This is a genomic window from Kitasatospora sp. NPDC058492 (assembly GCF_042720685.1).
In the GTDB taxonomy this organism is placed as follows: Bacteria; Actinomycetota; Actinomycetes; order Streptomycetales; family Streptomycetaceae; genus Kitasatospora.
On the sequence record NZ_JBHXMU010000067.1, the window covers coordinates 1 to 48,388 of the forward strand.

At 73.9% G+C, this 48,388-nt stretch carries 39 protein-coding genes; 18 read left to right on the plus strand and 21 right to left on the minus strand.

The window, feature by feature from the left end:
- Positions 1 to 170 precede the first annotated feature (170 nt).
- The 3 genes from ACFWPI_RS32425 to zapE form a co-directional block, all read right to left on the minus strand.
- Positions 171 to 479: a helix-turn-helix domain-containing protein gene (locus tag ACFWPI_RS32425; protein ID WP_380343844.1), complete on the minus strand. Its 309-nt coding sequence runs from the start codon at positions 477 to 479 to the stop codon at positions 171 to 173.
- Positions 480 to 587: 108 nt separating this feature from the next.
- Positions 588 to 854 (minus strand): type II toxin-antitoxin system RelE/ParE family toxin, encoded by a 267-nt coding sequence (locus ACFWPI_RS32430; protein ID WP_380376804.1) that lies wholly within the window; start codon positions 852 to 854, stop codon positions 588 to 590.
- Positions 855 to 911: 57 nt separating this feature from the next.
- Positions 912 to 1,958 carry a cell division protein ZapE gene (gene zapE / locus ACFWPI_RS32435; protein WP_380376808.1) on the minus strand — a complete coding sequence of 349 codons (1,047 nt, stop codon included), beginning with the start codon at positions 1,956 to 1,958 and terminating at the stop codon, positions 912 to 914.
- Between the two features lie 102 nt (positions 1,959 to 2,060).
- Between zapE and ACFWPI_RS32440 the strand changes: the two genes are divergently transcribed.
- The 4 genes from ACFWPI_RS32440 (at position 2,061) to msrB (ending at position 5,318) form a co-directional block, all read left to right on the plus strand.
- Positions 2,061 to 2,828, plus strand: a complete 768-nt coding sequence (locus ACFWPI_RS32440; RefSeq protein ID WP_380376801.1) for a pyrimidine reductase family protein — start codon at positions 2,061 to 2,063, stop codon at positions 2,826 to 2,828.
- A gap of 66 nt (positions 2,829 to 2,894) precedes the next feature.
- On the plus strand, positions 2,895 to 3,356 hold the full coding sequence (locus tag ACFWPI_RS32445; protein WP_107452931.1) for an indole-3-glycerol phosphate synthase: 462 nt from the start codon (positions 2,895 to 2,897) through the stop codon (positions 3,354 to 3,356).
- A gap of 104 nt (positions 3,357 to 3,460) precedes the next feature.
- Positions 3,461 to 4,891 carry a UDP-N-acetylmuramate--L-alanine ligase gene (murC, locus tag ACFWPI_RS32450; protein ID WP_063349492.1) on the plus strand — a complete coding sequence of 477 codons (1,431 nt, stop codon included), beginning with the start codon at positions 3,461 to 3,463 and terminating at the stop codon, positions 4,889 to 4,891.
- A 22-nt stretch (positions 4,892 to 4,913) separates the two neighbouring features.
- Positions 4,914 to 5,318, plus strand: coding sequence for a peptide-methionine (R)-S-oxide reductase MsrB (msrB, locus tag ACFWPI_RS32455; protein ID WP_380376798.1), 405 nt, complete (start codon positions 4,914 to 4,916; stop codon positions 5,316 to 5,318).
- 111 nt (positions 5,319 to 5,429) lie between these two features.
- Here msrB and ACFWPI_RS32460 read toward each other — a convergent pair whose 3' ends face one another.
- The 8 genes from ACFWPI_RS32460 to ACFWPI_RS32495 form a co-directional block, all read right to left on the minus strand.
- Positions 5,430 to 6,620: a cytochrome P450 gene (locus ACFWPI_RS32460; RefSeq protein ID WP_063349490.1), complete on the minus strand. Its 1,191-nt coding sequence runs from the start codon at positions 6,618 to 6,620 to the stop codon at positions 5,430 to 5,432.
- Positions 6,617 to 7,225, minus strand: coding sequence for an ATP/GTP-binding protein (locus ACFWPI_RS32465; RefSeq protein ID WP_363369119.1), 609 nt, complete (start codon positions 7,223 to 7,225; stop codon positions 6,617 to 6,619). The genes ACFWPI_RS32460 and ACFWPI_RS32465 overlap by 4 nt, the downstream gene beginning before the upstream one ends.
- Before the next feature lie 55 nt (positions 7,226 to 7,280).
- Positions 7,281 to 7,634 (minus strand): DUF742 domain-containing protein, encoded by a 354-nt coding sequence (locus ACFWPI_RS32470; protein ID WP_063349488.1) that lies wholly within the window; start codon positions 7,632 to 7,634, stop codon positions 7,281 to 7,283.
- Positions 7,631 to 8,062: a roadblock/LC7 domain-containing protein gene (locus tag ACFWPI_RS32475; RefSeq protein WP_363368868.1), complete on the minus strand. Its 432-nt coding sequence runs from the start codon at positions 8,060 to 8,062 to the stop codon at positions 7,631 to 7,633. The genes ACFWPI_RS32470 and ACFWPI_RS32475 overlap by 4 nt, the downstream gene beginning before the upstream one ends.
- The gene (locus ACFWPI_RS32480) at positions 8,059 to 9,897 is read right to left on the minus strand and encodes an ATP-binding protein (RefSeq protein WP_380376793.1); all 1,839 of its coding nucleotides are present in this window, start codon (positions 9,895 to 9,897) and stop codon (positions 8,059 to 8,061) included. Before ACFWPI_RS32480 ends, ACFWPI_RS32475 begins: the two co-directional genes overlap by 4 nt.
- Positions 9,898 to 10,002: 105 nt before the next feature.
- Entirely contained in the window at positions 10,003 to 11,016 is a 1,014-nt protein-coding gene (locus ACFWPI_RS32485) for an MBL fold metallo-hydrolase (RefSeq protein WP_380376790.1), read from the minus strand.
- A 121-nt stretch (positions 11,017 to 11,137) separates the two neighbouring features.
- The gene (locus tag ACFWPI_RS32490; RefSeq protein WP_063349484.1) at positions 11,138 to 11,941 is read right to left on the minus strand and encodes a hypothetical protein; all 804 of its coding nucleotides are present in this window, start codon (positions 11,939 to 11,941) and stop codon (positions 11,138 to 11,140) included.
- 116 nt (positions 11,942 to 12,057) lie between these two features.
- Positions 12,058 to 12,978 (minus strand): GNAT family N-acetyltransferase, encoded by a 921-nt coding sequence (locus tag ACFWPI_RS32495; RefSeq protein WP_380376786.1) that lies wholly within the window; start codon positions 12,976 to 12,978, stop codon positions 12,058 to 12,060.
- Between the two features lie 268 nt (positions 12,979 to 13,246).
- On the opposite strand from ACFWPI_RS32495, the gene ACFWPI_RS32500 reads away from it, so the two are divergent.
- The 3 genes from ACFWPI_RS32500 (at position 13,247) to ACFWPI_RS32510 (ending at position 16,594) form a co-directional block, all read left to right on the plus strand.
- Positions 13,247 to 14,560: a DUF692 domain-containing protein gene (locus tag ACFWPI_RS32500; protein WP_380376783.1), complete on the plus strand. Its 1,314-nt coding sequence runs from the start codon at positions 13,247 to 13,249 to the stop codon at positions 14,558 to 14,560.
- A gap of 84 nt (positions 14,561 to 14,644) precedes the next feature.
- Positions 14,645 to 15,742 carry a TIGR04222 domain-containing membrane protein gene (locus ACFWPI_RS32505; protein WP_380343866.1) on the plus strand — a complete coding sequence of 366 codons (1,098 nt, stop codon included), beginning with the start codon at positions 14,645 to 14,647 and terminating at the stop codon, positions 15,740 to 15,742.
- Positions 15,743 to 15,811: 69 nt separating this feature from the next.
- Complete coding sequence (locus ACFWPI_RS32510) at positions 15,812 to 16,594, plus strand: TIGR04222 domain-containing membrane protein (RefSeq protein ID WP_380376780.1); 783 nt, start codon at positions 15,812 to 15,814, stop codon at positions 16,592 to 16,594.
- Positions 16,595 to 16,646: 52 nt separating this feature from the next.
- Here ACFWPI_RS32510 and hemQ read toward each other — a convergent pair whose 3' ends face one another.
- The 3 genes from hemQ to ACFWPI_RS32525 are packed head-to-tail and all read right to left on the minus strand — an operon-like array spanning position 16,647 to position 19,427.
- A complete protein-coding gene (gene hemQ / locus ACFWPI_RS32515) occupies positions 16,647 to 17,372 on the minus strand; it encodes a hydrogen peroxide-dependent heme synthase (protein WP_063349479.1) in 726 nt (241 codons plus the stop codon).
- Positions 17,369 to 18,802 carry a protoporphyrinogen oxidase gene (gene hemG / locus ACFWPI_RS32520; RefSeq protein WP_380376777.1) on the minus strand — a complete coding sequence of 478 codons (1,434 nt, stop codon included), beginning with the start codon at positions 18,800 to 18,802 and terminating at the stop codon, positions 17,369 to 17,371. The genes hemQ and hemG overlap by 4 nt, the downstream gene beginning before the upstream one ends.
- Before the next feature lie 34 nt (positions 18,803 to 18,836).
- Positions 18,837 to 19,427: a Uma2 family endonuclease gene (locus ACFWPI_RS32525; RefSeq protein ID WP_380376774.1), complete on the minus strand. Its 591-nt coding sequence runs from the start codon at positions 19,425 to 19,427 to the stop codon at positions 18,837 to 18,839.
- Positions 19,428 to 19,471: 44 nt separating this feature from the next.
- Here ACFWPI_RS32525 and ACFWPI_RS32530 point away from each other — a divergent pair, with 44 nt between their 5' ends.
- Both ACFWPI_RS32530 and ACFWPI_RS32535 read left to right on the plus strand, forming a co-directional pair.
- Positions 19,472 to 19,924, plus strand: a complete 453-nt coding sequence (locus tag ACFWPI_RS32530) for a DUF523 domain-containing protein (RefSeq protein ID WP_363627966.1) — start codon at positions 19,472 to 19,474, stop codon at positions 19,922 to 19,924.
- A gap of 88 nt (positions 19,925 to 20,012) precedes the next feature.
- Positions 20,013 to 20,984 carry a DUF4349 domain-containing protein gene (locus tag ACFWPI_RS32535; RefSeq protein WP_380376772.1) on the plus strand — a complete coding sequence of 324 codons (972 nt, stop codon included), beginning with the start codon at positions 20,013 to 20,015 and terminating at the stop codon, positions 20,982 to 20,984.
- Positions 20,985 to 21,051: 67 nt separating this feature from the next.
- On the opposite strand, the gene hemE is transcribed toward ACFWPI_RS32535, so the two are convergent.
- On the minus strand, positions 21,052 to 22,155 hold the full coding sequence (gene hemE, locus ACFWPI_RS32540; protein WP_063349474.1) for a uroporphyrinogen decarboxylase: 1,104 nt from the start codon (positions 22,153 to 22,155) through the stop codon (positions 21,052 to 21,054).
- Between the two features lie 146 nt (positions 22,156 to 22,301).
- On the opposite strand from hemE, the gene ACFWPI_RS32545 reads away from it, so the two are divergent.
- From ACFWPI_RS32545 to ACFWPI_RS32565, 5 genes are all read left to right on the plus strand, one after another.
- Positions 22,302 to 22,964, plus strand: a complete 663-nt coding sequence (locus ACFWPI_RS32545) for a DUF3000 domain-containing protein (RefSeq protein ID WP_363368843.1) — start codon at positions 22,302 to 22,304, stop codon at positions 22,962 to 22,964.
- A 320-nt stretch (positions 22,965 to 23,284) separates the two neighbouring features.
- Positions 23,285 to 24,019 carry a response regulator transcription factor gene (locus ACFWPI_RS32550; protein WP_063349472.1) on the plus strand — a complete coding sequence of 245 codons (735 nt, stop codon included), beginning with the start codon at positions 23,285 to 23,287 and terminating at the stop codon, positions 24,017 to 24,019.
- 163 nt (positions 24,020 to 24,182) lie between these two features.
- A complete protein-coding gene (locus ACFWPI_RS32555; protein WP_380376768.1) occupies positions 24,183 to 25,427 on the plus strand; it encodes an HRDC domain-containing protein in 1,245 nt (414 codons plus the stop codon).
- 238 nt (positions 25,428 to 25,665) lie between these two features.
- Positions 25,666 to 26,910 carry an acetyl-CoA C-acyltransferase gene (locus ACFWPI_RS32560; RefSeq protein WP_063349470.1) on the plus strand — a complete coding sequence of 415 codons (1,245 nt, stop codon included), beginning with the start codon at positions 25,666 to 25,668 and terminating at the stop codon, positions 26,908 to 26,910.
- Between the two features lie 2 nt (positions 26,911 to 26,912).
- The gene (locus ACFWPI_RS32565; protein WP_063349469.1) at positions 26,913 to 29,042 is read left to right on the plus strand and encodes a 3-hydroxyacyl-CoA dehydrogenase NAD-binding domain-containing protein; all 2,130 of its coding nucleotides are present in this window, start codon (positions 26,913 to 26,915) and stop codon (positions 29,040 to 29,042) included.
- A 76-nt stretch (positions 29,043 to 29,118) separates the two neighbouring features.
- Here ACFWPI_RS32565 and ACFWPI_RS32570 read toward each other — a convergent pair whose 3' ends face one another.
- The 3 genes from ACFWPI_RS32570 to ACFWPI_RS32580 form a co-directional block, all read right to left on the minus strand.
- Positions 29,119 to 30,648, minus strand: coding sequence for a glycosyltransferase family 39 protein (locus ACFWPI_RS32570; protein WP_244293472.1), 1,530 nt, complete (start codon positions 30,646 to 30,648; stop codon positions 29,119 to 29,121).
- A 137-nt stretch (positions 30,649 to 30,785) separates the two neighbouring features.
- Positions 30,786 to 32,693 carry a 1-deoxy-D-xylulose-5-phosphate synthase gene (gene dxs / locus ACFWPI_RS32575; RefSeq protein ID WP_380376763.1) on the minus strand — a complete coding sequence of 636 codons (1,908 nt, stop codon included), beginning with the start codon at positions 32,691 to 32,693 and terminating at the stop codon, positions 30,786 to 30,788.
- A gap of 244 nt (positions 32,694 to 32,937) precedes the next feature.
- Positions 32,938 to 34,116, minus strand: coding sequence for an ROK family transcriptional regulator (locus ACFWPI_RS32580; protein ID WP_063349467.1), 1,179 nt, complete (start codon positions 34,114 to 34,116; stop codon positions 32,938 to 32,940).
- 406 nt (positions 34,117 to 34,522) lie between these two features.
- Here ACFWPI_RS32580 and ACFWPI_RS32585 point away from each other — a divergent pair, with 406 nt between their 5' ends.
- Positions 34,523 to 36,220 (plus strand): PQQ-binding-like beta-propeller repeat protein, encoded by a 1,698-nt coding sequence (locus ACFWPI_RS32585; protein WP_380376758.1) that lies wholly within the window; start codon positions 34,523 to 34,525, stop codon positions 36,218 to 36,220.
- A 165-nt stretch (positions 36,221 to 36,385) separates the two neighbouring features.
- Positions 36,386 to 38,968: an aminopeptidase N gene (gene pepN / locus ACFWPI_RS32590; RefSeq protein WP_380376756.1), complete on the plus strand. Its 2,583-nt coding sequence runs from the start codon at positions 36,386 to 36,388 to the stop codon at positions 38,966 to 38,968.
- A 184-nt stretch (positions 38,969 to 39,152) separates the two neighbouring features.
- On the opposite strand, the gene ACFWPI_RS32595 is transcribed toward pepN, so the two are convergent.
- The gene (locus ACFWPI_RS32595) at positions 39,153 to 39,386 is read right to left on the minus strand and encodes a hypothetical protein (protein ID WP_079135908.1); all 234 of its coding nucleotides are present in this window, start codon (positions 39,384 to 39,386) and stop codon (positions 39,153 to 39,155) included.
- Between the two features lie 119 nt (positions 39,387 to 39,505).
- Positions 39,506 to 41,641 (minus strand): 4-alpha-glucanotransferase, encoded by a 2,136-nt coding sequence (gene malQ / locus ACFWPI_RS32600; protein WP_380376753.1) that lies wholly within the window; start codon positions 41,639 to 41,641, stop codon positions 39,506 to 39,508.
- A 247-nt stretch (positions 41,642 to 41,888) separates the two neighbouring features.
- Between malQ and ACFWPI_RS32605 the strand changes: the two genes are divergently transcribed.
- On the plus strand, positions 41,889 to 45,929 hold the full coding sequence (locus tag ACFWPI_RS32605) for a beta-N-acetylglucosaminidase domain-containing protein (protein ID WP_380376751.1): 4,041 nt from the start codon (positions 41,889 to 41,891) through the stop codon (positions 45,927 to 45,929).
- Between the two features lie 112 nt (positions 45,930 to 46,041).
- Here the strand turns inward: ACFWPI_RS32605 and ACFWPI_RS32610 are convergent, their stop codons facing one another.
- Positions 46,042 to 46,686, minus strand: a complete 645-nt coding sequence (locus tag ACFWPI_RS32610) for an HNH endonuclease (RefSeq protein ID WP_063349454.1) — start codon at positions 46,684 to 46,686, stop codon at positions 46,042 to 46,044.
- A gap of 436 nt (positions 46,687 to 47,122) precedes the next feature.
- Between ACFWPI_RS32610 and ACFWPI_RS32615 the strand changes: the two genes are divergently transcribed.
- Complete coding sequence (locus ACFWPI_RS32615) at positions 47,123 to 48,304, plus strand: mechanosensitive ion channel family protein (RefSeq protein WP_380376748.1); 1,182 nt, start codon at positions 47,123 to 47,125, stop codon at positions 48,302 to 48,304.
- Positions 48,305 to 48,388: the final 84 nt, after the last annotated feature.

Sequence of the window (48,388 nt, forward strand, 5' to 3'; positions counted from 1 at the left end):
AGGCCAAGAACATCACCCTCACCGCCGTCGCCAACCACTTCGGCGTCTGGCCCGCCACCATCTCCACCCTCGAACGCGGCACCCGCCGAGACGACGACCTCGCCAACGCCTACCGCGAATGGCTCACCACCGCTTGACAACCCATAGGAGCATCAAGCGGTGCGGCTTCCTCAGGCCGCGTGCCCCTCGAACCTCATGGCGGGCTCGCGGGCCGGGTCGATGCGGACGACCGAGTCGAACGCGGCGGCGAGGCGTTCGATCAGCGGCAGGGTCGGATCGACACCGCTCTCCTCGATGCTCTCGACCGTCGCCTCGTCCAGCCCGGCCCGCTCCGCGAGTTCGGCGAGCGTCCAGCCGAGAGCGGATCGGCGGGCGTACACGGCCTCGGCCAGCGCCATCCGCCGCCCGGCCGCCCGGTACTGCTCGCTCTCCCGATGCTCCGGCGGCACGACCCACCGCGTGTGATAACCGCTGCTCACCGCTGCTCCTCCCGGTCGTAGGCGTCGTGGTCGGCGGCGGGCAGATGCTCGGCCTCACACACCTTCTGAGCCCGCCGTGCCCGCTCGACCTGATCCGTTTCGCGGTTCCTATGTCTTACGGAAGACCGTCAGCAGCACAGCCCTCCGCCCGGGTGCGAGCCAGTACGTGATCCGCATCGGCCCGACCCGCAGTTCCCGCAGTCCGCCGCCGAGGTGGCTGGAGAGCGGGAACGGCAGGAGTTCACCGTCCTCGGCCAATCGATCCGCCGCGCGCTCGACCGCACGGTACTCGGGGAGCGGACACTGCCGCAGCCACTCGCGTACCTCGGGTTCGATCTCGATCGAGTAGCCCGCTGCGGGCCCGCCACCGGCCATGCGTCCCCCCTCTGCTCCGCTAGGGAGCAACGCCCGGCCGGGGCGGGGGTTACGGGGTCAGGTCTTCGCGCTGTCGCGGGCGAGGGCGACCAGGCGGGAGATGGCGCGGAGGTACTTCTTGCGGTAGCCGCCGCGGAGCATGTCGTCCGGGAAGACCTGGTCGAAGGGGAGGCCGGAGGCGGTGATGGGGAGCTCGCGGTCGTACATGCGGTCGGCGAGGACGACCAGGCGCAGGGCGGTGGACTGGTCGTCGACCTGGCGGACGCCGCGCAGGCAGACGGCGGTGACGTCGTCGAGCAGCGCGCCGTAGCGGCTGGGGTGGACGGCGGAGAGGTGGGCGAGGAGGGTGTCGAAGTCGTCCAGGGAGGCGCCGGGGGTGCGGGCGGCGACGGCGTCGACGGCCGCGTCGGGGTAGGGCGGCGGGGCGTCCGGGAGGCCGCGGTGGCGGTAGTCCTGGCCGTCGATCCGCATCGGGCGGAAGTGCGCGGACAGGCCCTGGATCTCGCGCAGGAAGTCGGCGGCGGCGAAGCGGCCCTCGCCGAGCTTCTCCGGCAGGGTGTTCGAGGTGGCGCAGAGCTTGACGCCGTTGTCGACGAGGCGGGTGAGCAGCGTGGAGACCAGGACGGTGTCGCCCGGGTCGTCGAGCTCGAACTCGTCGATGCACAGCAGCGTGTGCTCGGAGAGGGTCCGGACGGCCTGCTGGAAGCCGAGCGCACCGACCAGGTTGGTCAGCTCGACGAAGGTGCCGAAGGCCTTGGGGCCGGGGGCGGCGTGCCAGAGCGAGGCGAGCAGGTGGGTCTTGCCGACGCCGTAGCCGCCGTCGAGGTACACGCCGGCCGGGCCGGTGGGCGCCGGGGCTGAGCGGCGGAACCAGCTGCGCCTGGGCGCGGAACCGTTTCCCCCGCCGAGGGTGGTGGCGAACTGCTCCAGGACCTGGACGGCCTCGTACTGGCTGGGCTGGTTCGGGTCCGGAATGTACGTCCCGAAGCTCACGTCGGAGAACCGGGGCGGCGGGACCATCTCGGCGACCAGCCGCTCGGCGGGCACGACGGGGCGGCGGTCGGCGAGCGCGATCGGGGAGCCGGCCGCGCTCGCGGCGGCTATGGACTCGGTCGCGGTGTCGGGGCGGGGGGCTGCTGGCACGTTAGTAGAGGGTACGCCTGGTGCAGAGCGCCTCGGGACGGCGGCCGGTGGAAGACTGAGGGCATGCAACAGTTGATCAGCCCGCTGGGCGAGCCGGTCGCCGACCCGGCCTCGCTGGAGTCGCTCGCCGCCGTCTACGCGTACCCCGACCAGGTGAATCGGGGGCGGCCCTGGCTGCGCGCCAACATGGTGGCCGGTCTGGACGGCGGGGCGAGGCTGGAGGGCCTATCGGAGGGCCTGTCCGGGGACGCCGACAAGCGGATCTTCGGTGTGCTGCGCGCGCTGTCGGACGTGGTGCTGGTGGGCGCGGAGACGGTCCGCGCGGAGGGCTACCGGCCGGCCCGGGCCCGGGCCGAGTTCGCGGTGGCGCGGGCGGCGGCCGGGCAGGCCCCGGCTCCGGCGATCGCGATCGTGAGCCGCTCGCTGACCCTGGACCTGACCGCGCCGCTGTTCACCGCCCCGCTGGTCAGGACGGTGGTGATCACCACTGCGGACGCGCCCGAGGAGCGCCGCCGGGCGGTCGCCGAGGTGGCCGACCTGGTGCTCGCCGGGGAGGGGTCGGTGGACCTGCGGGCGGGCGTGTCGGCGCTGGCGGAGCGGGGCTGGACGCGGTTGCTGAGCGAGGGCGGCCCGCGGCTGCTGGGACAGCTGGCGGCGGCGGGTCTGCTGGACGAGTTGTGCCTGTCACTGGCTCCGCTGATCACGGGCGGCGACGCGCCGCGCATCATCCGCGATGCGCAAATGCCTGACGTGCAGCGGATGCGGCTGGTCTCATTGATCGAGCAGAAAGGATTCCTCTTCACCCGCTACCTGCGTCCGCCGACCCCGTGACCGACGGGTCGTGATCCCGTTAATGCGATGCCGGGGCCCGGGGGCCGGCCACTGGAAGGGACTCACGTGTTCAAGACGGTACTGATGATCGAAAAGGCTCTCTCCGACGCGGACGTGGAACTCGTCACCACGCTCCACAGCGACGAGAAGGTCTCCTTCGTCGTCCTGATGCAGCCGCGCGGCAAGCAGGACGAGCTGCTGCGGGCGCTGGACGACGTGGCGCTCGGCCACCTCGACAAGGTGGTGCACGAGCACGACGAGTCCGAGTCCGGGCCGACCGTGGCCACCGAGTCGCTCGAACACAGCCTGCGCCACCTGCGCGCGGCCGGGGCCGAGGCGGTCGGCGAGCTGGTCGAGGAGAAGCCGCTGGACCGGCTGCGGACGGCGGTCGAGGAGCACCGCGCGGACGAGGTGGTGGTGCTCACCTCACCGCACTTCGTGGAGGAGTTCTTCCACCGCGACTGGGCCTCCCAGGCCCGGCACAAGGTGGGGGTCCCGGTGCTGCGGCTGTTCGCCAGCGACTCCTAGGGATCCCGGCCGGTGGTGCAGAATCGTCCTTGCGGTCCGCCCGCGAGGACGATTCCCCATCCCGTCCGCCCGACCATTCCGCCCCCGCCCTACGGAGCCCCGCCTTGAACGACGCCGCGCACGACCTGCACGCCCCGCACTTCATCGGCATCGGCGGCGCCGGGATGTCCGGCCTGGCGAAGATCCTCGCGGTGCGCGGCGCCAGCGTCTCCGGCAGCGACTCCAAGGAGTCCGAGACCGTCCTCGCGCTGCGCGCCCTCGGCGCGACCGTGCACGTCGGCCACGCCGCCGAGCACGTGCCGGACGGCACCAGCAGCGTGGTGGTCTCCAGCGCGATCCGCGCCGACAACCCGGAGCTGGCCGCCGCCCACGAGCGCGGCATCCCGGTGGTGCACCGCTCCGACGCGCTGGCCGCCCTGATGGGCGGCCGCCGGGCGCTGGCGGTGGCCGGCACCCACGGCAAGACCACCACCACCAGCATGCTCGCCGTCGCCCTCGGCGAGCTGGGCCTGGACCCGTCCTACGCGATCGGCGGCGACCTCGACACGCCCGGCTCCAACGCCCACCACGGCGCCGGCGAGATCTTCGTCGCCGAGGCCGACGAGAGCGACCGCAGCTTCCACAAGTACGCGCCCGAGGTGGCGATCGTGCTCAACGTGGAGCTGGACCACCACGCCAACTACGCCTCGATCGAGGAGATCTACGAGTCCTTCGAGACCTTCGTCGGCCGGATCACCCCCGGCGGCACCCTGGTGGTCTCCGCCGACCACGACGGCGCCCGCGAGCTGACCGCCCGGGTGGCCGGCCGCGAGGGCCTCACCGTGGTGACCGTCGGCGCCGCCGAGGACGCCGACGTCCGGGTCCGCTCGGTGGTCGCCCGCGGCATGACCAGCGAGGTCACCGTCGAGCTGGACGGCGCCGAGCTGTCCTTCACCGTCTCGGTGCCCGGCCGGCACTACGCGCACAACGCGGTCTCCGCGCTGGCCGCCGGCGTCGCGCTGGGCGTCCCGGCCGCCGACCTGGCCAAGGCCCTCGGCGCCTACACCGGCGTGCGGCGCCGCCTCCAGCTCAAGGGCGAGGCCGGCGGCGTCCAGGTGATCGACTCCTACGCCCACCACCCCACCGAGATGACCGCCGACCTGGAGGCGATCCGGGAGGGCCTGGAGGGCGAGGGCCGGGTACTGGTGGTCTTCCAGCCGCACCTGTTCAGCCGCACCCAGCAGCTCGCCGAGGAGATGGGCCAGGCCCTGGCGCTGGCCGACGCCTCGGTGGTGCTGGACATCTACCCGGCCCGCGAGGACCCGATCCCCGGCGTGACCAGCGAGCTGATCATCGACGCCGCCCACCGGGCCGGCGCCGACGTCACCGCCGAGCACTCCTTCGCCGCCGCCCCCGCCGTACTGGCCGGCCTGGCCCGCCCCGGCGACCTGCTGCTCACCATGGGCGCCGGCGACGTCACCAACCTGGGCCCCGCCATCCTGGAGGAGATCCGGGGAAGCGTGCAGCACCTCTCGAACGTTGCCTCCAACGTCTGACGTACCCCGACCGGGAGCCGTGATGAGCTACGAGATCGAGAAGACCGAGGCCGAGTGGCGGGACGAGCTGAGCCCCGAGGAGTACCACGTGCTCCGCGAGGCCGGCACCGAGCGCCCGTTCACCGGTGAGTACACCGACACCAAGACCATCGGCGTCTACGGCTGCCGGGCCTGCGGCGCGGAGCTGTTCAGCTCCGAGACCAAGTTCGACAGCCACTGCGGCTGGCCGTCGTACTACGCGCCGCTGGCCGGGGACCGGGTCCAGTACATCGAGGACACCACGCTCGGCATGCGCCGGGTCGAGGTGCGCTGCGCCCGCTGCGGCGGGCACCTGGGCCACGTCTTCGAGGGCGAGGGCTACGGCACGCCGACCGACCAGCGGTACTGCATCAACAGCGTCTCGCTGACGCTGAAGCCGGCCGAGTAGCGCCGGCCGGTCGCGCCGCGAGGGCCCGGGTTTCCGTACGGACGGACACCCGGGCCCTCGTCCGTCCCGGGCCGTCGGGACTCGGGCCAGCAAGGTTCGGGCCGCCGGGGCTCAGGCCGTCGGGGCGAAGCGGACCGGGAGGTGGACCAGGGCCCGGTGGAACGGGCCGGGGCGCCAGAGCAGGTCCTCGGCCGGGGTGGCCAGTTCGAGGTCGCTGAGCCGGCTGGTCAGCTGCTCGATCGCGGTGATCGCGATCAGCAGCGCCGGGTCACGGGCCGGGCAGCCGTGCGGGCCGGCCGCCCAGGCCAGGTGGGCGCTCTCGCCGCTGCGCAGCTCGGTGCCGTCGGTGGGCGGCGCGGCCTGCGAGTTGGCGGCCGCGTAGGAGACCAGCACCAGGGTGCCGGCCGGGATCTCCCGGCCGTGGAAGGTGATGTCGTAGCGCGGGTAGTGGGCGGAGAGGTTGGCCAGCGGCGGCTCGTGCCAGAGCACCTCGTCGATCGCCTGGTAGGCGGTCATCGCGCCGCCGATGAGGGAGCCGGCGTAGCGGGCGTCGGTGAGCAGGCGCAGCAGGGCGTTGCCGATCAGGTTGGTGGTCGGCTCGTGCCCGGCGATCATGGTGAGGGTGATCTGCCGGATCACCTCGTCGTCCTCCAGCCCGGCCGGGTGGGTGACGAACCAGGAGGTGAGGTCGTGCCGGGGCCGCTCGCGCCGCTCGGCGACCATGGCGGTGACCACCGCGACGAGGTCCCCGTACGCGACGACGGCCTTCTCGGTGGACTCGATCATCCCGGCGATCCCGGCGACCAGCCGGGCGCTGTGCTCCTCGGGCACGCCGAACCAGGTGGTGAGGACGAAGGCCGGCAGCTGGCGGGCGTATTCGGCGATCAGGTCGGCGGTGCCGGCCGCCTCGAAGCGGTCGACCAGTTGGTGGGCGACCTCGGCGACCCGGCGCTGGAGCCGGTGCGGTTCGAGCAGGGCGAGGCCGTCGGTGATCACCGCGCGGTAGCGCGCGTGCACCTCGCCGTCGCTGAACAGGGCGGTCGGGCGGTAGCCGAGCACCGGCAGCAGCGGGTTGTCGGGGGCGACGGTGCGCTGCCAGGCGCGGGAGTCCTTGGAGAAGGTGTCGGTGTCGCGCAGCAGGTCCAGGGCGGCCTGGTAGTCGGTGACCAGCAGGGCCTCGACGCCGGGCGCGATCTCCACCGGGGCGACGGCGCCGTAGCGGCGCAGCCGGTCGTAGACCAGCTGCGGGTCGGCGGCGAAGACCGGGCCGTAGATCGGGGTCGGGCGGGTGTCGGTGGTCACGGGCGCTCCTCGGCGGCGGAGGCGGCAGGGACGGTCGCTACCTGGTCCGCGGGGTCGGGGGCGTTCGCGGGGGCGGCGGGCAGGCCGTCGAGGACGTGCTCGGCCAGCGCGATCAGCGCGTCCAGGCTGGCGCCGCGCTCGCGGGCGTCGCAGAGCAGCAGCGGGGTGGTGGGGTGCAGGTCCAGGTGGGCGCGCAGCACCTCGATCGAGTGGACCGGCGCGTCCGGGAAGCAGTTGACGGCGACGGCGTAGGGCAGGCCCTGCTCCTCGACCATGTCCATGATCTCGAAGGAGTCGGCGAGCCGGCGGGTGTCGGCGAGCACCAGCGCGCCGAGGGCGCCGCGGGCGATGTCCTGCCAGAGCGGGAAGAAGCGGCGCTGGCCGGGGGTGCCGAACATGTAGAGCACGAGGTTGCCGGGCAGGGTCAGCCGGCCGAAGTCGACGGCGACCGTGGTGGTGGCCTTCTCGGGCAGGCCGGCCAGGTCGTCCACCGGCCGTCCGGTCTCGGTCATCGCCTCCTCGGTGTGCAGGGTGGCGATCTCGGAGAGGGTGCGGATGAGCGTCGTCTTGCCGACCCCGAACGGGCCGGCCACCACCAGCTTCATCAGCGTCTGGTCCCGGTCGGGCAGGTAGCCCACCCGGCTCGGCCGGTCGGCCGGGCTACCGGAGCGCACGGAGTCCAACGAGGAGCCTCTCGACGATGGAGCGGTCGGTCTGCTGGGCGCGCGGGATCGGCGCGCGGGCGCGCAGGCAGCCCGCCTCGACCAGATCGGCCGCGAGGAAGACGGTGGCGCTGACCGGCAGGCACAGGTGCGCGGCGGCTTCCACCACGGTCAGCGCGCCGGGGCGCAGCAGTTCCCAGAGCCGCTGGTGTTCGGGTTCCAGCTCGCGGGGCGGTTCGGTGCGGTCCGCGAACAGCACGGTGAGCCGGTCGAAGCCGGCGGTGCCGGGGCGGCTGCGGCCGCCGGTGGCCAGGTAGGCGGGCACCATCCGCCTGCGGGGTACGGCGGTCATGATCGGACGGTGGTGTCCTGCTGCCGGCTCGGACTCGCGAGGGCACGGCCCAGGGCGGCGACCTGCACCTGCATCTGGTAGGCCACGTTGCCGAGTTGGGCCTCCGGGGAGGTGAACACGGCGAGCGAGGTGTTCTCCCCGGCCGGGACGACGACGGCGTAGCCGAGGTCGGACTCGACGACGGTCTGGGCCAGCCGGGGCCGTTCGGTGTCGGTGAAGGCGCTGGTGAACGCTCGGGCGGCGGCGTGCACGGTGGCGGTCATCGCGGCGACCCGCTCGGCGGAGGCGCGGTCGAGCCCGTCGGAGGCTCCCTCGACGAGGCCGTCACCGGTGGCGATGACCGCGTGCAGCACCCCCGGCAGCTCCAGCAGCGGGGTCAGCACCCACGAGATCTCGTCGGTGGTGGTCGGGCTGGGCGTGCTGGTCACTGCTCGGCTCCTTCGGGGGTCGGGTCGGGCGGACGGACGGTGGTGCGGGCACCGGTGTCGCGGGCGGCCGCGGTCGGGCCGCTCCGGCCGGTCGGGCTGGATTCGCTGGCCGGGCTGGTCCCGGCGGTCGTGCTGGACTCGCCGGTCGTGCTGGTCCCTCGGGCGGCCTGTGCCACGGCGGCGCGGCCGGAGCCGGTGCCCTCCTGGAGCGCCTGCCAGTGGGCGGCGGCGCGCTCGGGCGTCCGCTCGGGGGCCCGAGCGGACGGCTCGGCCGGTGCGGCGGACGGCCTGGCGGCGGGCTCGGGGGCGCCGGGGCCGTCGGCGGTGACCGGTCGGCGGCGTCGCCGGCTGGGCAGGCCGGTGCCGTCGTCGACCGGGTCGGCGGGGCCGGCCGGTGCGTCGGGCACCGCGTGGATGGCGGGCGCGGGGTGCGGGCCCGGCTGGTTGTGCCGGTCGGCGAGCGGGGGCGGCCCGTCGCCCTCGTCGGCGTCGCGCATCGGCGGGACGGCCTGGACGGTGGGCGCGGGGGCCGGGCCGGCGCCGGCCCGCAGCGGCAGCGGGGTGAGCACCGACAGCGGCTGCTCGTCGTCGACGACGGTCACCAGCGCGGCCGGGATGCGCAGGATGGTGCGCATCCCGCCGTACGGCGAGGGCTCGATGTGGCAGGAGAAGCCGTACTGGCGGGCCAGTTTGCCGATCACCGCGAAGCCGGTCTTGGGCGGGTTGCCGAGTTCGGTGAGCAGGACGTCGGGCGGGCCGGCCAGCAGTCGGCGGGCCCGGCGCAGCTGGTCGTCGTCCATGCCGATGCCGCTGTCGTCGATGATCACCAGCGCGCCGCGGCCGCCCTGCTGGACGGTGACCGGGATGTCGGTCTCCGGGTGCGAGTAGGCGGAGGCGTTGGCGAGGAGTTCGGCGACGGTGATGGCCAGCGGCTCGGCGGCCCGGGCGACCACGGCGAGCCGCTGCTCGCGCAGGTGGTTGGCGACCTTGATCCGGGCGTAGCCGGGCACCCGGGAGAGCGCGCCGACCACCACTTCGGCGAGCGGCGAGTCGGTGCGGGCCAGGCCGGGCCAGGCTTCGCAGAGCACGGCGACGGTCTGGATCCGGCGCAGCGCGACCTCGTTGCGGAAGTCGACCTCCAGCAGCCGGGGGTCGTCGTTGTCGTGCTGGAGCTGCTGGACCAGGCTCTGGATCTGGTAGAGCAGCGTCTGGATCCGGGAGGTGGCGCCGCGCATGGCGGCGCGGGCGGCGGCGTCGACGCGTTCGCGCTCGTCGGTGAGGGCGGCGGAGGCGGCGTCCAGGACGGACTGCAGCGCCCGGACGGCCTCGGGGCCGACGGCCTGCGGGTCCAGCGGGCCGACCAGCGGGGCGTTGGCGTGGCTGAGCCGGACGGCGGTGGCGGCCACCCGTTCCTGGGCGAGGTGGCCGATCTCGGCGAGCAGGGCGGCGGTGTGCTCCTCGGCGACGGTGAGCCGCCGTTCGGCCTCCCCGGCCCGGGTGCTCGCGGCGGCGGCCCGCTGGTCGGTCTCCCGGGTGGTGTCCTCGGCGGTGCGGGCTCGGCTCTCGGCCTCCCGGGTGCGCTCCTCGGCGGCCCGGTAGCGGCTCTCGGCGTCGTGGGTCTCCTCGGTGGCGCGCCGGGCGGCCTCCTGCGCCTCGCGCAGTTGCTGCTCGGCGCGGGCCAGCCGGCCTTCGGCGGCGCGGGCGCGTTCCTCGCCGTGGCCGCGGGCGGTCTCGGCGGCGACCGCCCGGGTGAGGGCCCGGGCCCGGCCGCGGGCGAGCACGCCCGCCGTCGCGGCGGCGACCAGCGCCAGGGCGATCAGCGCAATCTGCGTCATCGAAGTCCTCGGGAGTCCTCTGGGGGTCCTGGCTGGTCGGCTGCTGCCGGGCCGGGGGCCGGTGGTGGTCCGGCCCGGGCGCGGCGGGCGGTCAGTCCCGGGCGGTCAGTCCCGGGCGGCGGCGCGCGGGCGCGGGCTGCGGGCGGCGTCCTCGGCCAGTTCGCGGGCCACCTGGGCGACCTGGCCCATGGCCTCCAGGACGTTCGGCACCTCGGTTCCGTCCAGGTGCCGGTACTCGGCGGCGATGGTGAGCACCAGCCGCTCGGGCAGGCCGAGTTCGGGGTGGCGCTGCTCGGCGATCACCCGCCGGGCGGCGTCCAGCGCGGGGATCCCGGCGGTGTGCAGGGCGTGCGCGCGCTCCCGGACGTACGTCAGGTAGGCGATGTGGTGGCGGACGCCGTCGCGGTCGAGCACGGGGCCGTGGCCGGGGACGAAGATCTCGGCGCCGGTGGCCAGGATCCGCTCGCAGGCGGTGATCACGTTCTCCAGCGGGCCGGCCCAGTGCACCGGGTGGTCGCCCGGGTACTCGGGGGTCGAGCCGAAGATCACGTCGCCGGTGAAGACGGCGCGCTGGTACGGGAGGTGGACGATCAGGTCGCCGCCGGTGTGGGCGGCGGGCAGGCCGGTCACCTGCACCGGGTACTCCCCCACCCGCAGTTCCAGCTCGCCGGTGAAGACGGTGTCCGGGTGCACGGGGTCGGTGGCGGACCAGTCGAACCGTCCGAAGTGCTCTCTGAGGTAGCCGCCGAGCGGGGAGTCCGGGTCGCCGCCGACGACGAGGGCGTGCTGCTGCTGCGGGGTGGGCTCGTAGTGGATGTGCTCCAGCGCCTCGCGGGTGGAGATCACCTCGGCGTCCGGGACGACTCCGGCGCCCCACAGGTGGTCGCCGTTGGCGTGGGTGACGATCACCCGGTCGACCTCGACCCCGGCCGGCAGCAGGCGGCGGCTGGCGGCGAGGAACTCCCCGGCCAGGGTGGGGTCGTAGGGGGTGTCGATCCAGAGCGCGGTCTTCGCCGAGGCCAGCAGCCCGCAGTTGGCCAGGCCCCAGCCCCGCTTCGGGGGGAGCCACACGTGCAGGTCCTCGGCAATCGCGCTCACGTTCGCACGGTTGATCGTCATGTGCGCGATTATGCCCAAAGTGTGTCAGGGGCGGGGCAAAACCTGTACGGCCGCCAGGAGTTGCTGCCCCAGACTCTCCCGAGCTGTCCGGTTTCGCCCCCTGTGGTCGAGACCAATCGTCTCAACCGTCGGGACGACCCGTGGACACCTCACCTCGGAATCCCGACGGGACGTCGGACCGGGGCGCGGGCAGGGTACGGCAGACCTCGACCGTGACGTCGACGGTGTCCAGGCCTATCACCCGCCCCTCCACCGCGACGAATCCTTTCTCCCCCGAGCGGAAGAGCGCCGCCAGCGGGGAGTTGCGGCTCGCCGCGGTCAACGCCTCCACCGCCATCGCGGAACCGAAGGCGAACACCCCGCAGAGCACGACGCAGGGCGCCTGCCGGGGCGTGCGGGTCACGAAGATGAAGCCGTGGTCGCGGATCAGCTCCCCGGCCGGGTTGTACAGCGCCTCGAAGGTCATTGCGCCCCACCGGGCGCGGGCCTCGTCCGGGTACTCGATGGCGAAATCCGGGAACACCGCGTCCAGCACGCCGCCGGAATAGGAGTTGACGCTCGGGCCCCCGATCGAGAACGTCGGCATCCGCGGATCCTGCGCGCCGGCCACCACCAGTTCGATCGTCGCCTTCCGGTTGACCTTCCGCAGCAGGTCGGTGAGCCCCGCTATCGCCCTGGCCTCGGCCATCGGCATGAACAGCACGTTCTTCGGCCCGCGGCTGGTCAGTTGGCAGCCGTCCGTGGTGAAGGCGAACTCCGCGACCTCGATGCTCGGCGTGATGATCTGCACCCGGCTGTACGGCGCCAGCAGCGCCCGCAGGAAGCCGTAGCGCAGGAACAGTCTGGTCCGGGCGAGGGAGCGGGCCGCGAGGAAGCCGATCACGGCCGGAACCGATGCGATGAACACCTGGAGCAGGATCTCCATATCATCCCCACGGAGAAAGACTCGACCACGAACTGTGTGCCCTGGTTAAGTCCCCTCCGTGGCCGGAAATACCCCCCTCGCGGCAATTCCGACCGTCAGGATTGCCGCACCCGGCGTCACTTCAAGCGCTTGATCCCCTTGCGCTCCCCGGCGCACCGCTCGTACCCCAGCCACGCGTTGATCGCGAGCATCGGCGCATTGGTCTCGTCGTTGGAGGTGTACGCGCGCCGGTAGCCCGCCGCGGCCGCCAGGCGCAGCGACTCCAGCTTGGCCAGCTTGCTCAGCCCGCGCCCGCGGAACTCCCGGCGGCAGGCGGTGAACGCGGACCAGTAGCGGTCCACCCCGTCGGTCTGCGCCATGCTGAACGCGGCCGGTTCGCCGTCCACCACGGCGACGACGGTCAGCGCCCGGTCCAGGTCCGGCCGGGCCCAGTCGCCCCGCAGCCAGTCCTCGTACTCCAGGGCGTCCATCGGCACCTCGCCGGGCTCGTCCCGGACGGCGTCCGCCTCGACCAGGAACAGCGGGCGCGGGTCGGCCGCCCAGTCGGCGGCCGGGCGCAGCTCGACGCCGGCCGGCCGTACGGGCACCTGCGGCAGCGGCAGCGCCAAGTCCCGTCCGCCGAACTGCGCCGCGCGCCCGAGCTCGTAGCCCCGGGCGGTGGCGAAGGCCAGCGAGGCGGGCTCGTCGTCCAGCCAGGTGTGCAGCTCGCTCACCCCGTGCCCGGCCAGGTGCCGTTCGGCCGCGGCCAGCAGCGCGGTGGCCGCGCCGCGCCGCCGGAACCGCGGCAGCACGCTGCCGTTGGCGTACCCGACGCCGGCGGTCGTCGTCCCGAGCACCGCCGCACAGCGCACCGCGCCGACCACCCGGCCGTCCAGCTCGGCGACGAAGGTGCGGAAGTGCTCGCCCGGGCTCTGCCGGCCGTTCATCCAGAGCAGGGCCTCGGAGGTCATCACCAGGTGCTCGCGCCCGGCCCGGTGGGCGGCGGCCACGGCCTCGGCGTCGTCGGGGCGGAAGTCACGGATCGTCAAAGAAGTCATGGGTTCCCACGCTAGCCCCGCCCGCCCGTCCGGCGCCTGCGAATTTTCCCTCGCCGGTGCGCCTCACCTGCGGCAACGGCCCCGGCTCGGGACCAAAGTCCCTCACCCCCGCGGCGGCAAGCTCAAATAATGCTCTGAGAAGACCGGGCGGGGCTTGGCAGCCGCCCCACCCGGGGACATCCTCAGCAACACGGCCGCGCGGTCCTGGCGACGAAGCCCGCACCACCCGACGGCCTCCCCACCCGGCCCTCCGAAAGGGGGCGAACCGATGACCTCCCCTGCCCTGGACCTGCCCGGCTCCGCCACCCCGGCGCGGGGCGGCGCACCCCGCCTCGGCGTCGGCCTCGGCTGGCGCAGCGAGATCGACACCGTCGTCGAACGCCAACCCGGCCTGGACTGGGTCGAGGTGGTCGCCGAGAACATCTGCGCCGACCACCTGCCCGAGTCCCTGACGGTCCTGCGCGCCCGCGGCGTCACCGTCATCCCGCACGGCGTGGCGCTCGGCCTCGGCGGCGCCGACCTGCCCGACCCCGCCCGGCTCGCCAAGCTCGCCGGGGCGGCGCTCGCCCTCGGCTCCCCGCTGGTCACCGAGCACCTGGCGTTCGTCCGGGCCGGCGGCCTGGAGGCCGGCCACCTGCTGCCCGTCCCCCGCACCCGGGACTCGCTGCGGGTGATCGCCGAGAACGTCCGGATCGCCCAGGACCAACTCCCGGTGCCGCTCGCGCTGGAGAACATCGCCGCCCAGCTGGCCTGGCCCGACGACGAGCTGACCGAGGGGCAGTTCCTCGCCGAACTGGTCGAGCGGACCGGCGTCCGGCTGCTGATCGACGTCGCCAACCTGCACACCAACCGGGTCAACCTCGGCATCGACCCGGCCGCCGAACTGGACCGCCTGCCGCTGGAGGCGCTCGCCTACGTCCACGTCGCCGGCGGCACCCTGGTCGACGGCGTCTGGCACGACACCCACGCCCACCCCGTCACCGAACCGGTGCTGGAGGTCCTGGCCGAACTCTGCGCACGGGTCGCACCACCCGGCGTCCTGCTGGAACGGGACGCCGCCTTCCCGCCGCCCAGCGAGCTGGCCGGCGAACTGGACGCCATCCGCCGGGTGCTGGAGGGGAGCACCCCGCGGACGGCCCCACCGGCCCCCCGCACCGAGCCCCGGGAGACCGCGGCGGGCGCGTGCCCGAGCGGCACCCGCGCCCGGCTGGCGCGGCGCCAGGAGGACCTGCTCGCCGCCCTGGTGGCCGGCGGGCCCGTCCCGCCCGGCTTCGACCCGGACCAGGTCCGCGCCCAGTCCACCGGCCTGGCCACCAAACGGCGGGACACCGTCGCCAAGGTGGCCCCCGAACTGCCCCGCCTGCTCGGCCGGCCGTACGGGCCGCTGTTCCTCGACTACGCCCGCCGGCACCCGCAGACCGGCGGCTACCGCACCGACGCCCGGGCCTTCGCCGCCTGGGCACTCGCCGACAGCGGCCCGCTCGCCGCCGACCACCGCCGGGCCCTGGAGCAGTGGCTCCACCCGGCCGCCGAGCGGCCGCCCGGCGCGTTCGCCCGCCTGCGCCGAGCCCTGCGGCACTGAGCAGGCACTGAGCAGGCGCTGAGCAGGCGCTGAGCAGGCGCTGAGCACCCGTCTTCACCGCACACCTTCGGGGGGAACCCGCCCATGTGGCACAACACCTACTTCGTCATCCCCGCCGTCCTGCTGGTGGCGGCCTCGCTGTACGCGTCCCGGACCAAGCATCGGGTCGGCCACGTCGCACACGTCCGGGGCCTGCCGGGCCGCGGCCTGCCGCTGATGGACACCGCCTTCCTGTCCGGCGGCCCCGGCCGGGTCTTCGACACCGCCCTGATCCGGATGCACCTCTCCGAGCGGGCCGTGATCAGCCGCGCCGGCCTGGTCACCCTCACCGGGCACAAGCCGTACGACGCCGTCGACCAGGCCGTCCTGGACGCCGTCGGCCCGGGCGGCAGCCGTGAACTCGCCCCGCTGCGCCGGGCCGTGATGCGCTCCGCCGCCGTGCAGGAGATCGGCAACCGGCTCGCCGACCGCGGCCTGATGCGCCGCCCCGAGCGGCTGCGGCGGGCCCGCACCGCCCGGCGGCTGCTCTGGCTCGCGCTGCTCGGCGTCGCCGTCTCGACCGTCCTCGCCCACGTGCTGGACGACGGCGGCGCCGGCTCCGACCGCCCCGCACCGTGGGTCCCGGTGGTGCTCCTGGTCTTCGGCGGGATGAGCCTGCTCGTCACCTGGCCGGTCAAGGGCCGGATCACCCCGGCCGGGCGGCGCCAGCTCTCCCTGATGAAGGTCGGCACGCCGTGGACGCCGAGCGCCGGCCTGTCGCCGAAGACGACCGGCGGCGTGCTGCTGGGCGCCCTCGCGCTCGGCGGGCTGGCCGCCGCCGGGCTGGAGGACGACGAGCTGCAGTCCGCGATGCTGGCCGCGGCCGCCCAGGACGAGGCGATGAAGTCGGCCGCCGCGAGCTCCTACGCCGCCTCCTCCTCGACGGGCTCCTCCAGCAGCTTTCCCCCCAGCTCGTGCAGCTCGTCCGGGTCCTCCTGCGGGGGCTCCACGGCCTGGTGCGGCTCCTCCCACTCCGGCTCCTCCGGCTGCGGGGGAAGCAGCAGCAGCTGCGGATCCTCGTCCTCCAGCTGCGGCTCCGGCTCCAGCAGTTGCGGCTCCTCCTCGTCGAGCTGCGGGTCGTCCTCGTCCAGTTGCGGCTCGTCCTCGTCGAGCTGCGGTGGTGGCGGTGGCTGCGGCTCCTGACGTCACAGTTCGGTATCGCGGTCCGGGAAGCCGTTCCCCGCGCCGTCGGCCCAGGCATACAACAAGCCCATGTGGTTGCTGTTCCTGATACCGGCGTGCGTCGCGGCGGTCCTCTCGTGTCTCCGGCTCGTCCGGACGACCGCCACCGCCGACGCCCTGGCCGAGGCGGACGGCCTGCGCCCGCCCGAGGCCGTCGGGATCGGGCTGTACGAGACGGCCTACCTGGCCGGCGGCCCGGACCGGGTGGTCGAACTCGCCCTCGTCCTGATGGCCGGCCGGGGCCGGCTGCACCTGGCGCACACCGGCTGGACGACGGTGGTCGACCCCCGGGGCCGCAGCCGCCTGGAACGCGCGGTCATCGTCACCGTCGGCCCCGACGGCCAGTGCCGCACCGACGGGCTGCGCCAGGCGATGGCCGAGCACCCGACCGTCCTGGAGATCGGCGCCCGGCTCTCGCTGGCCGGCCTGGCCACCCCGGCCCTGGTCCAGCGCAGCACCGTCCTGGTGGTCCGGCAGGTGCGGCACGCACTGCTGCTGACGCTCCTCCTGCTGGCCGCCGCGCTGGCCCTCACCGGCTTCACCGGCGGTGACACCGTCGCCCCGCTCGCCTGGTTCTCGCTGCCGCTGGTGCTCACCTCGGGCACCCTGCTGATGGCCCGGGTCGACGTCTACCCCTACACCCGCTGGGCGTCCCCGGTCGGCCAGGAGGTGCTGCGCGAGGTCCGCCCGGCCCGCCAGCACGGCCTCGCCGACGACGAGGAGCGCGAACTGCTCACCGCCGTCGCCATGAACGGCCCCGCCGTCCTCCCCGACCCCCGCCTGCGCGCCGCCCTCCGCCCCCACCGGACGTGACACGCGAAACGGGGCCCGCCGAAGCGGACCCCGTTCACCGATCCCGCGGAACTCAGGCCAGGCCGTTGAGCAGCTCGCTGACCGGCTTGCGGCGGCCGGTGAAGAACGGCACCTCCTCGCGGACGTGCAGCCGGGCCCGGGAGGGGCGCAGGTCGCGCATCAGGTCGACGATGCGGTGCAGCTCGTCCGCCTCGAAGGCGAGCAGCCACTCGTAGTCGCCGAGCGCGAACGAGGCCACCGTGTTGGCCCGCACGTCCGGGTAGCCGCGGGCCATCTGGCCGTGCTCGGAGAGCATCGCGCGCCGCTCGGCGTCCGGCAGCAGGTACCACTCGTAGGAGCGGACGAACGGGTACACGCAGACGTAGTCGCGCGCGCGCTCGTCGGCGAGGAACGCCGGGATGTGCGACTTGTTGAACTCGGCGGGGCGGTGCAGCGCCATGTTGGACCAGACCGGCTCCAGCTGGCGGCCGAGGCCCGTGCGGCGGAAGCGGTTGTACGCCTCCTGCAAGTCGTCCGAGTCCTCGGCGTGCCACCAGACCATGAGGTCGGCGTCCGCGCGCAGACCGGACACGTCGTACGTGCCGCGCACCGTCACGTCCTTCGCGGCCAGCTGGGCGAACAGCTCGTCCACCTCGGCGGCCAGCGCCGTGCGGTCCTCGGGCAGTGTGCCCTTGAGCTTGAACACCGACCACATGGTGTAGCGGATGACCTGGTTCAGGTCGCGCGCCTTCTTCTTCTCGGGCTGCTGCTCCGGCTGCCGCTCAACGGTCTCAGTCATGCGCCCATTGTCCTCTCCGTGGAACCTTCCCCGGTTGCCGGGGTCAACAGTTTGTCGAGGGCCGCCACCGCGGCGGCCGCCGAGCCGATGCAGGCCGGGATGCCGACCCCGTCGTACGCGGCGCCGCACAGCGCCAGTCCCCCCACCCCGGCGGCCGCCGCCCGGATCCGGGCCACCCGGTCCAGGTGGCCCACCGGGTACTGCGGCAGGCCCGCCCGGAAGCGCGAGACGGCGGTGTCGTACGGCCGGGCGGTCAGGCCGATCGCCTCCCCGAGGTCCGCCAGCGACCGGGCCACCAACTCCTCGTCCGGCAGCTCCAGCGCCTCCTCCTCCCGGTAGCGGCCCAGCGAGGTGCGCAGCAGGAACGCGTCCGGGGCGGAACGCTCCAGCCAGCCCCACTTGTTGGAGGAGAAGGTCGATGCCTTGATCCGCCGCCCGTCCACCGGCGGCACCAGGAACCCGCTGCCGGCCGGCGGCTCCGCCAGGTCGGCCCGGCGGAACGCCAGGGTCACCAGCGCCATGCCCGCGTACTCGACGGCGTCCAGCTCGGCGGCCGCCGCCGGCGCGTCCGCGCGCAGCAGCCGGGCCGCGGCCGGCGCCGGGACGGCCAGCACCACGGCGTCCGCGTGCAGCACCTCGCCGTCGCCGGTCACCACCCGCCAGCCCCCGGGGGTGCGGTGCAGCCCGTCCACCGACGTGCCGGTGCGCAGGTCCACGCCCGCCTTCCGGCAGGCGGCGGCGACGGCCTCCGGCAGGGTGCCGAGCCCGCCGCGCAGGCCCTGGAACACCGGGGTGCCGACCACCTTCGGCCGCGAGGCCAGCTCGTGCACCCCGTCGACCAGCGAGCCGCCGCCCCGCGCGATCGCCAGCAGCTGCGGCACGGCGGCGCGCAGCGAGATCTCCTCGGCCCGCCCGGCGTAGACGCCGCCCAGCAGCGGCTCGACCAGCCGGTCCACCACCTCCTGGCCCAGCCGGTCGGCGACGTAGCGGCCGATCGCCACGTCGTCCCCGACCTCGGTGGCGCCCTCGTGCCGGGCCCGCTCCAGCCCCTCGGCGGTGAGCACCCCGGAGGCCGCCAGCGCGTCCAGATCGCCCGGGACGCCCATCACCTGCCCGCCCGGCAGCGGGCGCAGCGCGCCCCGCGTCCAGATCGAGGCCTTTGCGGTGGTCGGCGGCTCCAACTCCTCGCCCAGCCCGACCGCCCGGGCCAGCTCCACCGCCTCCGGCCGCCGCGCGAGCATCGACTCGGCCCCCAGGTCCACCCGGACCCCGCCGACCTCGCCGCCCCGCAGCTTCCCGCCGACCCGCTCCGACGCCTCCAGCAGCGTCACCCGCGCCCGCACCGGCCCCCCGGCGGCCCCGCTTAGAAAAGCGGCCGCAGCCAGCCCCGCGATCCCACCACCGACGACGACGACCTGTGCATCCGACATGCCTCGCAGTCTCGCAGGTCTTTACACCGGGCCCTCAATCCGCTGCACGCCGCCCGCTCGGCACCAGCGCGTCCAGATCGATCGTGATCGGGAACGGCACCCGGCGTTCGAGTTTGCCGCGGAAGATCCCGGCCGGGACGTAGGAGGACGTCGCCGGCTCCAGCTCGAGGACGTGCACGACCGGCAGGCCGTCCTCCTCCTCGACGATCCAGTAGTGCGGGATCCCGGCCTCGGCGTACTTGCGGACCTTGACCGTACGGTCGCGGTGCGCGGACTCCGGGGAGACGACCTCGACCACGAGCGGGACCTCGCCGGGCGCGAACCAGGTCCGATCGGGGTCGAAGTCCGCGTCGGTGACCAGCACATCCGACTCCAGGCGGCTGCGCCGGTCCAGCGTGATCGTCATGCCCCCGGTCGCCCGCTGCCCGGCCGGCACCAGCCCGTCCAGTGCTGCGGTCAGCTGCGACCCGACATGGCTGTGCCAGAACGACTGGGGCCTGCTGCGGAACACCAGGGCGCCGTCGATGAGTTCGGTGTGCTTGGGCGCATCGGGCAGGTGGTCGAGGTCCTCGGCGAACCAGCCTTCGACTCGGGGTGCGTACATCCACTCCGGCAGCTCATCCATGGCCCCAACGTAGCGGATCGGGCACGCCCCGTAAGGTTCGGTCCATGGAACCGATCGTGGTGAGTGCGTGTCTGGCCGGGGTGCCGTGTCGGTACGACGGGCGGGCGAAGACCTCGCCGGACGTGGTGGGGCTGGTCGAGGCGGGGCGGGCGGTGGTGGTGTGCCCGGAGGGGGCGGGCGGGCTGCCGACCCCGCGGCCCGCGGCGGAGATCGTGGGCGGGGACGGGGCGGACGTGCTGGACGGGCGGGCCCGGGTGGTGGACGCGACGGGCGCGGACTGTACGGCGGAGTTCGTGGCCGGGGCCCGGGCGGCGCTGGCGGCGGCCGAGGCCGCGGGGGCGCGGCGGGCGGTGCTGATGGCGCGCAGCCCGTCCTGCGGCTGCGGGCGGGTGTACGACGGGACGTTCACCGGGGAGCTGCGCCCCGGGGACGGGGTGACGGCGGCGTTGCTGCGGCGGGCGGGCATCGAGGTTGTCCGGTCCGCTGCCGAGCTGTGATCGAGTCGCGACCTTCCGGCGGGGTCCGCCCGGGGCGTTCCTTCGTCCAATGGGGAGATCTCACAACGGACTTGGGGAGGGCTTCGGAATGGGGAGACGGGCAGGGGCGGGGGCGCTGGCGGTAGCGACCGCGGGCGTGCTGCTGGTCGGGGCGTGCAGCGCAGGCGGTGCGGGCCGGGCGGGGGAGGCGGCGAAGGCGGACGCCGTCGCCCCGACGGCACCGGCGGCACCGGCGGCCGCGCCGAGCGCCGCCGGGACGGCGCCGGCGGCGGGGGCGAGTGCCCAGCCGGTCGCGGACAACCGGCTGATCGCGTACACCGCGCAGTTGACGCTGCGGACCGGGGACGTCGCCCAGGTGCTGGCGAAGGCCCGGGAGTTGACGGCGGCCGCGGGCGGCTACGTCGCCGCCGAGTCGGTCTCCGGCGCGGTGGAGGGCGGGCCGGGGAGCACGGCGGGGGGCGAGGCGGGCGGCCAGCTGACGCTGAGGATCCCCTCCGCCGCGTACCAGCAGACGCTGGACCAGCTGGCCGCGCTGGGCCAGGTGGTGTCCCGCAGGAGCCAGGCGGACGATCTGACCCAGCAGGTCGCGGACGTGGCGAGCCGGGTGCAGACCCAGCAGGCGAGCGTGGAGCGGGTGCGGGCGCTGATGGGGCAGGCGAAGTCGCTGAGCGAGGTGACCACGCTGGAGGCCGAGTTGAGCCGCCGGGAGGCCGATCTGGAGTCGCTGCAGAAGCAGCAGAAGGAACTGGCCGGCAAGACCTCGCTCTCGACCGTCACGCTGGACGTGCGCCGTACGGCCGTCTCGCCGACGCCCACCCCGGTACCGCCGAAGGGTGGCGGCGAGGGCTTCGGAGCGTCGGTCGGCTCCGCGCTGGGCGGCGGCTGGCACGTACTGGTGGCGATCGTGCGCGCCCTGGCGGTGGGGCTCGCGGCGGTGGCGCCGTTCCTGCTGGTGCTGGGCGCCCCGGGGGCGCTGCTGTACCGGCTGTGGCGCCGGCGCCGCCCGGCGGCCGCGCCGCCCCCGGAGTCCGTCCCGCAGGAAGGACCCGCGGAGGACTGAACGAGGACTGAGCGAGGACTGAACACGGCGGGCCCCCTCCCGGCCGGGAGGGAGCCCGCCGCCGGGGTCAGCGGGCGCTGGCCTCGTGGACGAAGGCGACGAGACGGGAGAGGGCGTCCGGGTCCATGGACGGCAGGACGCCGTGGCCGAGGTTGAAGATGTGGCCGCTGGTGCCGAGGGCCTGGGCGGCGTGCAGCACCTCGCGGGCCTTGGTCTCGACGACCTTGGTGGGGGCGAACAGCACGGCCGGGTCTAGGTTGCCCTGGAGGCCCTTGCCGGGGCCGACCCGCTCGGCCGCGACGTTCAGCGGCACCCGCCAGTCGACGCCGACGATGTCCGCGCCGGCCTGGCCCATCAGGCCGAGGAGCTCGCCGGTGCCGACGCCGAAGTGGATCCGCGGCACGCCGTAGGAGGCGACGGCGTCGAAGACCTTGGTGCTGGACGGCATGACCGAGCGGCGGTAGTCGTCGGGGGCGAGCGAGCCGACCCAGGAGTCGAAGAGCTGGACGGCCGAGGCGCCGGCCTCGATCTGCACCTTCAGGAAGGTGGAGGTGATGTCGGCGAGCCGGTCGACCAGGGCGGCCCACAGCTCGGGCTGCCCGTACATCATGGCCTTGGTGTGCTCGTGGTTCTTGGACGGGCCGCCCTCGACCAGGTAGCTGGCCAGCGTGTAGGGGGCGCCGGCGAAGCCGATCAGCGGGGTCTCGCCGAGTTCGTCCACCAGCAGGCCGACGGCCTCGGTGATGTAGGGGACGTCGTCGGGCTCCAGCGGGCGCAGCCGCTTGAGGTCCTCGGCGGTGCGGATCGGGTCGGCGATGACCGGGCCGACGTTGGGCTTGATCTCGACGTCGATGCCGACGGCCTTGAGCGGCACCACGATGTCGCTGAAGAAGATCGCCGCGTCCACCTTGTGCCGGCGGACCGGCTGGAGGGTGATCTCCTTGACCAGCTCGGGCCGCATGCAGGACTCCAGCATGGGGATGCCCTCGCGGACCTTCAGGTACTCCGGCAGCGAGCGGCCGGCCTGGCGCATGAACCACACCGGGGTGTGCGGCACGGGCTCGTGCCGGCAGGCGCGCAGGAACGCGGAGTCGTGCGCGGCGCCGCGGCGCGCGGGGGTGGGCCGGCCGTCGGGGGTGGCCGCCGTGGTGTCTGCCGTAGTCTCGCTCACGGTCCAAATCTTCGCATGCGCCTCGGGGCGCTCTTCCCGGCCGGTCTCGTCGGTTCCTCCAAGATCTGGCCGGGTTTGCCGTTCCGGCACGCCGCTCGGACGGAAGTTGCGGCCTTAACCGCGGTTTTCGACCTAGTCTTCGGGTCATGGCAGCGGTCGGCGGGCACCCCGCGCAGGGTGGCGGAGCAGGTGGCGGAACAGGTCGGGAGGGGGCTCCGAGCGAGTTCCGGGCCGCCGTGGAGGCCCTCGACGGCGCCCGGCTGCGGCCCGAGATCCAGCTCTCCCCCGCGCCGGCCCCGCGCCGGCTGGCCCCGTACGCGTTCGCGGTGACCGCCTCGGTGGAGGTGGACGGCGAGGAGCTGGCGGACGGCCGGCTGGTGCTGCTGTACGACCCGGCCGGGCAGGAGGCCTGGAACGGGGAGTTCCGGGTGGTGACGATGACCCGGGCGGAGCTGGAGCCGGAGATGGCCGGCGACCCGATGCTCTCGGAGGTCGGCTGGGCCTGGCTGCTGGACTCGCTGCAGGCGCACGGGGCCGGGTACGCGGAGCCGTCCGGCACGGTGAGCCACTGCGCCTCGCAGTACTTCGGCGGGCTGGCGGACCGCCCGTCCTCGACCGAGATCGAGATCCGGGCCTCCTGGACGCCGGCCGACGGCCGGTTCGAGCGGCACCTGGCGGCCTGGGGGGACCTGCTGTGCATCAGCGCCGGCCTGCCGCCGGCCGCGCCGGCCCCGCAGGCGCCGGCCGATGTGCCGTCACTCGGTGGGGTGGTCCCGATGCCCGCGCGGCGGCGTCCTCGTTCGCACTGAGGAGTGGCGCCCCGGGCCGGGCGGCCCCGGCGGCCCCGATGCCACCCCCAGGGCTGACGGAGTGTGACTTCGATCCCGCTCTGGGTCAATTAACCGGTTGAAACCGACCGATCAGCACCAGATCTGATCGATTTTGTGCGAATTCAGGACGGGTCGCATCACTCATATGCGCGATTTGTCCGTATTGTTACTCACTAGATCGTGATCTTTCGCTAAAGCCGGGCACGGTAGCTGCCGAAGCAGACTGTGACCCTTTCCGAACGCGGAACACTCCGACCGCCCCCTCGGGGTTCCGTCCGCCACTCCCCGCAGGAGGCCTGGTGTCGGTCCTTCTTGAGCACCCCGCAAACGTGGTCGCCTACCGGCCGACCAAGCCCACCGCCATGGTGGTCATCGCCGATCCCCGTGTCCGAAACACCGTCACCCGCCATCTGTGGGCGCTCGGCGTCCGGGACGTGATCGAAGTGTCCTCGATCGCCGAGGCCCGCCCCCGGGTCTCCACCCCGCGCGACATCTGCGTCGCCGACGTACACCTGCCGGACGGCTCCGGCCTGACCATCCTGGCCGAGACACGCGCCGCGGGCTGGCCCAACGGCCTGGCCCTGTCCGCCGCCGACGACATCGGCGCCGTGCGCAGCGCGCTGGCCGGCGGCGTCAAGGGATACGTCGTCACGGGCACCCGCACCAACGTGGCGATGCCCGGCCGCCCGGGCCTGCCGCTCGGCGCCGCCGGGCTGGCCGGGCGGATGCGCCGCCCCGGCATGCCGGGCATGCCGGGCGCCGTGGGTGCGCCGGGCGCCCACGGAACCCACGGAGCCCCCGGTGCGCCCGGTGCGCCGGGCACGCAGCAGTCCGCCTACCGCGAGCTGTCGGGCCGTGAGGTCGAGGTGCTGCGGCTGGTCGCCGAAGGACAGTCGAACAAGGCGATCGGGGTGGCGATGGGCCTGTCGGCACTCACCGTCAAGAGCCACCTCGCCCGGATCGCCCGCAAGCTGGGCACCGGCGACCGCGCCGGGATGGTCGCGGTCGCGCTGCGCACCGGCATCATCCACTGAGTCCTCGGACGGCCCCGCCACGGCGGCCGAGGAGGAACGTTTCCTCCTCGGCCGCCGTAGCCGTGCCCCTCGGCCACCGCCCGGGCCCCGTGGCATAGTCACGGACCCGGTCTGACCAGTCCGACAACACTCCCGGCCGCGAGGACCGTCGTACCCTTGGTGGGTGACCGACGCCGTAGCAGCCATCCCAGAAGAAGCAGCCCCGGTCCCGCTCCTCGAACCGAAGGAGGGGATCCCGCCCGTCGTGGCGGACGAGCAGGCGCTGGCCGCCACCGTCGCCGCCTTCGCCGGGGGCACCGGACCGGTCGCCGTCGACGCCGAGCGGGCCTCCGGCTACCGCTACGGGCAGCGCGCGTACCTCATCCAGCTGCGCCGCGCGGGCGCCGGCAGTGCGCTGATCGACCCGATCGCCTGCCCCGACCTCAGCGGCCTGGGCGAGGCCCTCGCCGACACCGAATGGGTGGTGCACGCGGCCACCCAGGACCTGCCCTGCCTGGCCGAGGTCGGCATGAGACCCCGGCAGCTGTTCGACACCGAGCTGGCCGGGCGGATCGCCGGCTTCGCCCGGGTCGGCCTCGGGCCGATGACCGAGAGCGTGCTCGGGCTGAGCCTGGCCAAGGAGCACTCCGCGGTCGACTGGTCCACCCGCCCGCTGCCCGAGCCGTGGCTGCGCTACGCCGCTCTGGACGTCGAGGTGCTGGTCGAGCTGCGCGACGCACTCGAACAGGAGCTGGACGCCCAGGGCAAGCTCGGCTGGGCGCTGGAGGAGTTCGCGGCGATCGCCGCCGCACCGCGCCCGGCACCGCGCACCGACCCGTGGCGCCGCACCTCGCAGCTGCACAAGGTCCGCCGGCGCCGCCAGCTGGCCGTGGTGCGCGAGCTGTGGCTGGCCCGGGACCGGCTGGCGCAGGAGCGCGACGTCTCGCCGGGCCGGGTGCTCTCGGACGCCGCGATCGTCAACGCCGCGCTGGCCATGCCGCTGAACATCGCCGCGCTGCAGGGCGTCCAGGGCTTCGGGCCGCGGGTGCACCGGCGCCAGCTGGAGCAGTGGCTGGCGGCCGTCCAGCGGGGCCGGGAAGTCCCGGAGAACCAGCTGCCGCCGGCCTCCGCGCCGCACGACGGGCCGCCGCCGCCGCGGGCCTGGGCCGAGAAGGACCCGGTGGCCGCCGCCCGGCTGTCCGGGGCGCGCGCCGCGGTCGCGGACCTCGCCGAGCGGCACAACCTGCCGGCCGAGAACCTGATCACCCCGGACCTGGTGCGCCGGGTCTCCTGGGAGCCGCCGGCCGATCCGGCCGCCGCGGGCGTGGCCGCCGCACTGCGCCGGCTCGGCGCCCGGCAGTGGCAGGTCGACCTGGTGGCGCCGGTGATGGCCGCCGCGTTCGCCGAGGCCGCGGCCGCCCAGGACTGACCCGGGGTGTGTCCGGAGGGGGCGCCGTCCTTGTGACGGCGCCCCCTTCGGCGTATCCGGGGTCCGTCTTTCGAACCCCGCCGGTCGGACGTGTCGCGGGACACACGGGGTGAACCCTCCGTGAGGCCTGGGCAGGTTGGTTACCGACCGGTAGCATGGCGGTGGAGCGGCGCCGCTCGGGTCTTCACCGGCGGCAGCCTGCCCACCTCAAATGTTGGTCCCTGGGAGGAGAGCCCCCGTGCCTCGTACCGCGAGGGACGTCGTCTTCGTCGATGGCGTCCGCACCCCGTTCGGCAAGGCCGGCCCGAAGGGCATCTACCACGAGACGCGCGCCGACGACCTGGTCGTCAAGTGCATCCGGGAGCTCGTGCGCCGTAACCCGAACCTGCCCGTCGAGCGCATCGACGAGGTCGCCATCGCGGCCACCACGCAGATCGGCGACCAGGGTCTGACCATCGGGCGCACCGCCGCCCTGCTGTCCGGCCTGCCCAAGTCCGTCCCCGGCTACTCGATCGACCGCATGTGCGCCGGTGCGCTCACGGCCGTGACCGCCACCGCCGGCGGCATCGCCTTCGGCGCGTACGACGTGGTCGTGGCCGGCGGCGTCGAGCACATGGGCCGCCACCCGATGGGCGAGGGCGTCGACCCGAACCCGCGCTTCGTCTCCGAGAAGCTGGTCGACGAGTCCGCCCTGTTCATGGGCATGACCGCGGAGAACCTGCACGACCGGTTCCCGCACCTGACCAAGGAGCGCTGCGACGCCTACGCCGTGCGCTCGCAGGAGAAGGCCGCCAAGGCGTACGCCAACGGCGACATCCAGCCCGACCTGGTGCCGATCTCGATCCGCAACACCAACCCCGAGGTCGGCGAGACCGGCTGGGGCCTGGCCACCGTGGACGAGCCGATGCGCCCGGGCACCACGATGGAGAGCCTGGCCGGCCTGAAGACCCCCTTCCGCCCGCACGGCAACATCACCGCGGGCAACTCGGCCGGCCTCAACGACGGCGCCACCGCCTCGCTGCTGGCCGCCGAGGACGTCGCCGAGGAGCTCGGCCTCCCGGTCAAGATGCGCCTGGTCTCCTACGCCTTCGCGGGCGTGGAGCCCGAGGTCATGGGCATCGGCCCGGTGCCGGCCACCGAGAAGGCGCTGGCCAAGGCCGGTCTGACCATCGACGACATCCAGGCCTTCGAGGTCAACGAGGCCTTCGCCGTCCAGGTGCTGTCCTTCCTGGACCACTACGGCATCGCGGACGACGACGAGCGCGTCAACCCGTACGGCGGTGCGATCGCCTTCGGCCACCCGCTGGCCTCCTCCGGCGTGCGCCTGATGAACCAGCTGGCCCGCCGCTTCGAGCAGCGCCCGGACGTCCGCTACGGCCTCACCACGATGTGCATCGGGTTCGGCATGGGCGGGACCGTCATCTGGGAGAACCCGCACTGGAGCGGAGCGGAAAAGTCGTCCGAGCTCGAGGGTGGTAAGTGAACATGACGAGCACCACTGAGCTGCTGCAGCACGGCGCCGAGCTGTTCCCGGGCGAGGTCGTCACGACCGCGCACGTGCGCCACCTGGACCTGCCGCTGCAGGCCGGCAAGCTGGCCCTGATCACCCTGGACAACGGCTTCGACCACACCAAGCCGACCACCTTCGGCCCGGGCTCGCTGCTGAAGCTGTCCGCCGCGCTGGACCAGGTCGAGGCCGAGGCCGCCGAGGGCAAGGTCGTCGCCGTCGCGGTCACCGGCAAGCCGTTCATCTTCGCGGTCGGCGCCGACCTCAAGGGCGTCGAGCTGCTCAAGGAGCACGCGGACGCGCTGGCCATCGGCAAGGGCGGCCACGAGGTCTTCAAGCGGATCGCCGCGCTGCCCGTCCCCTCCTTCGCCTTCTACAACGGCGCGGCGATGGGCGGCGGCGTCGAGGTCGGCCTGCACGCCACCTACCGCACGGTCAGCGCGGGCGTCCCGGCGTTCTCGCTGCCGGAGGTCTTCCTGGGCCTCGTCCCCGGCTGGGGCGGCTGCACCCTGCTGCCGAACCTGATCGGCCCCTCGAAGGCGATCAAGGTCATCATCGAGAACTCGATGAACCAGAACAAGCAGCTCAAGGGCAAGGACGTGTTCGAGCTGGGGATCGCCGACGCGATCTTCGAGCCGGCCGACTTCCTGGAGCAGTCGCTGCTGTGGGCCGCCAAGGTCCTCAAGGGCGACGTCGTCGTCGAGCGCGAGGAGATCGACCGCGGCAAGGCCTGGGACGACGCCGTCGCCTGGGGCCGCCTGGTCGCCGACGCCAAGGTGCACGGCGCCGCACCGGCCGCCTACAAGGCGCTGGACATCATCCAGCAGGTCAAGGACTCCGACCTCCAGGCCGGCTTCGACGCCGAGGACGCCGCCCTGGCCGACCTCATCATGAGCGGCGAGCTGCGCAGCGGCATCTACGCCTTCAACCTGGTGCAGCGCCGGGCCAAGCGCCCGGTCGGCGCGCCGGACAAGTCGCTGGCCCGCCAGGTCAACAAGGTCGGCGTCGTCGGCGCCGGTCTGATGGCCTCGCAGCTGGCGCTGCTGTTCGCCCGCCGTCTGGAGGTGCCGGTGGTCCTCACCGACATCGACCAGGAGCGCGTCGACAAGGGCGTCGGCTACGTCCACGCCGAGATCGACAAGCTGCTCGGCAAGGGTCGGATCGGCCAGGACAAGGCCAACCGTCTCAAGGGCCTGGTCAGCGGCTCGCTCGACAAGGCCGCCGCCTTCGGCGACGCGGACTTCGTGATCGAGGCCGTGTTCGAGGAGATGGGCGTCAAGCAGACCGTCTTCGCGGACCTGGAGAACGTGGTCTCGCCGACCTGCGTGCTGGCGACCAACACCTCCTCGCTGTCGGTCACCGAGATGGCCTCGAAGCTGAAGCACCCCGAGCGGGTCGTCGGCTTCCACTTCTTCAACCCGGTCGCGATCCTGCCGCTGCTGGAGATCGTCCGCGGCGAGCAGACCGACGACGCCTCGCTGGCCACCGCCTTCGGCGTCTCGAAGAAGCTGAAGAAGACCTCGGTGCTGGTCAAGGACGCCCCGGCGTTCGTGGTGAACCGGATCCTGACCCGCTTCATGGGCGAGATCCAGACCATCATCGACGAGGGCACCCCGATCGCCACCGTCGAGAAGGGCGTCGAGCCGCTCGGCCTGCCGATGTCCCCGATCGTGCTGCTGGAGCTGGTCGGCCCGGCCATCGCGCTGCACGTCTCGGAGACCCTGCACGGCGCGTTCCCGGAGCGGTTCGCCGTCTCCGAGAACCTCGGCAAGGTGGTCAAGGCCGGCAAGCGCGGCTTCTACACCTGGGTGGACGGCAAGCAGGTCCTCGACCCCGAGGTGCTGGAGCTGCTGTCCTTCGGCGACACCGTGCTGACCGAGGAGCAGGTCCTGAACCGCTCCCTGGAGGCCGTGGCCCAGGAGATCGGCCTGATGCTGGAGGAGGGTGTCGTCGCCGAGGCGCAGGACATCGACCTCTGCATGATCACCGGCGCCGGCTGGCCCTTCCACCTGGGCGGGATCACCCCGTACCTGGACCGCGAGGGCGTCTCGGAGCGGGTGAACGGCAAGCGCTTCCTCGCCCCCGGCGTGGCCTCGGTGCCCGCGTAACGCGCAGCGCCACCGCATGCCGGAGCCCCGGTGACCTGGACGGTCACCGGGGCTCCGGCGTGTGCGGGGGGGGTGGTCAGCTCTTCTTGAGGCGGTAGACCACGGTGTCGGCGAAGACGCCGACCATCTCGTAGTGGGTGTCCAGCAGGTTCTCGATCCGCGGGACCAGCACCGGCTGGTACGGGGCGATGCCGGAGTCGTCCACCACGACCTCGGGCAGGTTGTCGGCGAGCTCCTTGTCGAAGGTCTGCCAGGCGTTGCTGACGCTGAACTGCTCGCCCACGTTGGCGTTGCCGTCCTTGCCGCCGCTGTAGTTGGTCAGGAAGCCGGCGGTCAGGTAGCGGGTGGCGGGCTTGCGGTCGGCCAGCCAGTACAGCTCGGGGTGCATGCCCCAGACCAGGACGGTGTCCTTGGGGGTGGTCTGGGCGGCGACCGCGGTGGCGACCTCGGTGGTGCGGTTGAGCCGCTCCCCCGGCCAGGCCAGGGCCAGCGCCCAGAAGACCGTCGAGGCGACCGTGGTGTACACCAGGACGGGCTTCCAGCGGACCGCCGAGGTGGCCACCGCCCCGGTGCCCAGCAGCACCAGCGGGGGGATCAGCTGCAGGTAGTAGTGGCCGAAGAAGTGGAAGCCCACGCTGACCGCGACGACCGAGGAGGCCAGCCAGACCCACAGGTCCCCGGTGGAGCCGTGCTCCTCCCCGGCGACGGGCAGCGGCCGGTGGCGGTGCTTGAGCCAGAGCCGGCGCCCGACCGGGAGCAGGAAGCCCAGCCCGGCCGCGACCAGGATGGCCGAGTTGCCGAGCGCGCGGCCGATCATCTGGAGCCAGGCGCCGCCGAAGGAGGCGTAGTCCCCGCTGCCGGTGACCACCCAGAACAGGAAGCCCTTGGGCTTGGTCAGGATGACCGCGACCAGCGCTATCGGCAGGATGAAGCCGAAGCCGATCTTGAACAGGGCGGGCGGCCAGCGCACCCCGCGCCGGCGGGCGTCCTGGAACAGCATCCAGAGCACCGGCAGCAGCACCGCGCCGCCGGTCTGCTTGGTCAGCGAGCAGAGCGCCACCGCGATGCCCGCGGCCAGCCAGCGGCGGCGCTCGGCGTACCGGAACGCGGCCACCATGGCGGGCAGCATGAAGACCTCGAAGGTCGCCGCCTGGGTGTCCTCCGGGGAGAGCCCGATGGAGACCAGCAGGTAGAGCAGTCCCGCGCCGGCCCCGGCCCGGTTGCCCCAGCGGCCGCGGGCGATGGACGCCAGCAGGATCGCGGTGACCAGGTGGGCGCCCACCGCCAGGGTGCGCAGCGGCCACAGCGAGGCGGAGCCGAAGATCGTGAAGCAGGCCTGGTAGAGCCAGGGGAGCAACGGCGGCTTGCGGTCCACCACGGTGTCGTACAGCACTCCGCCGTCGGCCAGCATCCGGGCCTGGGTGGCCAGGAACCCCTCGTCGGGGCTCCAGACGGGCCGGGCGAAGGACGGGATGTGGGTGAGCAGTGCGACCAGCGCGAGCACCGGCACCAGCCTCGTCCAGTACCCGGTCTGCACATGGGTACGGACGCGCTCGGGCAGGCGCTCGGCCAGTCCGGCGAGGCGGAAGCGGGTGGGGGTGGGCACGGATGACAACCTACCGGGCGGGATCGGCGCGGGCGGCGCCGGTCCCGCCTTTCGGTGCGATTGTCAGCTTGTTTCGTGACGAACTGTTACAGGGCTACGACGAACAGTCGTCGGTGGAACGCGCTCCGGGCCCGTTCTCAGGCCTCGACCCGAGCCGCGTCCAGGCTGGCGACCAGGGCCGTCACCTTTCGGGCGATGTCCGGGGCGTTCAGGCCGATCTCGGCCAGGATCTCGTTCCGGCTCGCGTGGTCCAGGAACTCCTGCGGAATCCCGAAGTCGCGCACCGGCAGATCCACGTCCGCGTCGCGCAGCGCCTGCGCCACCGCGGCGCCGACACCGCCCACCCGGCCGTTGTCCTCGATCGTGACGACCACCCGGTGCTCGGCCGCCAGGCCCGGCAGGGCGGCGTCCACCGGCTTGACCCAGCGCGGGTCCACCACGGTGGCGGTGATGCCCCGGGCGGCCAGCAGGTCCGCGACCTCCAGGCTGGTGGCGGCCATCGCGCCGACCGAGACGACCAGCACGTCCGCGCGGTGCGTGCCGCCCGGCTCCTCGGCGGCGCGCAGCACGTCCATGCCGCCGATCCGGCCGACCGCCGGGACGGCCGGGCCGACGGTGCCCTTGGAGTAGCGGACCACGGTCGGGGCGTCCTTGACCTCGACGGCCTCGCGCAGCTGGGCGCGGACCTGGTCGGCGTCGCGCGGGGCGGCCAGCCGCAGGGTCGGGACAATCTGCAGCATCGACATGTCCCACATGCCGTTGTGCGAGGCGCCGTCGTCGCCGGTGACGCCGGCCCGGTCGAGCACGAAGGTGACGCCCAGCTTGTGCAGGGCGACGTCCATCAGGACCTGGTCGAAGGCCCGGTTCAGGAAGGTCGCGTAGACCGCGAAGACCGGGTGCAGCCCGTTGGTGGCCAGGCCGGCGGCGCTGGTGACGGCGTGCTGCTCGGCGATGCCGACGTCGAAGATGCGGTCCGGGAAGGCCTCGGCGAAGGGCGCGAGGCCGACCGGGTGGAGCATGGCGGCGGTGATGCCGACGATGTCGTCCCGCTCGTGGCCGAGCGCGACCATCTCCTCGGCGAAGACCGAGGTCCAGCTCCGGCCGCCGGCGTTCTGGATCGGCAGACCGGTCTCCGGGTGGATCTTGCCGACCGCGTGGAAGCGGTCCTCGTCGTTGTTCTCCGCGGCGTGGTAGCCGCGGCCCTTCTCGGTGAGGCAGTGCACGATCACCGGGCCGCCGAAGCCGCGCGCCTTGGTCAGCGCGGACTCCAGGGCGGTCAGGTCGTGGCCGTCGATCGGGCCGATGTACTTGATGCCGAGGTCCTCGAACATGCCCTGCGGGGCGATGAAGTCCTTGAGGCCCTTCTTGGCGCCGTGCAGCGTCTCGAACAGCTGCTGGCCGACCACCGGGGTGCGCTGCAGCGCGTCCTTGCCCCAGGAGAGGAAGCGCTCGTAGCCCTGGGTGGTGCGCAGGGTGGCGAGGTGGTTGGCCAGGCCGCCGATGGTCGGCGAGTAGGAGCGCTCGTTGTCGTTGACGACGATGACCAGCGGGCGGTCCTTGGCGTCGGCGATGTTGTTGAGCGCCTCCCAGGCCATGCCGCCGGTGAGCGCGCCGTCGCCGATGACCGCGACGACCGGATCCGGCTTGCCGAGGATCTTGTTGGCCTTGGCCAGGCCGTCGGCGTAGGAGAGCACGGTGGAGGCGTGCGAGTTCTCGATCACGTCGTGCTCGGACTCGGCGCGGGACGGGTAGCCGGACAGGCCGCCCTTCATCCGCAGCATCGAGAAGTCCTGGCGGCCGGTGAGCAGCTTGTGGACGTAGCTCTGGTGGCCGGTGTCGAAGAGGATGCGGTCGCGCGGCGAGTCGAAGACCCGGTGCAGCGCGATGGTGAGCTCCACCACGCCGAGGTTGGGGCCGAGGTGGCCGCCCGTCTTGGCGACCTCGGTCACCAGGAAGGTCCGGATCTCCTGGGCCAGTGCGGCCAGCTGTCCCGGCGTGAGCCGGTCGAGATCACGCGGTCCCCGAATGCGGGTCAGCAGGGCCACCCGTTCCTCCTCGTTCAGTGTTCGCGGACCGCGGGCGGTCCGACGGGCGTCGCTGCCCGGTCTGGCGGCGGGCCGGCGGTCGCGGCCGGTGCCGACCGGTCGAGTCTAATGTCCGCTTGCCGGACACCGAGCGGCGCGGCCGGTGCCACCGACCCGTTACCGCCATTCCCGGAGGTCGGCCCGGGGTCGCGCGTCACCCTGGATTGACGAATGAATGTTCGGGCGCGATCCGGGCCGCGGCGGCTCAGCCGCGCCCCAGCGCCCCGGACTCCCCCATCTCGCTCATCACCAGCGCCAGCGCGCCGAGCACCTCGGCCCGGCCGCCCAGCGTGCCGGGGACCACCGAGAGCTGGCGGGCGGCGCTCGGGATGGCGTAACGGGCCACCGAGTCGCGGATCGGGGAGAGCACCAGCTCACCGGCCTCGGCGAGGTCGCCACCGAGGATCACCCGGCGCGGGTTGAGCAGGTTGCACAGGGTCGCGACGCCGGTGCCGATCTGCCGGCCGGCGTCGGCGATCACCCGGCGGCAGCCGAGGTCACCCTGATGGGCCAGCTCGACCACCCGGGGCAGGGTGAGGTCCGGCCCGAGGGTCGGGGTCAGCAGGGAGAGCAGGTAGCGGGAGCCCACGAAGGTCTCCAGACAGCCGCGGTTGCCGCAGCGGCAGACCGGCCCGGCCTCGTCCAGGGTGATGTGCCCGATCTCACCGGCGGTACCGCCCGGCCCGCGGTAGATCTGGCCGTTGACCACCAGTCCGGCGCCGACCCCGCTGGCGACCTTGATGTACGCGAGGTCGCTCAGCCCCCGCCCGGCCCCCCAGACCAGTTCGCCGAGCGCGCCCAGGTTGGCGTCGTTGTCCACGTGCACCGGCATGCCGAGCCGCTCGGCCAGCTCCCGGCCCGGGGCGATGCCCGTCCAGCCGGGCAGGATCGCGGTGGAGCCCAGCGCGCCGGTCTCCACGTCGATCGGGCCGGGCACGCCGAGGCCGACGCCGATCACCTTCTCCGGGCGGAACCCGGCCTGCCGGAGCAGCCGTTCCACCATCGCCTCGGCCCGGTCGAAGCCCTGCGCGGCGGAGACGTCCACGTCGATCGGGGCGCTCTCCTCGGCGAGCACCCGGTGCGCGAGGTTGCCGACCGCGACCCGCAGGTGGGTGTGGCCGAAGTCGATGCCCACCACGATGCCCGCGTCCCCGCTGAGCGAGACGCTGCGCGCCCGCCGGCCGCCGGAGGAGGTGTCGGCGACCACGACGGTGCCGCTCTCCTTCAACTCCCGCACGATGTTGGAGACGGTGGCCGCGGACAGGCCGGTGCCGCGGGCGATCTCGGCCTGGGTCAGCGAACCGGCCGTCCGCACCGCGCGCAGCACCCGCTCCAGGTTCGCCCGGTGCAAGGACGACTGCGAGCCCGGTGTGTCCGTCGACATGATCCACCCTCCCAGGGCGGGGACCCCTCCGCCGGACGTCCCCTTCAACTCCTGAAGGGTAGGGCCTGTGCCGTGGATCGGCGCGGATCGGACCTGGGCGGTACGACGGGGGCCGGTGGCGGCGGGCCCGGAAGCGGCGGGGGAACGGACGGAAACGGGCCTGCGGAGTCCTGGGTTCGACCGAAAAACACCCGCCACTAGCATGGTGCCCTATCTCACGCGTCCCCCCGGACCGCGGGGCGGTATCGGCAGGGGGACGCTTCCAGGAATGACGGGGAATCAGATGGCAGGGGATCACCCTACGCCGGGGGCAGGCGAAGCGTCGGGCAGCAGCCCGCAGGACAATCGGGGCGTCTCGTTCGGGCGCCCGCCCGGCGGCGTGGACCCGGCCGCCGTGGCGGACCAGATGACACAACTCGACGGCGCGGCGATCCCGCGCCCGGCCTCGCCCGCCGGGCCGCCGCCGGCCCAGCCGCCGGCTCCGCCCGCGCAGCCGCCCGCCGCCGGTGCCGGTGCCGGTGCCGGTGCCGGTGCCGGCTACCAGCCGTACGCGCCGACCGCGGCCGCCTTCCCCAGCCAGGCTCCGCCGCCGCCGGCCGGTGCGCCGGTCGGCCCGTACGACCCGATGCCCGGTGGTGCCTACGGCGCGCCGGACGGCGGGCAGGCCTACGGCGCCGGCTACGGATACCCGCAGCAGCAGCCCGGGTACTACCCGGGCGCGCCGGTGCCCCCCGCGCCCAAGCAGCGCAACCCCGTGATGCTGTGGGGCGGGATCATCGGCGGCGTCCTGGCGATCGCCATCGTCGCCGGGCTGGTCGTGCTCCTCAAGGGCAACGACCCCGACCCCACGCCGAACGCCACCTCCGGCGGCACCACCACGTCCGGCGGCACCACCACCAACGCCCCGACCGCCGACGGCACCACCGGCAGCAGCACCGGTGGCAACACCGGCGGGGCCGGGTACAACATCGCCTGGAACGCCCCCAAGGCCGCCACCGCGGACAGCGGCTCGCAGCTGCTCGGCATCTGGGGCAGCGACAAGGTCGCGGTGCGCGCCGACAGCACCGGCATCCGGGCGTACAACACCTCCGACGGCAAGGAGGCCTGGAACATCCCGGTCCCGGCCGGCAGCAAGGAGGTGTGCACCGCCTCCTACTCGACCAACTCGAAGAACATCGCCGCCGTCTCCTTCAACACCGGTGACAGCGACTGCTCCACCATCGGCGCCGTCGACGTCAGCCAGGGCAAGCTGCTCTGGAGCGTCAAGGTCTCCACCGACCGGATGTCCTCGCCGACGCTCAGCGTCACCGACAAGGTGGTCGCCATCGGCGGCAACGTGGTCGGCGGCCTGAACATCGACAACGGCTCGGCGGCCTGGCAGTTCCAGCCGCGCGACAAGGACTGCAGCCTCTACGGCCGCGCAGCCGGCAGCCAGATCGCGGTCAGCGACCGCTGCTACGGCGGCTCCGGCCCGAAGTCGCAGCTGGTCGTCGTGGACGCCGACAGCGGCAAGGCCGCCAGCACGCCGATCACCCTCACCGGCAGCATCGAGCGGATCGACAAGGTCGTCCAGGACCAGCCGCTGGTGCTGCTGATGAGCAGCGGCCCCAACGGCGACTACATCCTGCCGTTCGACAAGAGCAACAAGCCCGGCAACCAGATGTCGGTCAAGGAGCCCGGCGCGGACAGCCTGCGGCTGTCCGGCCAGTCCGACGCCTACACCCAGAACGTGGTCAGCGGCACCACCCTGTACGCCCAGATCACCGGCGCCAAGTCGGCCGTCAACGCGTACGACCTGACCACCGGCAAGCGGATCTGGTCCGCCGCCAGCGCCACGTCCAGCCAGGACATCCGGCTGGTGTCCGGCACCGACAAGGACGGCAAGGTCCGCGCCATCGTCAGCCAGGGCTACAACAAGCCCGCCCGCCTGGTGACGCTCTCGCCGGCCGACGGCTCGATGACCGACCTCGGCACCATGGCCATGCCCAACGGCCTGGACATCGGGATGAGCATGTCCGAATACGTCCTCTCCAGCGACGGCAGCGCGGTGTACGCCTTCCGCCGCGGCAGCTCCGACGCGCCGCTGACCAAGTGGAAGAAGTGACGGCGGGGGACTGAGCACTCCTCGAACGCGGGCCCTCGGGGCTCGTCCTGGCGGGGCGGGAACGGGCGATCCGTCCGGACCCGCCCCGCCTGTGATTATTCCGGGAGCCCGTCCGTTGGGTCATGGGAGGATTCGCCCCATCAGCCTGACGAAGGAGTGCAGCGAGTGCCCGGCACCAACCTGACCCGCGAGGAGGCCCGCACCCGGGCCGACCTCCTCCACGTGGACGCGTACGACATCGAGCTCGACCTGAGTTCGGCCCGCGAAGGAGGCACCTTCCGGTCCACCACCGTGGTCCGGTTCACGGCCACGACCCCCGGCGCGGACACGTTCATCGACCTCGTCGCGCCGAGCGTCGAGGAGATCACCCTCAACGGCGCGCCGCTCGACCCGGAGAGCTTCGCCGACAGCCGGATCCCGCTGCCGAACCTGGCCGCCGAGAACGAGCTGCGCGTCGTCGCCAACTGCGCCTACACCAACACCGGTGAGGGCCTGCACCGGTTCGTCGACCCGGTCGACGGCGAGACCTACCTGTACACCCAGTTCGAGGTGCCGGACGCCCGCCGCGTCTTCGCCTCCTTCGAACAGCCCGACCTGAAGGCCGCGTTCGCGTTCACCGTGACCGCCCCCACCGGCTGGGTCGTCGTCTCCAACTCGCCCACCCCGATCCCGGTCGGCGAGGGCGCCGCGCAGGTCTGGACGTTCGAGCCCACCGGCCGGATCTCCACCTACATCACCGCGCTCGTCGCCGGCCCGTACGTCGGGGTCTTCGACACCTACGAGAACGGCGACCAGAAGGTGCCGCTGGGCGTCTACTGCCGCCCCTCGCTGCGCGAGTTCCTGGACGCCGAGGACATCTTCGCCGTCACCAAGCAGGGCTTCGACTACTTCCAGGAGAAGTTCGACTTCCCCTACCCGTTCGCCAAGTACGACCAGCTGTTCGTCCCGGAGTTCAACGCCGGCGCGATGGAGAACGCGGGCGCCGTCACCCTGCGCGACCAGTACGTGTTCCGCTCCAAGGTCACCGACGCCGCCTACGAGGCCCGCGCGGCGACGATCCTGCACGAGCTCGCCCACATGTGGTTCGGCGACCTCGTCACCATGGAGTGGTGGAACGACCTCTGGCTCAACGAGTCCTTCGCCACCTTCGCCGAGGCCGTCTGCCAGGCCGAGGCCCCCGGCTCCAAGTGGCCGAACTCCTGGACCACGTTCGCCAACCAGATGAAGACCTGGGCCTACCGGCAGGACCAACTGCCCTCCACCCACCCCATCATGGCGGACATCAACGACCTGGAGGACGTCCAGGTCAACTTCGACGGCATCACCTACGCCAAGGGCGCCTCGGTGCTCAAGCAGCTGGTGGCGTACGTCGGCCAGGACGCCTTCTTCCAGGGCGTGCAGACCTACTTCAAGCGCCACGCCTGGGGCAACACCCGGCTCGCCGACCTGCTCGGGGCCCTGGAGGAGGCCAGCGGCCGCGACCTGCGGACCTGGTCCAAGGCCTGGCTGGAGACCGCCGGCATCAACGTGCTGCGGCCCGCCATCACGCTGAACACCGACGGCGAGATCGAGTCCTTCACCGTCCTCCAGGAGGCCCCCGCGCTGCCCGCCGGCGCCAAGGGCGAGGCCGTGCTGCGCCCGCACCGCATCGCCATCGGCCTGTACGAGCTCGCCGACGGCGCGCTGGTGCGCACCGACCGGATCGAGCTCGACGTCGACGGCCCGCGCACCGAGGTGCCCGAGCTCGTCGGCCGGCACCGCCCGGCCGTCGTGCTGCTCAACGACGACGACCTCTCCTACGCCAAGATCCGGCTCGACGAGGACTCGATGGCCGTCGTCACCGAGCACCTCGGCGGCTTCACCGAGTCGCTGCCGCGCGCCCTGTGCTGGGCCTCCGCCTGGGACATGACCCGCGACGGCGAACTCGCCGCCCGCGACTACCTGGCGCTCGCCCTCTCCGGCATCGGGCGGGAGAGCGACATCGGCGTCGTGCAGTCCGTGCAGCGCCAGGTCCGGCTCGCCCTCGACGCCTACACCGACCCCGACTGGCGCGAGCAGGGCCTCGCCCAGTGGGCCGACGCCGCCGAGGAGCACCTGCGCTCCTCCGAGCCCGGCAGCGACCACCAGCTCTCCTGGGCCCGCACCCTCGCCTCCGTCGCCCGCACCGACGGGCAGCTCGGCCTGCTCGCCGACCTGCTCGACGGCACCGCCGAGATCAAGGGCCTCGCCGTCGACACCGAGCTGCGCTGGACCCTGCTCACCCGGCTCTGCGCCACCGGGCGCGCCGACGAGGCCGCCGTGACGGCCGAGCTGGCCCGCGACAACACCGCGGCCGGCCAGGAGCACGCCGCCACCTGCCGCGCCGCCCGGCCCACCGCCGAGGCCAAGGCCGAGGCCTGGACCGCCGTCGTCGAGTCGGACACCCTCACCAACTACGTCCAGGAAGCGACCATCGCGGGCTTCCAGCAGTCCGACCAGCGCGAGCTGCTCGCGCCGTACGCGGCCAAGTACTTCGCCGCCGTCAAGGAGGTCTGGGAGACCCGCAGCCACGAGATCTCGCAGCAGATCATCGGCGGGCTGTACCCGGCGCTGCAGGTCACGCAGGCCACCGTGGACGCGACCGACGCGTGGCTGACCGAGGCCGAGCCGGCACCGGCGCTGCGGCGCCAGGTCGTCGAGGCCCGGGCCGGGATCGAGCGCGCGCTCAAGGCCCAGGCGGTCGACCGGGCGGCGGGCGCCGGCCGCTGACCTGCTGAGGCGCCCGTCGGGGCCCCGGTCGGGGTCCCGTCGGGCGCCGACGGGGCTCCGTTGGGGCGCCGTCGGGGCTCCGTTGGGGCCCGTCGGGCGCCGTCAAGGTGCTGGAACGCCTGAAGGGGCACCGGAGATCTCCGGTGCCCCTTCGGGGTCGTGCAGGTCCTGGTGGACGCGGTGGTTACTTCTTCTTGCCCTTGCCCTTGCCGTACGGCAGGCCCGCGAGGGCGGCGATGATCACGAAGGCGGCGATCGGGATCAGCACGTACAGGCCGATGGTCTGGCCGACGCTCAGGCCAGGACCCGGGTCGTCGCCGTCGTCCCTGGTGAGGGCCATGGCGGGCGACGACAGCAGCATCATCAGCGTGACCGTTGCGGAGACCGCGCCGGCTCGCAAAGCGTTCCTCTTGTCCACGTTTCCAACTTACCCGCCGCTTATGACCCCCCGCGCGTCGGGGTCGGCCTTCCGGAAGGGGGCCGTCCGCAGTGCCGGGGTCAGGCGGCGGGATCAGGTGCCGGGGTCGGACGGCGGGGTCAGACGGCGGGGTGGGCGCCGGGCGGGGCCAGCAGGTGGGCGAGCAGGCGGGCGGCCGGGGTGGCGGCCAGGCGGTCGAGGGTGACCGGGTCGCCGGCGCCGTCGGCGACCGGCAGGCGCCAGTTCGGGTACTGGTCCCAGGTGCCGGGCAGGTTCTGCGGGCGCGGATCGCCGACCAGGTCCGGCAGCCAGACGCCGACCAGCTCCGCCGGGGTCGCGCGCAGGAAGCGGTACAGCACCGGCATCGACAGCGGCTCGCCCGGCGCGAGCAGCCCCCGCGCGGTCAGCTCGGCCCGCCAGTCCGCCAGCTCGGCCACCGCCTCCTCCTGCTCCTCGCCCAGCGGACGGGCCAGCAGCCCGAGCCGGTGCCGCAGCTCGACGTGCTCGCCGGAGAGCCGGGCGGCGGTGCTCGGCAGGTCGTGGGTGGTGAGGGTGGCCAGGCAGCCCGGGCGCCAGCGGTCCGGGGCGAGGATCTCCCCCGCCGCCTGCCAGTCCCGCTCGAACCAGAGCACGGAGGTGCCGAGGATCCCGCGCGCCGCCAGCTCCTCCCGGACGCCCGGCTCCACCGTGCCCAGGTCCTCGCCGATCACCGCCGTCCCGGCCCGGTGCGCCTCCAGGGCCAGCACGCCGAGCATCGCCTCGGCGTCGTAGCGCACGTACGCACCCTCGGTCGGCGGGTGGCCGTCCGGCACCCACCAGAGCCGGAACAGGCCCATCACGTGGTCGATCCGGACCGCGCCCGCGTGCCGGGCCGCCGCGCGCAGCAGCTCCGCGTACGGGGTGTAGCCGGCCGCCGCCAGCGCGTCCGGGCGCCAGGGCGGCAGGCCCCAGTCCTGGCCGTGGGCGTTGAAGGCGTCCGGCGGGGCGCCGACGGAGATGCCGCCGGCCAGCACGTCCTGGAGCGCCCAGGCGTCCGCGCCGTCCGGGTGGACGCCGACGGCCAGGTCGTGGATCAGGCCCACCTGCATGCCGGCCTGCCGGGCCGCGCCCTGGGCCTCGGCGAGCTGCTGGTCGACCTGCCAGGCGAGCCAGCGGTGGAACTCGACCCGGTCGGCGAGCTCCCGGGAGGCGCGCCCCACCTGTGGGCCGTCCGGGTGACGCAGCCCCTTCGGCCAGCCGTGCCAGTCGGCGCCGTGCACCTCGGCGAGCGCGTTCCACAGTGCGTTCCGGCGCAGCCAGTCGCCCTCGCGGCGCTGGTAGGCCTCGTACGCGGCCTGGCGGCCGGGGCCGCGCGGCACCTCGTGCAGCAGTTCCAGCGCCTCGCGCTTGAGCGTCCAGACGGCGTCCCGGTCGATCAGGCCGTCGTGCCCCAGCACCTCGTCGCGCAGCCGGGCGGCCCGGCGGCCCAGCTCCTCCGCCTCGGCGCGCTGGTCACCCGTCAGATAGGCGTACTCGGGGACGGCCTCGACCCGCAGGTGCACCGGATCGGCGAAGCGGCGGGAGGAGGGGCGGTAGGGGGACGGATCGGTGGGGGCGGCGGGGGCGGCGGACAGCGCCTGGTGCAGCGGGTTGATCTGGACGAAGCCCGCGCCGAGGCCGGCGCCCGCCCACCGGGCCAGCTCGGCGAGGTCGCCGAGGTCGCCCATGCCCCAGGAGCGGTCGGACAGGACGGAGTACAGCTGGGCGAGGAAGCCCCAGCTGTAGCCGGGCAGCGGGGGCAGCTTCTCCGGTGCGACGATCAGCGCCGCCTGGGCCTTGCCCTCGCCGCTCTCCGCCCTGAGCGTGTGCCGCCCGAGCGGCAGGTCCGGCGGCAGCCAGTGCGAGTGGCCGCGCGGCAGCTCCCACACCCCGCCGTCCTCCAGCTCCACGTGCAGCCGCGCGTCGGCCGGCACGTCCAGTGCCGTCCGCCGCCCTTGACGGACCACCACGCAGGGCGGCAGCAACCGGGCCTGCTGCGCGGCCCGGTGACGCTCCAGCGCCTCGCGCGCCTGCTCCGGCGTCCCCGCCGCCACCCCCAGGGCCGCCAGCACCGCGACCAGCGTGCGCGCCCCCACGGTCACACCCCCCGGCCCGGGGTACCGGGTGTCCACCCCGTACGCCTGCGCCAGCGCCACCAGTTCGGGCGGTGGCGGCGGCGCGTCCTGCGTCGGCACCCTCAGCCCGTCGGCTCCGTCACGGTCGAGATAAGCGGCCACTCGCGGCTCCTGCGATGTCTCGGCAACGCCTGGTCAGGACGACCACAGTCCTACCCGGGTGACGGCCCGACGACGCTGCGCGACACGACCGCGTGGGCGGATCGGCCTGGCGGCCGGGGGCTGCCGCGACCCCGGACCGAATGCTCGAACCGGGGCAGACCCGGCATAGCGGGCGGCCGCGTTGACACCGGGTTGGGTAGCTGGTGGGGTTGCGGCGATGTGGTCCAGGCCTGGCGAGGAGGCTCCTGTGGAAGCCCGAGTGTCCGTTGTGGCCGGGCGGCGGCTGCGGCAGCGGTTGGAGCGGAGTGCGGCGTTGCGGGAGGTGCTGTACCACCCGGCGGCGCTGGCGGCGCGGCGGGCCACGGCGCGGACGTGCCGTCAACTGGCGCCCAGGACGGCGGACCGGCTGATCGCCGGCCTCAAGGGGACGGAACCGCTGCTGGCGTCGGTGCGGGCGGAGCGGGCCCGGCGGGCGGCGGGGCGGCCGGGGCGGCGGACCCTGCAGATCGCGGCGGGGGTCGCGGCGGCGGCGGTGGTCGGCGGGCTGCTGGCCGGGCCGATGCCGTCGGCGGCGTACGCGGCGTCGGCGGGGCCGGACGTGGTGAGCAGCGCGCCGCAGACGCCGCTGGGGAGCATGACGAACCCGCAGGTGTTCCCGCGGCCGCAGGAGCAGACGGTGGCCGGCAAGCCGGTCGCGGTGCCGGCCGCGGTGACGCTGGTGCCGGCGCCGGACGCGGACCTCGGGGCGTTGGACGCCGTCCGGGAGGTGCTGGAGGTCGCCGGGGCGACGACCGTCACCCCGGAGCCGGACGCCGACGCGCCGGCCGCCGGGTCGCTGGTGGTGTACATCGGCGGACCGGCCGAGGGCGCCGACGGCCGGACGGACCGGGCGCTGCGCGCGCTGTCCGCCGCGGCCGGCGGCAAGGACGGCGCCGCCCCCTCGACCGCGGGCATGCCGGCCGGCGGGTACGTGCTGTCGGTCGGTCAGCTGCCGGCCCAGGGCGGCGGGACGTACGGCGCGGTGGTGCTGGCGGGCGCGGATGCGGTGGGCACCTTCTACGCCGCGCAGAGCCTGCGCCAGCTGCTCGCCGCCGTCCCGGCCGGGCAGGGGCAGGCGCCGGGCGCCGCCGGGCTGGGCCTGCCCGGGATCACGCTGCGGGACTGGCCGAGCGGCGCGCCGGTGCGCGGCACCGCGGAGGCGTTCTACGGCAGCCCGTGGACGGCGCAGCAGCGGCTCGACCAGGTGGACTTCCTCGGCCGCTCCAAGCAGAACTTCTACCTCTACGCCCCCGGTGACGACCCGTTCCGGCTCTCCCGCTGGCGCGACGCCTACCCCGCCGCCCAGGCCGACGAGCTGCGCGAACTGGGCGGCCTGGCCCGGCGCGACCACGTCACGCTCGGCTACGCGATCGACCCGGGGCAGTCGCTCTGCTTCAGCTCCGGCAAGGACGTGGACGCGCTGGTGGCCAAGCTGGACGGGCTGCGCAAGCTCGGCTTCACCGCCTTCCAGCTCCAGTTCCTGGACGTCAGCTACGACGAGTGGCACTGCGGCGACGACCGCGACACGTACGGCACCGGCCCGGCTGCGGCCGCCAAGGCGCAGGCCGCGCTGGTGACCAAGGTGCGGGACCGGCTGATCGCGCGCAACCCGGGCCTGGCGCCGCTGTCCGTCGTGCCCACCGAGTACCACAAGCAGGGCGTCACGCCGTACCGCAAGGCGCTGGCCGCGGCGCTGCCGGACGGCGTGCAGGTGGCCTGGAGCGGGGGCGGGGTGATCCCGGAGAAGATCACCGGCGCCCAGGCCGCCGAGACCGGCGACCTGTACGGCCACCCGCTGGTCACCATGGACAACTACCCGGTCAACGACGCCAGCCCGGACCGGCTCTTCCTCGGCGCCTACACCGGGCGCGAACCGGAGGTGGCCACCCGCTCGGCGGTGATGCTCACCGGTGCCATGCAGCAGCCGGTGGCCTCCCGGATCGCCCTCGCCACGGCCGGCGACTTCGCCTGGAACCCGGCCGGCTACCGGCCGGAGGACTCCTGGCAGGCCGCGGTGCGCTCGCTCGCCGGCCCGACCGGCGCCGGCAGCACGCCCGCCGGCACCGCCCTGTCCGCGGTCACCGCGCTGGCCGGCAACAGCTCCTCCTCGCCGCTGTCCAAGCAGGAGTCCGGCTACCTGACGCCGCTGCTCGACCGGTTCTGGGCCGCCGCCGAGCCCACCTCGGGCACCGCGTCGGACCTCGCCAAGCTGATAGAGGCCGCCGCGCCCCTGCGGGACGCCTTCGCCGCGATGGCCACCGCCCAGCAGACCCTCGCCGGCACCCAGGCCACCGCCCAGCTCGCCGCCGAGGCCGCGCCCTGGCTCGCCCCGCTGCACGACTACGGGCTGGCCGGACAGTCCTCGCTGGACATGCTGCTGGCCCAGCACGGCGGCGACGGCGCGGCCGCCTGGAAGGCCCGGGTGGAGCTCAACCGGCTGCGCGAGCAGCTCGCGCAGAGCCCGGCCACGATCGGCGCGGACGTGCTCGCGCCGTTCCTGGAGCGGGCCGTCCAGGCCGCCGACAACTGGGCCGGGGTGGCCGGCGGCGGGATCACCCCGACCACCACCATGGGCACCGCGCACGACCACCTGCCCGCGCTGATGACCGACGGCGTGGCCGACACGTTCTACTGGAGCTCCGCTCCCCCGCAGCCCGGCGACGCGGTCGGCGTCGACCTCGGCGGCGGGCGCCCGGTCGGCGCCGTCACCGTGCTGATGGGCTCCTGGGGCAACGGGCCGGACGGCCGGAGCGCGGTCGACGACTACCTCCACGACGGCGTGCTGGAGTACAGCACCGGCGAGGGCGGCTGGAAGCAGCTCGCCGTGGTCAAGAACCAGAAGTCGGTCAGCGCCAAGCTGCCGGCCGGCCCGGTGGTGCGGGCCGTGCGGCTGCGGGCCACCGCCGCCCAGAAGACCGCCGTCGCGGTGCGCGAGTTCACCGTCACCGCGCCCGACGACGCCCCCGCCAGCGTCACCGGCGGCCCCGCCGCGCTGCCCGGCTCCTCGGCGTCCGCGGTGCTGGACGGCAACCCGGACACCGCGTACCGGGCCGCCAAGCCGCCCACCGCGCAGGACGAGCCGCTCACCGTCGAACTGGGCGCCGCCCGCCCGCTCGACCGGCTCACCGTGCTCACCGACCCGGGCGTGCACGCCACCGCCACCGTCTCGGTGCGCCGCTCGGACGGCGGCTGGACGGACATCGGCACCGTGCAGCCCGGCTACAACGAGCTGCCGGCCGGCGGGCAGGCCGCCGACGCGTTCCGGCTGACCTGGAAGCCGGGCGGCGACCCCCCGGTGGTCAACCAGGTGATCCCCTGGTACGCGGACGTCCCGGCGGCCCGGCTCAGCCTGTCCGACCCGACCCTGGACGTGGTGACCGGCGCCGCCGCGCCCGCCCAGACCCGGGCCACCGTCGAGGCCGGCCGCCCCGAGGGGACCACCGGCGAGCTGCGCACAGAGGTGCCGGCCGCGGCCAAGGGCCTGACCGTGACCCCGGCGGCCGGGGTGACCGTGCCGCGCGGCGGCCGCATCGGCGTGCCGCTGCTGGTCAGCGCCGATCCCGGGACGCCGTTCGGGACGTACCAGGTGCCGGTGCAGTTCGTGGCCGGCGCCACCACCGTGAAGCAGGTGCTCCAGGTGCACGTGGTGCCGCCGACCAGCGGTCCGGACCTGGCGCTCCGTGCGAAGGCCACCTCCTCGGGCGACGAGACGCCGAACTTCCCCGCCTCGGCGGTCACCGACGGTGACCCGAAGACCCGCTGGTCCTCCCCCGCCAAGGACGACGCCTGGGTGCAGCTGGAACTGCCGCAGACGACCCACCTGGGCGCGGCGGTGCTGCACTGGCAGGCCGCGTACGCCGCCGCCTACCGGCTCCAGGTCTCGGCGGACGGCACCACCTGGACCGACGCGGCGACGGTGGACAACGGCAGGGGCGGCGACGAGACCGTGCGCTTCGACGCGCCGGGCGCCCGGTTCCTCCGGGTGCAGGGCGTGGCCCGGGCCAACAAGTACGGCTACTCGCTGTGGGGCGTCGAGCTGTACGCCGTCACCCCGCCCGCCCCGTCGCAGCCGCCGACCGTCCCCCCGGCCCAGCCGGACGGCGGCGCCACCACCGCGCCCACCACCGCGCCCACGGCCCCGACCACGGCCCCGACCGCTCCGAGCGCCCCGGCCACGCCCCCGGCGGGCGGGACTCCGGGCGGTACGACAGGCGGCACGACGGGCGGGACAGCGCCGCCGAAGAAGTAGTCGCCGCGCTCCCCACCGGACAACGCGGCGGGCCGCCGTGCTCCCCGGTGGGGGGCGCGGCGGCCCATGAGGCGTACCGACGATATGACGGGCTGGCCCTTGTGGAGCGGGGTCAGGCGGAGAGCGGTTCGGGCTGCTCACCGCGGCGGACGGGGGCGGAGTGGGCCGAGTGCGCCCGGCCGAGCGGGACGGGGAGGCCCTGCTCGGTATGGTCGAGGTGCTCGTACTCGCCCCACTGCGGGGCGCGCAACTGGTCGGAGCCGCCGTACGGCTCCAGGTAGGGGCGCCAGCGCGGGTCCTTGATGCCGGTGCCGATGATCCGCCAGGCGAGGCCGCTGGGCGGGGCCGGTGGGCGCTTCATCCGCCAGCCGAGTTCGGTGAGGTGGCGGTCGGCCTTGGTGTGGTTGCAGCGGCGGCAGGCCGCCACCACGTTGTCCCACCGGTGCTGGCCGCCCCGGCTGCGCGGGATGACGTGGTCGACGCTGGTGGCGGCGGCCCCGCAGTAGACGCAGCGGCCGTGGTCACGGGCGAACAGCGCCCGGCGGGTGAGCGGGACGGGCCCGCAGAACGGGACCCGGACGAAGCGGGTCAGGCGGACGACGGACGGCGCCGGAAGGGCGCTGGTGGCGCTGTGCAGAGTGACTTCCGAGTCCTCCAGGCTGACCGCCTTGTGGTTGAGGACCAGGATGAGTGCGCGGCGCATCGATACGACGCCGAGTGGCTCGTAGGACGCGTTGAGGACCAGGACATGCGGCACGGATGCCTCCTTGGACGCCTGCGGCGCGTGGCTCGCGCCGGGACGAGCGGTTGGATCGCACAACTGGTGCGCGATCTCCCCCAGTGTCGCCTTACGCCTTTGTACGGCGCCACCACTCCTGTGTAACGGACCTGGTGTGAACTTCCGGTGTGGCTTCTGTCATAGCCGGTATGCCCTGGGGAAGGTCGGGTTGCACCCGGGTGCCCTCGGGGTGCCGCCCGTGGCCCTCCCGGGGGAGCGCTCGGCCGGTCGGAGCAGCGGCCGACCCCGTCGTCCGGGGGAGCGCACCGGTGCGCTGACGGGGCGTTCGCGTTGCTCCGTACGCCCTTCGGCGTGTCCGGTCGGGTGTTCGGCGCCGGTTAGGCTGAGGCGGACGGTCCGCGGGCCGCGTGCCGCGGCGCGGGCCCGCCACGCCCCCTTGCAGGAAGGCCCGCACGTGTTCCGCTCCGGCGCCACCGGTATCGCCGACGCGTCCTCGACGCTCTCCACTCCGACACCGGCGCCCAGCCCGACCGCGCCGCAGCTGCCGCAGCTGGACCTGAGAATCCCGACCAGCGCGCAGGAGGTCAGCGACACCACCAAGCAGGCCGCCAGCTGGTTCGACACGCACTGGCAGGGCTGGCTGGCCGGCGGGGTGCGGATCGTCTTCATCGTGCTGCTGGCACTGGTGCTGCGCGCCGTGGTGCGCAAGCTGATCACCCAGCTGATCACACGGATGGCGCGCTCGCACGACCACCACGAGGAGAGCCGGCTCGGCGGGCTGCTGGCCAACACCGGGGTGGTGAACCCGGAGCGGCGCCAGCAGCGGTCGGAGGCGATCGGCTCGGTGCTGCGCAGCGTGGCGTCGTTCTCCATCCTGGGCACGGCCGCGCTGATGGTGCTGTCCGCGCTGGGCGTGAACCTGGCGCCGCTGCTGGCCAGCGCCGGTGTGGCCGGTGTGGCGATCGGTTTCGGCGCCCGCAACCTGGTGACGGACTTCCTCTCCGGGGTCTTCATGATCATGGAGGACCAGTACGGCGTCGGCGACGAGATCGACACCGGGGTGGCCGCCGGCACGGTGCTGGAGGTCGGCCTGCGGGTGACCAAGCTGCGCGGGGCCAACGGCGAGATCTGGTACATCCGCAACGGCGAGGTGAAGCGGATCGCCAACATGAGCCAGGGCTGGTCGACCGCCTCGGTGGACGTGCAGGTCGGGTACAAGGAGGACCTGCTGCGGGTCGAGGACCTGATCCAGGAGACGGCCGAGGCGCTGTCCAAGGAGTCGCCGTACGACGAGCTGGTCTGGGCACCGGTGTCGATCCTGGGCGTGGAGTCGGTCGCGGCGGACTCGGTGATGGTACGGATCGAGGCGCGGACCGCGCCGGGCAAGGCGCCGGCCGTGTCCCGGGCGCTGCGCCAGCGCCTGAAGACGGCCTTCGACCAGGCCGGGATCAAGGTCAAGGAGGAGGCCGCGCCGGTGGCCGCCGCGGCGACGACGGCCCCGGCCACCGGGGTGGTGATCTCCCCCGCGACCGAGTCGGCGCCGCCGTCCGCGCTGTCCGACCCGACCTCGCCCCGGTACCGGGCGACCGAACCGATACCGGCGCCGAGGCCGGCCGACGACCTCGCCAAGCCGTAGGACTTCCAGGCCCGGCAGCACGAAGCCCCCATTTACAACAACCAGGGGGAAAAGGGGGTGGGGGTGGCCCGTGAAGCATCGGGC

What these genes read in the sequence shown, in the direction of transcription:
- ACFWPI_RS32430 (WP_380376804.1), bottom strand. Translation starts at nt 854, where the DNA reads ATGGCCGGTGGCGGGCCCGCAGCGGGCTACTCGATCGAGATCGAACCC.
- ACFWPI_RS32440 (WP_380376801.1), top strand. Translation starts at nt 2,061, where the DNA reads ATGCAACAGTTGATCAGCCCGCTGGGCGAGCCGGTCGCCGACCCGGCC.
- msrB (WP_380376798.1), top strand. Translation starts at nt 4,914, where the DNA reads ATGAGCTACGAGATCGAGAAGACCGAGGCCGAGTGGCGGGACGAGCTG.
- ACFWPI_RS32465 (WP_363369119.1), bottom strand. Translation starts at nt 7,225, where the DNA reads ATGAAGCTGGTGGTGGCCGGCCCGTTCGGGGTCGGCAAGACGACGCTC.
- ACFWPI_RS32470 (WP_063349488.1), bottom strand. Translation starts at nt 7,634, where the DNA reads ATGACCGCCGTACCCCGCAGGCGGATGGTGCCCGCCTACCTGGCCACC.
- ACFWPI_RS32480 (WP_380376793.1), bottom strand. Translation starts at nt 9,897, where the DNA reads ATGACGCAGATTGCGCTGATCGCCCTGGCGCTGGTCGCCGCCGCGACG.
- ACFWPI_RS32485 (WP_380376790.1), bottom strand. Translation starts at nt 11,016, where the DNA reads ATGACGATCAACCGTGCGAACGTGAGCGCGATTGCCGAGGACCTGCAC.
- ACFWPI_RS32490 (WP_063349484.1), bottom strand. Translation starts at nt 11,941, where the DNA reads ATGGAGATCCTGCTCCAGGTGTTCATCGCATCGGTTCCGGCCGTGATC.
- ACFWPI_RS32495 (WP_380376786.1), bottom strand. Translation starts at nt 12,978, where the DNA reads ATGACTTCTTTGACGATCCGTGACTTCCGCCCCGACGACGCCGAGGCC.
- ACFWPI_RS32500 (WP_380376783.1), top strand. Translation starts at nt 13,247, where the DNA reads ATGACCTCCCCTGCCCTGGACCTGCCCGGCTCCGCCACCCCGGCGCGG.
- ACFWPI_RS32505 (WP_380343866.1), top strand. Translation starts at nt 14,645, where the DNA reads ATGTGGCACAACACCTACTTCGTCATCCCCGCCGTCCTGCTGGTGGCG.
- ACFWPI_RS32510 (WP_380376780.1), top strand. Translation starts at nt 15,812, where the DNA reads ATGTGGTTGCTGTTCCTGATACCGGCGTGCGTCGCGGCGGTCCTCTCG.
- hemQ (WP_063349479.1), bottom strand. Translation starts at nt 17,372, where the DNA reads ATGACTGAGACCGTTGAGCGGCAGCCGGAGCAGCAGCCCGAGAAGAAG.
- hemG (WP_380376777.1), bottom strand. Translation starts at nt 18,802, where the DNA reads ATGTCGGATGCACAGGTCGTCGTCGTCGGTGGTGGGATCGCGGGGCTG.
- ACFWPI_RS32525 (WP_380376774.1), bottom strand. Translation starts at nt 19,427, where the DNA reads ATGGATGAGCTGCCGGAGTGGATGTACGCACCCCGAGTCGAAGGCTGG.
- ACFWPI_RS32530 (WP_363627966.1), top strand. Translation starts at nt 19,472, where the DNA reads ATGGAACCGATCGTGGTGAGTGCGTGTCTGGCCGGGGTGCCGTGTCGG.
- ACFWPI_RS32535 (WP_380376772.1), top strand. Translation starts at nt 20,013, where the DNA reads ATGGGGAGACGGGCAGGGGCGGGGGCGCTGGCGGTAGCGACCGCGGGC.
- ACFWPI_RS32545 (WP_363368843.1), top strand. Translation starts at nt 22,302, where the DNA reads ATGGCAGCGGTCGGCGGGCACCCCGCGCAGGGTGGCGGAGCAGGTGGC.
- ACFWPI_RS32565 (WP_063349469.1), top strand. Translation starts at nt 26,913, where the DNA reads ATGACGAGCACCACTGAGCTGCTGCAGCACGGCGCCGAGCTGTTCCCG.
- ACFWPI_RS32580 (WP_063349467.1), bottom strand. Translation starts at nt 34,116, where the DNA reads ATGTCGACGGACACACCGGGCTCGCAGTCGTCCTTGCACCGGGCGAAC.
- ACFWPI_RS32585 (WP_380376758.1), top strand. Translation starts at nt 34,523, where the DNA reads ATGACACAACTCGACGGCGCGGCGATCCCGCGCCCGGCCTCGCCCGCC.